Raw genomic sequence first — 51,780 nt, 5'->3', positions numbered from 1 at the left:
AAACTCAATCATCTTTCCGACAACCGAATCATCCTTACCAACATAAGCCACCCACCACTAACCCCTCTGTGTAATCAGTGCTACTAACCTGTGCCACCCATCACTCACCCATAAAAAAATCAGCGCAATCAGTGTTACCAGCCTTGCAATTCCCCTTGACCCATCGGACGTTCCACCTTCAAACATTCCTGAATCGCCGCCTGCTTAATATGACTCATCTGCACCGCCTCCCCAGCCCCCGCCGCTAAAAACGCTGCATTCATGGCAATCGTCTTAATATTCCCCCCTGCCATATTCAACTGTCCCAACTTCTTAAAATCCAACCCCTCCGTCGGTGTCTGTTGGGGAAACACCCGCCGCCAAATTTCCTCTCGTTCTTTGGCACTCGGATAGGGAAACTTAACAATAAACCGAATCCGACGAATAAACGCCTGATCCAACCCCGTCTGAATATTCGTCGTCAAAATCGCCAATCCCCGATACGTCTCCATCCGTTGCAACAAATAACTCACCTCAATATTGGCATGACGGTCATGGGAATCCTTCACCTCAGAACGTTTGCCAAACAGCGCATCCGCCTCATCAAACAGTAAAATCGCCCCACACCCTTCCGCGCCATCAAAGATGCGCCGCAAATTCTTCTCCGTCTCGCCAATATACTTACTCACCACCGCACTCAAATCGATGCGATAGACATCCAACCGTAAGGTATTCCCCAATACCTCCGCCGCCAGGGTTTTCCCGGTTCCCGACATCCCCGAAAACAGGGCATTTATTCCCAATCCCCGTTGATTCTTTTGGGCAAATCCCCAGGTTTCATAGACCCTTCCCCGTTGCTGTACCTGTACCACCATCTCCCGCAGCATCCCCTTCTCCTTCTCCGGTAAAATTAAATCCTCCCATTCGGCTGTTGTCTCTATCCGCACTGCCAAGTCCTGCAACTGGGGACGGGCTTGGGTGCGACAAATTTCCCATAAGGGACTCTTTGCCACTTCTAAGGTGACAGGTTTCGGCGGTGGGGTTTCGGTATCGGTTTTGCGAGTCGTTCGGCGTTTGCGCGTGGGTTTGGTTTCCTCTACGGGTTCAGGTGCAGGGGTAGCAATGGCTGCTTCCTTGTTGGCAATTTCGGCATCTAGACTCGTTTGCGCCTGAATACACACCGTATAAATATCCCTGACACTCAGTTGAAACTGGGACACCAACGCTTCAATCTCCGCCTCCAGATGCACGGCTTTCTCCCCTAAAGCCCCTTGCCAAATCGTCTTCTGTTCCTCGGCGGTGGGGGGCTGCACCTCCCAAGTAATTAGCGATCGCACGCTGTTTCGCCCACGTTCTCGACGACTCACCATCAGAGGCAGATTAATCGTATCGATAAATTCGGATAACCCAGAGTTCATCCCCTCATCCATCTCATCCCCATCCAGGAATAGCACCGAATGTGTCAATCGCCATTCCCGTTCACACAACTGCTTGACTAAACTCAGACTCCCCCCCTGAGACGTCAACGCCGCCACGGATAAGCGATGCAGATTCAAATTCAACTGACGACAAACCGCCGCCGCGATCGCACTTTTACTCATTCCATCCACCCCCGATAACCCAATCACAGGCAACAATGTCCGGGATGACTCGACCCAAGTTGCCGCAATTTGCGCCACCATCTGCTGATGGGATGGCGGTAAAACAGCATAATCCTCTGCCGCCACCGACAACGGCTGCACCATTCCCCGCAATCGCGGATCAACATAATCCTCCCCCAACAGATAATCAAAAATCCGCTCATCTATCCGCAAGGGACACTTAAGCCGACTCGTCCCCTCCCCCACTTCAATCAACCGCCACCAGCGCAAAGGCGCATCCGGACGCAAGGCGGCTAAATTCGGTTCTGCCGAAAGCGCCCAGGCTAAACCAAACGTGGGATAATTCCGGTGCGCCTCCCCCTGTGCCTCAGCAGATAATGCCCCCCACTGCTCATCCAATTCCATCCCGGCACAGAGGAGCAACACATCCCGCTCAAACACTGATAACCGGAAGATTTGACAGAGTTGTGTCAACGCCGAGGGTGGGGCATCCGCTTCCTCCTCTGGCAGTGCGATCGCGATCATCTCCGTCTCTTTCCCCTGACGCTGCTCAATCCGACGAATCAGCGCCAATCGTACCTGTGCGATCGCACTCTTCAGATCACGACGACTATTGGCTACATACCAATTTGTAGTTGTTGTATCCTTTGCTACTGACATTTCCTTGGCTTTCCTCAAAGTTGTTTGGGCTAAACCTGTCAAGTTCTGATAATTAAAACTATTCTTTCCAAAAAAAAAAGGTTAAATATTTAAATCTGTTTGATGTCTTAACAAAACATCATAATTTCTTGTTTTTGAAGCATTTTCCGGAATTCTCTACGAGTTTACTATAGTTTCAGTCATTGTGAGACGGATGTGCGATAAACTGGTATATTATCTATGGTGGTGATTTTGTGGGCAAAAATAATCCGGACACCACTCAACGCCAAGAATACAGGCAAAAATTGGCAGCAGGAAAGGATGGTGTCTCACGCCCAACTTACCCTCGGACGCATGTATTTTGTTAAACTTACGATAAAAATCATTACAGGGTCTTGACAAAAACACAGATTACACAGATAGATTGAATGGCAGAGACAGCAACTGTGAATAGTGAGGGACACAGATTGACACAGAGAACTAAATAATCTCCCCAAAATCTAATCATCGTTTCATCCTTTGCCTCCCCAGAACTAACGCTTCTGTGAAATCAGTGCTATTAACCCCCAAACACCCCACCCTTACCATCTCCAAAAATCCGTGAAATCAGTGTGTCAGATTCTTACAATAGAAAGCACAAACCTATTTGCCTCAAACACTGCTTGTGACTGCTTCTGCCTTTACCGCTGAACGCCTACTCTTTACACCGACTACCCCGGAAACCGATGCTATTCCCACTATCTTTGCTTTTCCCAATGACTACACCGTAGGCATCACCAGCCTAGGCTATCAAGTTGTTTGGGCAACCCTAGCCCAGCGATCTGACTTACAAGTAAGCCGCTTGTTTACCGATTGTCATGAACCATTGCCCCGACAGCCAGAATTAATCGGCTTCTCTATATCATGGGAACTCGATTATGTCAATATATTGTCCTTACTAGAATCCTTAGAAATTCCGGTACGCTCTGCACAACGGGACGATCGCCATCCCCTCGTGTTTGGCGGCGGACCCGTACTCACCGCAAACCCAGAACCCTTTGCTGATTTCTTTGATCTGATCTTGTTAGGGGATGGGGAAACCCTATTAGGGGATTTCATTGACGCTTATAAACAGGTTCGCCAAGCCGATAGAACCGAGAAATTGCGGCATTTAGCCCACGTTCCAGGGATATACGTTCCCAGTCTGTATAGGGTAACCTATCAGGATCAAACAGGCGCGATCGCATCCATTCAACCCGTCGATTCCCAGATTCGGGCCACAGTCACCAAGCAAACCTATCGCGGTAATACCTTATCCTCCTCCACCGTTGTTACCGAAAAAGCCGCTTGGGAAAATATTTACATGGTGGAAGTGGTACGCAGTTGCCCAGAAATGTGCCGCTTTTGTTTAGCCAGTTATTTAACCTTGCCTTTTCGCACGCCAAGTGCCACCGATTCGTTGATTCCAGCGATTGAACGCGGATTGACAGTAACCAAGCGCATTGGCTTACTCGGGGCGTCGGTGACTCAACATCCAGAGTTTGAGGTATTGCTGGATTATCTGGCACAACCAGACTATGATGATGTTCGATTGAGCATTGCCTCAGTGCGAACCAATACCGTCACGCCCAAGCTAGCGGAAACCTTGTCGAAACGGGACACGCGATCGATTACTATTGCCGTGGAAAGTGGTTCGGAACGATTACGGCAAATTATTAATAAGAAATTGAATAATCAGGAGATCATTCAAGCGGCAATTAATGCCAAGGCTGGGGGATTAAAGGCACTCAAGCTGTATGGGATGGTGGGTATTCCCGGTGAAGAAATGTCTGATGTGGAACAGACAGTAGCCATGATGCAGGCGATCAAAAAAGCCGCCCCAGGTTTACGCTTAACTCTGGGATGCAGTACCTTTGTTCCTAAAGCCCATACCCCCTTTCAATGGTTTGGCGTGAATTCTGCTGCCCAGAAGCGGTTAAAGTATTTGCAGAAAACCTTGAGATCGCAGGGTATTGACTTTCGCCCGGAAAGCTATAATTGGTCAGTAATTCAGGCGCTAATCTCCAGAGGCGATCGCCGATTGTCGGAGTTGTTAGAATTAACACGGCATTATGGCGACTCCGTGGGAAGTTTTCGACGGGCGTTTAAGCAATTAAAAGGCAAGTTGCCAGAATTGGATTTTTATGTGCATGACAATTGGTCAACAGAGCAAATATTGCCTTGGAGTCATTTACAAGGCTCTTTACCTCAAGGTACATTATTAAAACATTTGGATGCGGCGATGTCTATTAGTCATTAGTCATTAGTCATTAGTCATTAGTCATTAGTCATTAGTCATTAGTCATTAGTCATTAGTCATTAGTCATTAGTCATTAGTCCTTTGTTTTATGTCCTTCGATAACTCATGCAAGATTTAAAAGCTGAACTCGCCCAATCTGTCGATGAAGCCGCCTGGGATTGGCTGGTTCCTCACTCCTTACGAGATGTTGTGATCGTGGTGAAGCCAGAGTTAGATATACTTGATGTTGGAGTCGCGATCGCGAATGATGATACCTTGTCTGTCCAGTCTTGGATTAGTAACCAACAGCTTCACAAACCGTTTGCTAATCAATTAGCCGATTGGAATAGCGATCAAAGTAAACGGTTTCAAGCTTTGATTGTACAACCCTATGTTTTAGTACAAGAACTCGCCGCCTAAAACATTGCTGGGTTTAGCCACAATCGTAGGGGCGGGTTTAGCCACAATCGTAGGGGCGGGTTTAGCCACAATCGTAGGGGCGGGTTTAGGGAATCAATTCAGCTCCTCACCGATAACGGAACAACAAAACCCGCCCTCCTCACCGATAACGGAACAACAAAACCCGCCCTCCTCACCGATAAATGAACAACAAAACCCGCCCTCTTCACTGATAAATGAACAACAAAACCCGCCCTTATTTAAGTAGGTCAGTGGCAATAAACTTACCTATAGTAAGTTATGTAAATAATCCTTAAACCCTTACAAATGACGAATGACGAATGACGAATGACGAATGACGAATGACGAATGACGATCTTTACCGTTCACTTTAATTGTGTCCACCTACTTAAGTTCTATTTTTTCAGGAAATTCGATGTCTGACCCAGAGTAGCGCCAGTATGTCCAGTCGTCACCCACAATAACGCTCTTGCACCATCCCGCAGGGATTTCTCAATCGGTTCCGGATCACGTCCTAACGACACAGGGACAGGCTTAACAATGATCCCGCGACTGCCAAACACAATTTCACCAATTACCCGCGCCCGCAGCATGTGATCATCTGCTGTAATCAAATAGACACCATCGATTCCTTGGGCTTTAAACTCATCCACCAACGTCGTAAAGTTAGTTACCGTATCGGTAGCACGGCGATCAATATGCAGGTGATTGCGGGGAATTCCAGCTTTAGCGAATACCTTTTGGGTGTACCATGATGGACTACCGGACGATACCCAGATATGAAGATTGGGGTGCTGCTGAGCGAAATCAGCCGCAAACAGTTCTCGTTCTTCTTCTCCCCCTAAAACCAAAATAGCTTCCGGCTGGATCAAATAACTTTGAATTTGCTTATAGCCACAGAATAGCGAAACCGCCAAAATCGGCATCAACCAGGACAGTAATCTAACCTTAGAGCGCCGCGATCGCGAAAACAAGTATCGCCGTTGACGCACAGAAATCCTCAAAAGCATGAATAAACAGAAGAATCAGGTGGTATCAAGGAGGAGCGCTCTTTTGGGCGGAACCTGGAAATCCCCCCTACATCGCAAGATACCAGTCTAAAGGTACGCTTAACCGCAATGCAATCCATTACTATAAAAGTTCCACGATCCCCTCAAAACTTTCCACTCTCACCCTCTGTTAGTCCGTACAGATTTTGATACTCTCCAGACGCGCCATGGCGCGTCTCTACATGCTCCTGGAGCAATCTGAGCCGAAAACTTTTCGGTCTACTGATATTCTCTTACTGACGGGACTGGCCGGATTTGAACCGGCGACCTAGCGCTTCAGATTGGTGTGAGTTTCCTCACTCTCTGGACTATTCCTTCACCTTGGGCGTATCGCCTTTAGGTGGTAGCCGTTCTGTTTAAGGACGTTTGTACTTTATAGAGCATACTGTCGTGGATGTAAGGATGAATGAACGCTAAAAACCGTTTTCCTTCCTTCGTTCCCATTCGCAGACGATAAAGACCTTTGGCTTTACTCAGCCCCCACTTAAATCCCCAAACCTCAGCAAAATAAGCAACAATGATCTCATTTTGTTCTTTAGAGAGATAAGTATTCAGATTAAGCGTCAAAGCATGAACCTTTCCGTCTTTTTTCCGGAAGGACTTAGACCCATCATCCATAAACCAAATCGCTATTCCCTGGGGAGTTAAGAAATTTAGGAACGTTCGGGTGATTGTTTTGGTTCCCGCTTGATAAAGCCTCTTAACTAAAACCCGTGTCAGGGGAATCAACTTTGGTTCTAAGCGAATCTGCTCATAGCCCTTCCTTGTACTCCAGCGTCGGATGCTGACTGATTTACCAGTTATTTGTTCGAGAAGCTTTTTCTTAAATAAGAGATACTCCTCATACTTCGATGAATTCTGGATCAAGAAATTGTTTTGATTTCTTTTTCCATCACCTAATAACAGTCCAGCCAGAATACCGCGTTGCTCTACTTTCGATGAGACATTATAGTCCATCTTTTATCGGTGTCCTTAAACCAGTCTCTGCACCTTCCGATTCGTTTTTAGAGTGGAGTTTTGCCAGATTGACTTAAACTCAAACGCATCGGCTTGGCTCAAGATTACCGTATCTGTTATCAGACTTAGGCTTCCTTGAATTTGACTACATTCACTCGTCAGGTTTCCCTGGCGGTGCCCGATTTTTCAGGAGGCGCTTGCTCTATCCATCTGAGCCACAGCCCCATTTCAATTCAACCATTATACCCAATACTCTCTCTCTAGTCTTGCCTGATCCCCAACTTCAGCAAAAAATTTGTCATTAGTCATTTGTCATTAGTCATTTGTCATTCGTTGACTCCCTCATCTTCCCCAGCTCCCTCTGCTCCCTCTGCTCCCTCTGCTCCCTCTGCTCCCCCAGCTCCCCCAGCTCCCCCAGCTCCCCCAGCTCCCCCAGCTCCCCCAGCTCCCCCAGCTCCCCCAGCTACTAGGAAATCCAGGGCAATTTTGCCTCACCTATCCACGCCTGCTCCCAAGGTTCTCCCCCCACTTCTAAACCGCAAAGTGAGCTATGGGCGTTGAGAATCGTTTTCGTGGTTCCCCCTTGTCGCGATCGCAGTTCTAGGGTAAGCTCACCCTGCATGGTATCGCGGCAAATAAAGATTAACCCCTGTTCCGTTGGGGCGCGTAGGGGAGTACCGGGTAAATTTGTCGTACTCGTCAACTCGACCTCATAGTCAGCATTACGGGCTTGCATTTTCCAGCTTCCCCAGGGCTGAATCTGCCAGCGCACCTCGGAATTCCAGGGGACAAACTCGTAAAATGAGCCGTGATAGTGGATACCAATTAATGCGGCGGATTCCATCCACCACAGCACTCCTCGTCTACCGCCCCCCGCCGTGAGTGCTAAGTCGGGTTCATGATCAAAACTGTTGCAATTGAGCCAAAACCACTTTTGGGGAAACGAACGCCCCCAGTTCTTTTCGCCGTAAGCGGGAGCATTTGTAAACTCGTAGCGTTGACCCTTCCACTCAATCCAACCCGTCGCCCAGCCGTGAGCCATTAAAATCTGCCAACCGGGTTCAAATATCTGAAAGGACGATAACCAGCCGGCTGTTGATTGCTGAGGCAGATTGTTACTCGCCCAACCATAGATAGGTGCAATTTGATAGCGCCAATGGCAGTAATCCCCCGTGGCGGGATCGCTAATTTTACCTTGATTCCAGGTGGCGGTGGCTTGATACCCTTGCTGGATGTGATGGTCAAAGGTGTCGGGATCTAAATAGTGGGCGGGAATGGCTAAGTCTGTTTTGCCCCAATGTCCTAGGGCTAAGGATGTGGGAGATGCCCAAAATTGCTCAACATCTGGAAAAGTCCGGCAGAGGTAGCCATCATCAAGACCCAAAACTTGAGCCGAGCCGCCACTGTGGGGTTGACCCCTGATGGGATCTTCAATGGAATACATGAAGCCGAAGGTTTGACCCCAATCGGGTAAGGTGACTCGATAGTACCACCCTTCAAAGAAGCGAGAACTACTTCCATCCCAGTGATAGCCGCTATGGGGGGTTTGCAGGAGATTGGCATTCATTCGTTGAGGTAAGGTGAAAGGGGGCAGAGGGAGATCAGGGAGATAGGGGAGAATTTACAAATGACGAATGACGAATGACCGTAAAAACTTTACCAAAACTTTATAGAGAATTAGTATCATTCATAAATATTACGCCATAATGATCTAAAGCACTGGAAGAAGAATAATTATGTCACGTTTTGTTATCAATTTTTAAGATGAGTTAAATGTGCGTGCGGATCGGGGTAGCTGAGCTAAGGTGGCGAATCAAACACCGACTACGAATGAATGGAGCGATCGCGGCGACAAGGTCTTAGACTTAGCCCCAGCCAACTGCTTAGATAAGGTTATATAAAGATGGTTCAAAACCCTGCTAGTTCGACAATTTCCCTAGCTGAATTTTCTACACTTACAGAATTGCTGCGTTGGAGGGCGCGTCAGCAGCCAGACAAATTAGCCTATAAGTTTCTCGTTGATGGTAAGCCAGATGGACCCGAACTCACATACACGGAACTTGACCGTATAGCCCGGGCGATTGGCGCTTGGCTACAACAGCACAGTGCTAGAGGAGAGCGAGCGTTACTCCTGTATCCCCAAGGATTAGAGGTGATTGCCGCCTTTTGTGGCTGTTTGTATGGGGGAATTATCGCGATTCCGGTACCGCCTCCGGATGGGGGACGGATGAAGCGCACGTTACCCAGACTGCGATCGATTGTCCAGGATGCTCAAGCCTCGATTTGTTTAACCACAGGTCGAATTCTGTCTCTGTTGGAGAATGGACGAGAGGACTTTCCCGAATTTGACCATATCCAATGGCTGGATACGGAACAGGTGGATCTGAATCTAGCTGAATCCTGGCAAGATCCAAAAGCGAGTCGGGATGATCTAGCGTATCTTCAGTACACATCAGGGTCTACCTCCACACCCAAGGGAGTGATGCTATCTCACCATAACCTGATGTTCCATTCCGGCTATCTGAATGAAGCCTGCGGTTACGATTCAGAAAGCGCTACCGTGACGTGGATGCCCTACTTCCACGATTACGGGTTAGTCCAAGGCATGATCCAACCCCTCTATAACGGTACGCCCTGTTATGTGATGTCGCCCTTCTCGTTTATTAAGCAACCGATGCGCTGGTTAGGGGCAATTACCCATTATCGGGCAACCCATAGCCAAGCCCCTAACTTTGCCTACGATTTGTGCGTGCGGCGGGCAAAACCCAAACAACTGGCAAAACTGGATTTAAGCAGTTGGCAAGCAGCGGGCAATGCGGCGGAACCGATTAACCCGAAAGTGATGCAGGCATTCTTTGAAACCTTTGAACAATGCGGGTTTCGCTGGAATGCCTTTGCCCCTGCTTATGGACTCGCCGAAGATACGCTGCTGGTATCCAGTAAGCCATTACTCACCCCGCCGGTTCTCTGTATCCTAGATGCATCCGCGTTAGAAAAAAATCGGATTGTTCCCCTATCCAGTCCCCAAGAGGGAGTCAGGATGTTACCCAGTTGCGGGCGTCTGGTTTGTGATACCCAAGTGGTTATCGCTAATCCTGATACATTGACCCAATGTGAACCGGATCAAGTAGGAGAAATTTGGGTGAAAGATCCCAGTGTCGCCCAAGGGTATTGGCAACGAGAAGAAGCGACAAAAGAAACCTTTCAGGCAAATCTTGCAGATACGGGGGAGGGTCCGTTCTTGCGAACCGGGGATTTAGGATTTTTGCGGGAGGGTGAACTGTTTATTACGGGTCGGATTAAAGACCTGATTATTATCCGAGGCACTAACCATTATCCGCAAGATATTGAATGGACGGTGCAGCAGGTTCACTCCGCCTTGCGTCCGGATTATGGGGCGGCATTTTCGATCGTGGCTAGCGGTGAGGAACGATTGATTACGTTGCAGGAGGTTGAACGTCGAACTCAAGATGTCAACTTTGAGGAAGTGATTGGTGATATTCGCCAAGCTATTGCTGAGGAACATGAAATCCCGGCGTATGCGGTTGTCTTAGTTCAACCGGGAACCATTGAGAAAACCTCAAGTGGTAAGATTCAGCGCCGTGCGGCGAGAACCAAGTTCCTGAATGGAGAACTGGGTGTGATCGCGGATTGGAGTGAAAATCCGAAACTGACGAGCAAGTTCCGTACTCTCCAGGGAGAAGTCGATGCGTTGGCGAAGCAATTACAAGTTCCTAAATCTTAGGGTTTGTCATTCGTCATTTGTCATTCGTCATTCGTCATTTGTCATTCGTCATTCGGTACAGGTTTATGCATCAACTGAAACAGTATCAAATAGCAGAAGCGCTAGAACGGGATTTGGGCGATCCGGGTCATCCAGAAAGTACGATGTCCTTTAAGCGGGTGATGGACCTGGATGAGAGCGAAGAGTTTCCGGAAGCGGAAGTGGATTGGCTTTATAACTGGAAACTGCAAGATTACTATGTGCCAGAAAACTGTGGTGGCAAATTTACCTCCTTTGAGGAATTCGTCGCCTTTGTCCGGGTGATGTCACGGCGAGACCAAACGATCGCGATCGCATTCACCACCATGTTCTGGTCATTCCTGACTTGGATGGCGGGGACAGATGAGCAGAAAAAGAAACTGTCTCAGTTTATCCGCGAGGAAAAAGGGACAATGTGTCTTGCCTATTCCGAACGAGCCCATGGAAGTGACTTGATTGGCGGCGATGTAACGGCTAAAAAAGTTGAGGGCGGCTATCTCCTCAATGGCGAAAAGTGGCCCATTAACCGCGCTACCCGTTCCGGCGTAACCTTTGTGTTAGCCAAAACCAGTGAAGAGGGCGCTCGGTGTCTCTCCTTATTTATGGTTGACAAACGTCAACTTGACCCCTCTACCTACTACCATCTGCCCAAAATCCTTACCCATGGGATTCGTGCTTCAGATATGAGCGGGATTGGGTTTAAGGATTGCTTTATTCCCGAACAAATGCGGCTAAAGGACGAAGGTTCGGGGTTAGAACTAGCACTCAAGGGCTTCCAAATCACCCGGATGTTGTGCGCCGCTTTTTCTCATGGTGCGGCAGATACGGCGATGAGAACCACGCTGAATTTTGCCATTGACCGGGTTATTTATAACAAAACGGTTTTTGATATCCCCCAACCTCGACAAACCTTAGTCGATGCCTTTATTGATATGTTGGTTTGTGACTGCGAAACCATTAGTGCAGCCAGAGGTTTTCATATTATCCCCGAACAATTCTCAGTTTGGGCGGCGGTGGTGAAATACTTTGTCACCATCAAACTAGAGGAGGTGATTAATAGTGTTTACGTTGTCCTCGGTTCCCGCTTCTATATGCGTGATGAGCATGACTACGGCATATTCCAGAAACAGCTGCGGGATAATTCAATTATCAGTATGTTTGATGGCAGTAGTGTGGTGAACCTCCATGCCCTAATTCTCCAGTTTCGTCAAATTGCCAAATATCGCTCCAGACGCAAGCAGAAGACGATGGAGGGGATTCAATCTCGTCTGGATACCATTTTTTCCCTAGAAAAATCCGTGCCACCCTTTAAGCCAGAGAAGCTGGGATTATTTGGTCGGGGGGCTGACGATGTGCTGCAAGGGTTAGAAATTGCCCTGGAACAACTCCAGGCGCTGAAGACAGCATCGGATGTTGACGCCGACGTACTGGAAAAAATTATCACCTTAACGACCATTGTTATAGAAGAACTCGACGCCTTCGATGAACGCATTGCCAACTCCGGATTTGAACATGGTCATGATCAAGATCCCGAACTCTTTGAACTGGCGAAAAAATACTGCGACTTACACGCCGCCGCCGCGTCAGTTCACACCTGGATTTACAACCGAACCATCTTAGATGACTTCTTTGCTCAGGGGGAATGGTTAGTCTTAGGACTTTATCGCCGTTTACGCCCTTGGCGAACCCTACCCACTGTCCCGAAAGCGTACAGTGAAAATGTGGCACAACACCTGCTGAAGCTGCATCAGGAAAACAAAATGTTTTCCATTGTACCGATTCAACTCGCCCAAACTGAAACACAAGAGGAAAAACCCCATGCAAGTGCAGAACTCCAACTCCAAGCCTAATGACGTTATGGTTCAAAGTGACGTAGAAACCACCAATCAGTCTGTTGATTCCGTCCAAGCGATTCAAAACTGGATGGTAAATCAACTGGTTGAACAACTGTCCCTAGACGCCAAAAACATTGATGTCACCGAACCCCTAACCCGCTATGGACTTGACTCTATTGATGCGGTAACCATTGTCGGTGAACTCGAAGATTGGCTAGAGGTGGAATTACCTTCAACCTTGTTCTGGGATTACCCGACGATTGAGAAATCGGCTCAATATTTAGTTGAAGAATTCGATGTTTCAGCCGCATCAGACAACGCCGAACCCGCCGCCCCCTCTGAGACAAAAGAAGCGAAACCCGCAGAATCCGAAAAATCCGGCAAAGGCTGGGGTGGATTTTGGAAAGGATTGGGAGGGTAGAAACGTTCCGGTGGAACGTCTGGGAGCAGCGTTGTAGGGGCGGGTTTTACAGATCATTTATGGCTACACACTGATAACTTGACTAAACCCGCCCTGGTTATGGTAGATAGGAGATAAAATTTCTATAGCCTATTCCCTGTTCCCTGTTCCCTGTTCGCTAACAAATGACAAATGACAAATGACAAATGACAAATGACAAATGACAAATGACAAATGACAAATGACAAATGACAAATGACAAATGACAAATGACAAATGACAAATGACAAAAAAGGAGCAAGCCATTAATTGAATTTTTCTGACTTTTCCTTCTGGTGGATACTACTACTTTACGCCATTCCTTTCTTTGCCATTCGCTATGTGGGCAAATCTCTGAAGCTGTGGCGAGACAACTTTGACACCATCGGCTTGGCGGTGATGTCATTGATGTTGTTCTTAAACGCCAGTCGCTCCAGTTTCGCCATCTTTATCGTTGAAATCGTTTTCAACTACTTCATGGTACGGCTGATGCTTCGGCGTCGTGGAAATGGTGCCAAGTTAATTGCCGCGATTGTAATTATTACCGATATTGCGATCCTCGCCTACCTCAAATACTTGACATTTTTCGTCGAAGATGTATTTGGCATCATCGTACCGGGAATCAGAACCAACTGGGAACAAGGCTTTCCCTTACCTATTTTTCAACAAATTCCCCCTGGTGTTTCCTTCTACACCTTCCAGATGGTGGCATTTGTGGTTGATTCCCTCAGACCCAAATATAAAAAACCCATCCCCTTTCTGGATTACATTAACTTTATTGCCTTCTTTCCGCAAATTGTCGCTGGACCCATTGAACGACGGGCTGACTTGTTACCCCAAATTCAATCGTTTCGCTTTAAATTCACAGCAGAAAACTTTGAGTTGGGATTACGCTGGCTATCCTTGGGCTTCTTTATGAAGTTGGTGCTAGCCGATAATATCGCCCCCTACATTAACTTACAAGAAACCGCCAATCCCTGGATTGTTTGGTTCTTTGCTTACTTATTCACCCTGCGAATCTACTTTGATTTTGCCGGGTACAGTTTTATGGCGCTGGGTGTGGCGAGAATATTGGGAGTAAAATTAACCGTGAACTTCCTGGCGCCCTATACCTCCGTCAGTATCCAGGAATTTTGGCGGCGATGGCACATTACCCTAAATAACTGGTTTCGCGACTATGTGTTTCTTCCCCTAATGGGGTCTAAAAAACAATTAGCTGCCTTCTTTTTATTCATCACCTTTACCTTATCTGGATTCTGGCACGGTGCGGCGTGGAACTTCATTATTTGGGGCGCGTATCATGGCGGGTTACTCTTGCTTTTGCGATATACAGGTAGACCATTTCAACGCTTGATGGGGAAAGGAAAACAAGTCTCCCGGTTTCAGTTTTTCTCCTGGGCGCTAACCTTTGGTTCAGTGACGCTGGGGTGTCTGTTCTTTATGGACACGAATATTTTGCGATTGCTCTCAAAGTTACGCACGATTGTTACCCCATGGGCGTATTCGTTATCAAATTTAGGCGAATTATTGAGTTCCTACAGTCTCAACGAAGGTGCGGTGTTGATTGTCACGCTGTTACTGGCAAATGGGGTGTTATTTATGGAACATCTCGCCGTTTGGCAGAAACGGAAGTTTGAATATGAATTGTTACTATTGCCTTGGGTATCGCGAGTTTTATTAGGATTAACTATCCTATTCGCCGCGAATCAGCCGTCTGAGTTTATTTACTTTGAATTCTGATGTGGAAACCCTTAAAACTAACCAGTTGGATTGCGGTAGCTGTTGTCGCCTGGACAATCGGGTACATTTACAACGCTCGCTATGGTGGGGAGTTAAGCTGGCTCCGGATGATGTACGAAGACAAAATTGCCTTAGCTGAGAAGGTGGAAGCGCCGCGACGGTTGCTGATTACTGGCGGTTCAGGAGCGCATTATACGATTAATTCCGAGTTAATGTCAGAGAAATTGGGAATTCCGGTGTTGAATCTGGGAATCGATGGACCGGTGGGTTTAAATGTGATTCTTCCCAGTATTATTGATCAGGTTCGTGACGGAGATATTGTGCTACTGATTCCCGAATATCTCATTTTATGGTCAGAGGATGGATTCGGCGATCGCTCGGCTCAATTTGGTGTCGCGATTGGACGTCCGGGGTTAGGTGGTGTTCCCCCGAAACAATTGGCTCAAGATACCCTACTCTTGGGTACAGCCACACTCAGAGGTATCACTAAATCCACGATAGATGTGATCGAAAAAGGACAGATGACGGGGTACTATTCGGATGGGGTGAATGCTTATGGTGATCCCGCCCCAGAAGATGATAAACGTCGCACAGCAGACTGGTGGGAATTACCGATTAATCAACCCATCACCGAAGAGGCACTTGGGCGAATTGAGGAATTTCGTCAGGAAGTCGAAGCCAAGGGCGGAACATTAGTGATATCTTTACCCTGGGTCTATGCTCGCACCGATGAGAAATCCGTTGCTAATGTGGAAGAAACGGCAGAGAAGTTAGCCAAAATTGCCCCATTAATTTATGACCCAGAATCTTTAAATATGAAAACTGATTCTGATTTATTTGCCGATACTCACTACCACCTAACCCCTAAATCTCGGACAATTCGTTCCAAGGAGTTGGTGAAGCAACTGAGAGCAATTCCTGAACTAGACTTTAGCAATGAACGATGAACCATGAACCCTCGAATCACATCTGTATTTTAGGCGGGGGGTTTGGTGGACTTTACACCGCCTTGTACCTACAACGGTTTCGCCTGTTTAAATCACCTAAGTATAAAATTACCTTAATCGATCGCAAAGATCATCTAGTGTTTACACCCTTGCTTTATGAACGGGTAACCGAGGAACTACAAGCCTGGGAAATTGCCCCCCGTTATCGGAATTTAATTAAAAACACAACCATTGACTTTTGTCAAGGAAATATTCAAGGGGTCGATCTGGAAAAACGCCAAGTTAAGCTGCAATTAGACACCCTATCAGAATTAGGGCAAAACCTGAGAATCCTAAATTACGACTATTTAGTCTTAGCCGTTGGTGTCGAGATGCGCTTAGAGGGCGTACCCCTGACTTACGCTTATCCCTTCCGTACTGTTACGGATGCAGAACGCCTCAACCAAAAGCTTAAGCAGTTAGAACAGTCTAATTTGCCCCAAATTCGCGTCGCGGTGATCGGTGCAGGACCGAGTGGTGTAGAGTTAGCTTGTAAACTGAGCGATCGCTTGCAACAAAGGGGACAAGTACGGCTAATAGAACGGGGTCAACAATTGCTCAAAACCTTTACCCCTTACAGCCAGAAATCAGCCTATCGCGCCTTAACCGCCCGTCGGGTACAGATGGAGTTTGAAACCAGTGTAGAAGCGATTGAACCGGATCAAATTACCCTAATTAATCCCAACGGAAAAACCCATTTACCTGTAAATCTAGTGTTATGGACAGTGGGAACTCGTTCCAGTGAATGGGTACGCAATCTCCCCTGTCAACAGAATCCTCAAGGTCAGATACTCACCCATCCTACTTTACAAGTTGTGGATTATCCAGAAGTTCTGGCACTGGGGGATATGGCAGACATTCAAGATTATCGCGGTAATCTTCCCAAAACCGCACAAGTGGCTTACCAACAAGCGGATTGTGCCGCCAAAAATCTTTATCGGGCGGTTCAAGGTAAACGGTTAAAGCCGTTCCGCTATTTACATTTAGGTGAAATGTTGACATTGGGAAAAGGGGAGGCGGTAGTATCCAGTTTTGCCCTGAAAATAAGGGGTCGTTTGGCTGGTATGATTAGACAATTCGTTTATCTCCAGCGATTGCCTACCCTGCGCCATCGCTGGCGAGTGTTGCAGCATTGGGTCGGTCAATGGTTGGTTAATTTAAGGCGACGATTGGCACAGCTATTCTGGAAACGGCGACGAAAAACGGTTCGTTAATTGTTATTTGTCATTTGTCATTTGTCATTTGTCATTTGTCATTCGTCATTCGTCCATACTTCATAGCTTAAGGGAGTGAGAAGAAAGATAAATTTTAATATAAGGGTTTGAGGACTATTTACCTGTGGGGGGTTGGGTATATTTCCAGTCACCGACAAAGTATGGAAATTATCGTTTTTTGAGGCAATTACTAAAATCCCGTGAGGTCTACCGTTTATGGCGTCCAGTGTGCAGAAACCGAAAGGTAAGTGGGTGAGTAAACTTGAACCCTTGTTTGGGTTTGATTTGCGATCGCTAGCTGTTTTTCGTATCGGTGTGGCGATTATCCTGATTGCCGATTTGCTCATCCGTGCCCAGGATATTACCACACTTTACAGCGATGCGGGGGTATTACCGCGTACAGCATTGATTAATGAGATTCTAAATCCCTGGTATTGGTCTGTACATCTACTGGGGGGACAACCCTTTATTCAAGGCGTTGTCTTTTTGCTGGCGGGGTTAATTGCCGTCGCCCTACTTGTAGGATACAGGACTTGGTTGGCTGCGATCGCGTCTTGGGTGTTGTTGATTTCCCTACAAAATCGGAATCCTACCGTATTATTTGCCGCCGATGACATGCTGCGGGCGCTATTGTTCTGGATGATGTTTTTACCCCTAGGGGCGTGTTACTCGGTGGATAGTGCCTTAAATTCATCCAGTAAGCCGTTACCCAAGCGGATTCTCACCGGGGTTACATTCGCCCTAACCTTACAAATTTATTACGTCTATGCCTTTTCCGCTGCGTTTAAAACAACCAGCGATATCTGGTTTCCCAAGCTCACCGCCGTTTATTATGCCCTAAGTTTTGACCAGTACGCTGCACCACTGGGTCAATTCTTGCTGAACTTCCCGCCCCTGTTAGTTTTTTCCACCTTTGCCACATTAGTGTTGGAGTGGATTGGACCCCTATTTCTATTTATCCCCTGGCGGACTACATTTTTTCGCTGCGCCACGATTATCACGTTTATCTTGTTACATATCGGGTTTGGCTTGACGCTGCATATTGGCTTGTTTCCAGCATTAGGGATATTTGTCTGGTTGGTGTTTATCCCAACTGAGGTATGGGATGCCCTTTCTAAACGACTGTATACCCCCCAACGGGCAGGATTAAGGATTTATTATGATGCCGACTGTGGGTTTTGTAAGAAAGTTGTCTATCTGCTGCGAACCTTTTTAATCTTGCCCAAAACCCCCTTACAGACGGCGCAGGAAGACCCCTCAATTTATGCCGATATGCAGGAGAAAAACTCCTGGGTGGTTGTAGACTGGCAAGAGAATCGGCATTTCAAGTGGGAAGCAATCGCCTATGTGGTGAGTCTTTCTCCGGTCTTTAAACCCCTCGCTTATATTCTCCGTTGGCGTCCTTTGATGGCGGTGGGGACAAAGTTCTATGAGACAATTGCCTCAAACCGTAAAGTTGCGGGTCAATTCACCGCACCGTTAAAATTTCGTCCGGTGGAAGTCCAGTCTTCCAGAGTCTTAAACGTCGTTACCTTGTTGCTGTTTGCTTACGTTACTGTTTGGAATTTCCGCAGTTTAGCCGATGCGCGATCCCTAAAGCAAACACTCGATCCCAATGTTCGCGCCAAAATTGACCGGGTGATCAAATCAAGGACACTGAATTCCTTGGACTGGATTAGTCGCCTATTGCGGTTAGATCAGTCGTGGAGTATTTTCGCCCCAGCGCCGCCCCGGGATGACGGCTGGCACGTTATTGTCGGGAAGCTGAAGGATGGTAGCGAGGTTGACCTTTTGCGGAATGGGGGGTCTGTAAATTGGGATAAGCCAACGATTAAGCAGCGCAATGCCCTGTATGCCAATATGCAGTGGCGTACCTACTTCATCAATCTGAATCGCGCGATCGGTAATAAGCTGTATCCCTATTATGCTGAATATTTATGTCGCACTTGGAATGAACAGCATCAGGGAAACCAACAGCTAGAAAGTTTAGACATTTATTTTGTCGAGGAACGCACTGTTCCACCCGGAGAAACTCAGGATTTAGAGAAGAAAAATCAGTGGCAGCAATCTTGTTCGGGAGAAGAGTAGATAAAATCTGTAAAGAGAGAGGAATAGATCTCAAAGTTTTTATTACACCATCTCATGCTCTAAACTTAGAAGCCATTCGCGCTCTATTTTTATGAAAAATTACATTAATAATACAGTTAAATTGAAGAAAAAATGGTTTAACGTATTAATTATCACGATACTGGTTTTAGGACTGTTTTTTCGCTTTGTTCATCTTGACCAGAAAGTCTACTGGCTTGATGAAACCCACTCATCTTTACGAATTTTCGGCTATACGGAACCTGAATTTATTCAAGATATCTTTTCCGGTGAAGTCGTTAATTCTGATGATTTGCTCAAGTATCAGCGTCCGAGTCCGACCAAAAATTGGGGAGATACGATTCAGGTTTTAGCAGGAAACACGGAGCATACTCCACTTTACTATCTTGCACTCAGAGTTTGGTCACTTGGGTTTGGCAGTTCAGTAGCAGCACTAAGAAGCTTTTCAGTTCTGATTAGCTTATTTGCTTTACCTGGCATTTATTGGCTCTGTCGAGAACTGTTTGAATCACCCTTTGTTGCCTGGGTAGCGGTAGCGATGATGGCAGTTTCACCCTTCCATATTTTGTATGCTCAGGAAGTTCGTCCTTATAGTTTATTGACAGTGGCTATTTTAATATCCAGTGCTGCTTTATTAAGAGCCATGCGCCTGAATAAAAAGACAAGTTGGAGTATCTACGCCATTACTCTAACATTAGGATTTTATACTCATTGGTTTTTTACTGTTGTCGCAGCGTCTCATGGACTTTATGTCGCTGTCACTCAGAGATTTCGCTTTAATAAAACAGTTATTGCTTATAGTTTAGCCTCTTTAGCTGGGGTTATTGCCTTCTCTCCCTGGATAATCAATACGATAACGGCGCCACCTCCCTTAGAAGAGCAAATGGGTTGGGTTTTCCAAAAATTGCCTCTATTAACTTTAGTTAAATCCTGGGGATTAAGTGTTAGCCGTGTTTTTGTGGACTTAGATAGAGGATGGTGTTTACCTTTAAACAGTCCAGATTGCAGCTATTTATTGAGTGATAATGAATCCCTCATCTATTGGTTAATTTTGCCGCTGATTGTTTTAGGGGGATATTCGATTTATTTTATTTGCAAAAACACTCCAGCACGGGTATGGGTGTTTATTATCAGCTTGATTGCAGTTATGGCTGCAGCCTTAATCATCCCCGACCTTATTAAAGGCGGTCAACGGTCAACGGTGACTCGTTATGTTATCCCTTGTCTATTAGGCTTTCAGTTGTCTGTTGCTTACCTTTTTGCAAGCAAAATGTCCACCAATTTCCGGTCAGTTGGTCAACAGAAAATATGGCAGGCAATTTTTGTTGTTTTGATTTCCCTCGGCATTTTATCTAATCTAATTATTACTCAAGCCCATGGATGGTGGAGTAAAGGCGGTAATTATCATGTTCACCCTATTGCGACTATCGTTAACCAAGCTGAACAACCCCTCATATTGTATTCCGTTCCATCAAATGTGCTTTGGGGTAAAGGGGGGGCTGTGGGGAGAGTTTTACCCCTTACTCGTCAGTTTGAGCCAAATGTAGGAATTTTGTTTGTCGTTCAACCAAATGTTCTGCCGGAAATTCCAGCACAGTTTCAAGATGTGTTTGTTTACCGACCTCATGATGAATTAAAATCTTGGTTAGAGCAAAATCAAAATTATACACTTGAGCCTGTTTTTGTTGATCCCCGTCGTCGAGAAAACCCACGACTGTGGAAACTCGTCAAGTAGCATTTAAATCAAACGATTATAAAAATTGGTTTACCATGTCAAAACTAAGTCATACACATTCATATAAATTCACTGTCCACCTTCTATCTATCGTTATCCTATTTTTCATCGGACTACAGTTCTATACCGCCAAACATCTGAGAGGGTTTTGGCCCAAGTTTAGACGACTGCAATATCCTTATAAACTGCTCAAACCCCCTCCAGATCCTAGCCTCTGGCCCTTCGTCAGTTATCCGATGTACAACTATGCCAAATATGAAGGAGATACAATCAAGCAATATTCAATTTATGCCACTCTAGATGATTCAACTGAAGTGCTGATTCAGCCAGAAGATTTAGGCATAAATTACTGGGTTTTTATGTATGGACTCAAAGAATCACTACGGTTAGAAAAAAAAGAAATGATTATGAATTTTGTCCAGTTATACGAAAGTCGTTACCACACTAAAATAATCAATTTACGATTGTATAACTATCCCCTCGTCTTACTCAAAGACGAGGTAATTGAAGCGGAAGCCCAACTGGTTAAACAGTACCCAATTGCCGAATTGAGAAAAAAATGATACCGATGTTTAATAAACTAACTGTACCTTGGGAATGGTGGACAACCTATTGGTTCAAACTCACCCCCTTGTTCAATCTAGCCATTAGTCGAATTATTATTGTTGGCTCTCAACTCTTCTATTTATTAGTTCCAGGTCGAGATGGTACTATAGTGAGTCAGTTAGTTAATAATTCTCAATTACCGGATTTTCTTTACAATCCGCTACCCATTTTAAAGATTATACTCTTACCATTTGGGCTAAATCATCCTCCTCCCGTTGTATTGCTATTAGTAATTTTAGCGTTAACTATAATAACAGGAACATTCGGCTTACTTGGACTGTCAACAAATCTGAATCTAATTATATTTGCGATTGGGAATATATTGATTCAAGCTTATATATACTCCTTCGGTGCCTTGTATAGTCATTCTCAAGCCTTAGTCATGATATCGCTTGTCATCTTGGCTTTGAGTCCTGCTGGTCAAGTTTTATCCCTAGACGATCTGCGGCGTCGTATTCGACAAAATTGCCAGAGAAAAAGCGTAGATACTTTTGATATTCAGCAAGAAAAAAGTCACTTGGCTAGATGGTCCCTGTTGCTCATCCAGTGGATGTTTGCAATTATCTACCTCGACTCAGCTATGAGTAAGCTGCTTAAAGGAGGACTCGATTGGATGAATGGCTATACATTACAATATTATTTGTGGCAGGATGGACTGGTTTGGAATAGATCCTTGGGGATTTGGTTAGCCGGACAACATACATTAGCTATACTATCGTCTTGGGTAGCAATCCTGTTTGAGGCAACATTTTTCTTTGTTCTAATTTTTCCCCGTTTAATCTGGTTTTATATTCCTCTAGGGATTTGCTTCCATACAGGAATATATATTGCTCAAAATGCTCCATTTCTAAAGTATATTCCCTGCTATTCAGTCTTTATTCCTTGGGCAGAATTAGTCGGAAATGTGTCTGAACGTCGTCGCCTTGATGGTTTAACTCACAACCCTGAAATTATTTATAACAAATCAGATAATCATTGTCTCACTATCATTACTGTTTTATCCTACTTTAATTGGTTTAATCGGCTAACATTCAGGGATTGGCAGACCAAACAATCATCCCAGAGCGATAACATGGCGGAAATTGTCCCGGATGACTATAAAAAACCGCTTTATCTTGTCCTCCCTAGCGGCTCAAAACGCAAAGGCTTTTTAGCGTTCCGCGAAAGCCTGCGCTATTTGCCTCCCTTATGGCTGTTGTACCCGGTACTTTCTTTGCCCTTTATCTCTAAGATAAGTGCAAACTTGTATAAATCGATGGAGTCAAGACAATAAGGAATTAAAATATGACAGATTCATTATCCTTTAAGGACTATCAAGAACCGATCACCCCATCAAATTCACTAGCGTTATCGGTCGTTGTCCCTATTTACAATGAAGTCGCTAGTATACCCCACCTGGTTGACTCTGTAGCAACCAGTTTAAGTGCCAATCAGTTTGCCTACGAAATCGTCTGTGTCGATGATGGTTCTCAGGATGGTTCCACCGAACTCCTCCTCGAATTAGCACGCAGCCGCTCAGACTTAAGAGCGGTGATTCTCCGCCGAAATTACGGTCAAACCGCCGCCATGTCAGCCGGATTTAAACATGCTCAAGCTCGCGTTATTGTGATGATAGATGGTGATTTACAAAATGATCCGGCTGATATTCCCGCCTTACTCGCCAAAATAGAAGAAGGGTATGATTTAGTCAGTGGTTGGCGCAAAGAACGACAAGATGCGGCTTTAACTCGACTCCTCCCCTCTAAAATTGCCAATTGGTTAATTGGGAAAGTGACTGGCGTCAAATTACATGACTATGGGTGTTCCCTAAAAGCTTACCGTTCTGAACTGGTGGCGGATATGCATCTGTATGGCGAGTTACATCGATTCTTGCCAGCGTTAGCTTACATTGAGGGAGCTAGAATTAGTGAAATTCCCGTGCGACATCATGCCCGTCGTTATGGTACAAGTAAGTATGGATTGGGGCGAACGTTTCGCGTGGTCATGGATTTATTGACCGTATTTTTTATGAAAAAATTTCTCACTCGCCCCATGCATGTCTTTGGTCTATTCGGATTACTATCTTTCGGGATAGGATTTTTATTAGGACTGTATTTAACTATACTAAAGGTAGGTTTTGGTCAGAGTATTGGTGACCGACCTTTGCTAATTTTAGCCGTTGTTTTGTTATTAGCAGGCGTCCAGTTATTTAGCTTTGGTTTGTTGGCAGAAGTGTTAATGCGAACCTATCACGAGTCCCAAGGGCGACCAATCTATCGAGTGCGGGAGGTGGTTGGCAGGAATTATGAATGATGACTCCTTACCCGCCACTAACGGCTGTCGCTAAACCCAGACGCTAGGAGGGCGGGCATGGAAATATAGCAGTAGACACATCGATTAGGACTTTCGTCACCATTGTAGAGACTAAAATGCAACGTCTCTACTAGGAGGGCGGGTTTAGTCAAGTTATCGGTTGAAAGCCAAAGGTTATTGGTAAAACCCGCCCCTACAATTGATTGCTATTCTAGGAAGTCCACAAACGTTCGCTGATAATAGCTAGTCCAGCCGCGCTGATTTCTGCCAGAATACTAACAAGGCGAAATAAGGCAACCCCTGTAAGGATGAAAGCCGCAGGCAACTGCTGATCTAAAAGCGCGATCGCAGTCGCTTCAAATACCCCTAAACCTCCCGGTGCGCCAGGTACGACTAATCCCAGTAACCAGGCGAAACTAAAGGCACTCAGTAACGACGGAATCTGACTCGGAGTAATTGATCCTACCGCCAGTAAGGTAAATAAAAATCCGGTTCCCCGAAATCCCAAAAAGCCCATTTCACCCAACAATGGCAATAAGGGATAGCGTTCAATAGTGAACTCTTCCGTATCTGTAACCTTCTTGGAACGGCTTAAGCGTTGAACAATAGGATTGAGAACTCGGGGATGAACGCCCAACAACACCACAACTAAGCCCAAAATTTGTAACCCCCACATCCGGCTATCGGATGCCGTGTTGATCCAACCCAATCCACCACTAAATAACGCGATCGCTAACGCCGCAGCTGCCATTAACAGAGGTTCCAGTAATACACTGATACTAGCAGCACCCACAGAACCTCCAACCCCCCTCACCGCTGCAATTCGACCATAGAAATGCCACACATTACCGGGTAAATATTTAGCAACATTCGTTTTCAGATAAACCTGTAGCGCCCAAGGCGGTTCAATAGGTTGCTTAAACGCCTGTAAAATCCACGTCCAAACCCAACCCGACCAAATATGTGCCAGTAACGTCACCAATAGTGCGATCGCCAGCATTGTCCATCCCTGGGGATCAATGCGAATTCCCGCAACTTCTCGCCAATGATCTTTAAAAGCTTTAGCGATAAAAAACAGCGTTCCGCCCAGAATCACCCAGCGAATGTAGGGTTTTATCGATGACCAGATTTTTTTCATTGGCTAGCGGGGGAAGCTGGGGGAGATGAGGGAGATAAGGAAGAGTGTGTAGGGACGGGTTTTACCACTAACGTTTCGTTTTCACCTTGATATAACGAAACCCGCCCCGACTTAACCGTTCAATTATCACAAATGACAAATGACAAATGACGAATCTCCTTATTTATTGACGGAAGCAGCTAGCTTGGCTATAGATTGTTCAACGATTGTTGCGGCTGCATCCACTTCTTCAGCCGAGACAATCAAAGGAGGGACAAAGCGCACCACTTTGGCACCTGCGGGTACTAACAGCAATCCTTTTTCCATCGCCGCTTTCACCACATCCACAGCCGTCAGTTCCACATCCGCGTTCAACTCCATCCCATTAATCAGTCCCCAACCGCGCACCTCAGTAATTAGCTGAGGATAGTTCATCGCGATCGCTCTTAAACGAGTCCGCAACTGTTCGCCCCGTTTTTGAACATTGTGCAAAATATCGTCCCGTTCCAACGTCTGAGCCACAGTTAACGCCGTCGCACAAGCCAACGGATTTCCACCAAAGGTACTCGCATGATCCCCAGGTTGAAACACATTACAGAATTGCTTACACAGCATCGCCCCAATTGGAACACCGCCTGCTAATCCCTTAGCGCTGGTAAAAATATCTGGCTCAATCCCTAAATTCTCATATCCCCAATACTTACCTGTGCGACCCATCCCCACTTGCACTTCGTCTAAAATCAGCAAGATACCCGTCTCATCACAGATTTTCCGCAAGCGCAGGAAATACTCCAACTCTCCTGGACGCACACCCCCTTCTCCTTGCAGGGGTTCCAACATCACCGCTGCTACTCGTTGATCCCCTTCATCCAATTCTCCGATCGCATCTTCCATGGCACCGATATCGTTATACGGCACATAATAGAATCCCGGCACCAAGGGGTCAAAATTCTTTTGATACTTGGGCTGACCCGTTGCTGTAATCGTCGCTAGCGTGCGTCCATGGAAACTGTCATTCGCGGTCAAAATTACAGGTTTCTCAATTTCTAGAACCGTGTGGGCGTATTTCCGAGCCAATTTAATCGCCCCTTCATTCGCCTCCGCACCCGAGTTACAGAAAAAGACGCGATCGGCACAGGAATGCTCAACCATCCACTGTGCTAATTCTCCTTGGGGAGGAATATAGTACAGATTAGAAACATGGTGCAGGGTTTTGATTTGCTGCGTCACCGTTTCGATCAGAGCCGGATGAGCGTGACCCAATGTACAGGTAGCGATCCCAGCTACAAAATCGAGATAATCACGTCCGGCTGTATCCCAAACTCGACAACCCGTACCCCGTTCTAGGGCGATGGGGAAACGATTATATGTTCCCATCACGTTAGTATCGAAATCCTTGGGATTGTATGCAGTCGATACACCCTCTGTTGATTCAGCGGGAATTCCGGGATTCTCGACGAGAGTTGGTTTGGTCACGAACATCATCTCCTAATTTGATTGGTCATTTTTCAGGGAACAGGGAACAGGGAACAGGGAATACATAATTGAGACCGGGCGGGTTAGTGACATTAGGGCAAAGTATCAAAATATAACAATATGATCAATTCAATCTCCCTCTGCTCCCCCAGCTCCCTCTGCTTATTTTCACCCGATCGGTAGAGAGGAAAACAGCCACCTGTATGAGATTCTGTATATAGCCCATTGACTTTGCCGCTATAATCCATACATCTATGCTGTTCAATATTTTGTAATCAGGGCAACAACTAGCCAAATTGCTTCTGGTAGCCTTAGAATCAGTATTTTCTAATCCTAAACATAGAGAAGATATAGAGATGGGGGTGCGCCTTGAATGGCAACTCTCTTTCCAATCATCTCTGATGTTTGTTGAGCTGTACAGCCCGTAGCTACAGCCAGTGTTGAAAAATTTTCATTGACAGTACCCATTTATATTCAGTCCATCTGCTCAATCTGTCTAGTTCAATCTGTCTAACTGACGGATTGCCTAAAAACCCGATCACTTGCTTTCATAACACTCCTACTTCAAACCTAACTATGACTATCGCACAATTGAACCCAACTGCTACTCGTCAGTTTACAGAAGATACGGATTTTTCTCACCCTCAGAGTGAGCAAATCTCAGATAATGACCAAAATCAGGTCGAAGTCGAATTTTCCAAAACAGAGACTCGTGCCGGAAAAACCCGACAATCTGGCTACCATAAAACTAGCTCTGATGATACAGTAGGAGCCTTCTTCAAGGAGATGGCGCGTTACCCCTTGCTGAAGCCAGAAGAAGAGATTGAGTTAGCCACTCAGGTTCAATTCCTGGTAGAAATGGGCGAGATGACTGAACGCTTACACCAGGAGTTGGGACGCAAACCAACGAACGCTGAACTGGCTCAAGCTTTAGATCTGACCGAACGTCAATTTGAAAATCGCCTCTACCGAGGACAAATATCTAAGCGTAAAATGATTCGTTCCAACTTACGCTTAGTCGTTTCCATCGCCAAGCGTTATCTTAACCGGGGAGTTCCTTTCCTAGATTTAATTCAAGAAGGCGCATTAGGACTCAATCGGGCGGCAGAGAAGTTCGATCCCGCCAAAGGTTACAAATTCTCCACCTATGCGTATTGGTGGATTCGTCAGGCGATTACCCGTACCATAGCCAACGACGCCCGTACCATTCGCTTACCGATTCACATTGTCGAAAAGCTGAATAAGCTGAAAAAAGTGCAACGGGAACTCAAACAGAAACTGCAACGGACTCCCGATGAAACCGAACTCGCAGAAGCCTTAGACATTAGCTGCACTAGCTTGCGTCAGTTGTTACAATTACGTCGGCGATCGCTCTCTCTCAACCATCGGGTGGGTAAAGGCGAAGATACAGAACTCGTAGATTTACTGGAAGACAACGATTTGCACTTGCCCGAACAGCAAATGAGCGAATCCATGATGCGTCAAGAGATTTCCGATGTCTTGAGTGATGTTCTCACCGAAAGGGAAAAGGATGTCATTTCTCTACGCTATGGGTTGGCGACGCCTGAAGCCTACACCTTAGAAGAAGTGGGCCGCATGTTCAACCTTTCCCGCGAACGGGTACGTCAGATTCAGAGTAAAGCCATGCGGAAGCTGCGCCGTCCTCAAGTTGCTCGTCGCCTAAAAGGGTGGTTAAGTTAGGATTGGTGATGTTTGTAGTAAGCGCTTCAGCGCTGATGGCACGCTTCGTGCCAACTACGAACGGTCGAACAATGAATAAGCTAAAGATACGACCAGCTACCCCAACGGATGTGCCAGTGCTGTTTGAACTCATTCAAGCACTGGCTGAGTATGAAAAGCTGTCTCACCTAGTCACAGGGACGGTGGACGCTCTCCAAGGCCACCTGTTTGGCGCTAAACCTTATATTGAGGCAATTCTGGCAGAGTATGAGGGGAAAACGGTAGGCTTTGCCCTGTTTTTATCTAACTATTCCACCTTTTTAACCAAACCGGGCATTTACATCGAAGATTTATTCGTGCGCCCGGAATTTCGGCGTCAGGGTATCGGGAAGGCGTTGCTAACCTATGTTGCCCAACTAGCGGTAGAACGGGATTGTGGGCGGTTAGAGTGGTCAGTCTTGGACTGGAATGAACCTGCGATCGCGTTTTATCAGCGCCTCGGTGCTACAGTGCTACCCGACTGGCGCATTTGTCGGGTTACAGGTGATGCGCTTCCCCAACTAGCAACACAAACCTTTAAAAAGCTTTAATTTTGTTTACAAAGTATGTAGCCAAGGCTGATGAAATATCAAAAACTGTGTTTTTACTCTTGCTATCAGTGATCCCAGTCTTTTACAAAATAAGTAGATCGACTTAAGATAAATGGCACTAAAATAAACCAGTTTAGGATTGCCCAAACCCTGGATATACCGTAGGGTGGGCATTGCCCACCAGCCTGCCAGTCAGTGCCATGGTACTTAAGATTTTGATTAACTGTTTCAGGAATGAGGAGAATACAATGATTTGGGTAAATGAACAGGTTGATCCCGGAGGTCTGATTTATTCGTGCATCGCTTGTCATGACGAGGCGCAAGCCAAAGACTGCCACGAATCCTTCCAGCAAAACTTGACAGAAGAGCAAAAATCAGCAGGTTGGGTGGCGCGTCTGAGAACCGTCAGTTCCTGGGAAGAAGTGCCAGTCAATGCGTTGAAGCTGGACTGAGGATATCTCGATAGTCTGTCAATTCCATAATTTTAAGGGTGTTGCACGCAGCACCCTTAAAAACAAGGGCTATTCAGTAAATAGGCAGAAGTCCGAAAAGGTTTATAATGATTTTTTATCCAGACTAGATTTATCCCTATGGCTTTGACAGTATGACGGTATGAACGAATAATATGACGTAATGCGACGTGCATGAAAGTTTTGCGTATCAATCAATCTGATATTTCAGGGGGAGCAGCGATCGCCGTCTATCGATTACATCAAGGCTTGCTGGCTCAAGGGATTGACTCGCGATTTTTAGTTAACTGGGTTAAGACGAGTAGCGTTCGCGTAAATACTATCCCTCCCAAAGGTCGCCTGGATTATCAATTGTTGCGGATTACAAGACCTTTGGGATTCAACGATATTCATGTAACCAGCACTTTTGAGATTCTCAAACATCCATTTTATCAAGAGGCGGATATCCTCCACTTTCATAACTTGCATGGTGGCTACTTTAACTATCTAGCACTTCCCTCATTAACCCAAAACAAGCCCTCAATTCTCACCTTACACGATATGTGGGCAATTACAGGACATTGTGCTTATAGTTTTGAGTGCGAGCGCTGGAAAATTGGCTGTGGTCAATGTCCCTATCCTGATACCTATCCTGCCATCAAGAGGGATAGTACACGCTGGGAGTGGAAGCTGAAACGTTGGGTTTATAATCGCTCAAATTTACAGGCTGTTGTGACGACGAGTCGCTGGCACGCTAAACAAGCTCAGGAAAGTATACTCAACCATGTGCGAGTTCATCGTATCCCCCCTGGTCTGGACACACAAGCTTATCAACCCCTTGATCCAGAACAGTGTAGAGTAATATTGGGAATACCGACTGACAAAAAAGTACTCATGTTTGCTGCTGCCAAACTGAACGATCCCCGCAAAGGTGGTGATTTGCTGATAAAAGTGCTACAAAACTTGCCCAAATCTTTAAAAACTGAAACAATGATACTGACTCTGGGTACTGGGGGGGAAACTGTCGCTGAGACAGTGGGGATACCCACACTCAATCTTGGCTTTGTCGGTAGCGATCGCTTAAAATCAGTCGCTTATTCTGCGGCTGACTTGTTCCTCTTTCCCACCCGTGCGGAGAACTTGGGACTGGTAGCACAGGAAGCCATGGCTTGCGGCACACCAACGGTATCCTTTAAAGTTGGTGGGGTTCCTGATTTAGTCCGTCCAGGTATCACAGGTTACTTAGCTGAACCTGAAGATGTGGTGGATTACTGTAAAGGTATAGTGCTATTGCTCGAAGACCAGACTCTGCGGGAAAACTTAAGTCGGCAATGTCGCCAGGTGGCTCTTGAAGAATACGGAATAGAAGTGTACGCTCAGCGATACATTGAACTGTATCGTCATGCTTTGGCAAAGTAAATGTACTTATTATTAATATAAGTAAAAAAATATATACTTAAATATTTATCTATTTTCAATAATCATCAATTGAAGCATACTCTAAAAAGAAACGAGCAACTTAAATCAATATGGCACTTTTACTAGGTACTAAATTAGACGACATCTTAGACGCCGTTGCGCTAGGGTTTGGTGGCGAAAACAACTCCATTAAAGGTGGTACAGGTAGAGATACACTGCTTGGGGGTAACGGCAATGATCGACTTAACGGTGGTCCCGACCGTGACTTTATGGAGGGGGGTGACGGTGATGACGTATACTTGATTGACGGCGATGAAAGGAGAGAGGATGTTAGGGAAAATGTCAATCAGGGTTTTGATACCGTCATTTCTCCTGTGAGTTGGAGGCTAAATGAGAACTTTGAGACATTGGGACTAACAGGCAGTAACGATCTTGAAGGCACAGGAAACCAATCAGACAACAGAATTCTAGGCAATCTAGGCAACAATGTTCTGAGAGGGCTCAATGGTAATGATGTGCTTAGAGGTCAAGCAGGTAATGACAGGCTTGAAGGGGGGGCAGGTGATGATAACCTACATGGGGGACTAGGTGATGACACATTAGTAGGGGGTTCCGGTAATGAGCAATACTTTGTTGACAGTATAAATGATGTAATTATTGAGCAGACGAATCAAGGAAAAGATATTGTATTTGCGCGAGGAGTTGATGGCTATAGGCTGAGTCCTAATGTCGAGAATCTTTTCCTGGGTGTTGATGCTGTCACAGGTTTTGGTAACAACGAAGATAACTACATTCAAGGAAATGTATTTAATAATACTATCAATGGGGGGGGTGGCAATGACTTTCTCAATGGTCGTGATGGCGATGATATCCTTAATGGTGAAGACGGTAATGATAGACTTGATGGGGGTAGCGGCACAAACACTTTAAACGGTGGAGCAGGCGATGACCAGTATTTTGTCAGAAATATTGGTGATCAAATTAATGAGAGTAGTGGTGAGGGAACTGATACAGTCAATTCGCTGTTAGTAGAGTACAATTTGCTGAGTAATCCAGAAGTGGAGAACCTGGTATTAGTTGAAGTAGATCCTTTGAATCCCTCTGACCCCCCAGTAGCCGTTACAGGTACAGGCAATAACTTGGGTAACGAGATTATCGGCAATTCCCTCAACAATATCCTTAATGGAGGTGAAGGCAACGATAGTCTTGAAGGGGGTGACGGTGCGGACGAATTAAATGGTGGTGACGACAATGACACTCTTATGGGTGGCTCTGGAGATGACACCCTTAACGGTGATGCAGGAGATGATACCGTTGAAGGGGGTGACGGTGCGGACGAATTAAATGGTGGTGGCGGTAATGACATCCTCAGGGGTGGAGCAGAGGATGACACCATCAACGGTGGAGAGAATGATGACTTTCTGGCTGGCGATGGGGGAAATGATATCCTAAATGGTGAAGCTGGGGATGACCAGATATGGGGTGGTGATGACGACGATATCCTAAATGGAGGCGATGGTGCTGATAGGTTAATAGGTGATGCGGGCAACGATATCCTCAACGGTGATGCAGGTAATGATACGCTTGAGGGAGGTGATGGCAGGGATACATTAACTGGGGGGACAGGTAATGATCTATTGAAAGGTGATGCAGGTGACGACATTTTGATTGGCACTTCTGGGGTTGCGGATGTAGCTAAGCGCGATCGCATGTTTGGTGGCACAGGAGCAGATCTATTTGTGCTGGCGAATGACATGATGAATTTTTACGATGATGGAAATCCACTGACAACAGGTGGGACAAGCTTTGCTAAAATTCAAGACTTTACAGCAGGTATTGATCAGATTCAGCTCAAAAACAGCATCAATGACTATCTCATTCAACCTCAGGGAGTGGGCAACGTCAAAATCTTGACCAACGAAGCAACACCTGAAGTTATTGCAGTGGTTCAGAACACTATTGTTGCTGATGTTATAGCTGCACTGACATTTGTATAAACTATCTATCAACTATTGAGGTATCGCTGTGGAGCAATATTAATGAGTACAGAAAAACATCTAAACATATCACCCAGCACAAGGGAGAAATGCCTTGAAGATCTTACTCATCTCTTCAGTTCTTCCGAGAAATAACATTGGGGGAGAACTCCTTCTTTACAGACACTTATCGCTGTGGCAAACGTTACATTTAGTAATAGCCACAGAAAATTCCGAAGGTTTACATGCTCAAGAAATCATCAAGATTCAAGCCAACCCGCTACTAACTCGATTAAAAAAAACAAGGTTGTCCAAGTGGGCAAATGATGTATGTCAGTGTTTTGATGCTTTCTATGAGATTAAGGGAATTCGTCATCACATCAAATATAACAAGCCAGACCTAATTCTTACGGTAGCCCACGGAGAGCTATGCTGGCTAGCTCTCCGACTTTCTAAGGAGTTTAATCTTCCCTTAGTTACATTATTCCATGATTGGTGGCCTGACTTTGTTAATGTTCATTCCTGGGGGCGGGGTGTTTTAACAAATCGATTTCAGCAACTTTACCAGCACAGTAAGCTAGCTTTTTGTGTCAGTGAGGAAATGCGGCAGGCGTTAGGAAAACATCCAAACGCAAAGGTTTTATTTCCCATTTCCGAGCCGTTTGCAAGTGAAAGATACCCAGTAGGTTTAGCGAACAGTAAGATGTTTACAGTGGTCTATGCAGGAAATCTTTCCGATATTTACGCACCAATGATGCAAGCTTTATGTACAGCAATTCAAGAGGTTTCTGAATTTCAGTTGAACATATTTGGTCCTCAGCCGGACTGGTCAGATGAGCTTTTGCAGCAGGTTAAAGACCAGGGAATATACAGAGGTTTTTTATCAAAAACTGTATTATATAAAGTATTTCACCAACAAGCCCATGCATTTCTAGTGAGTATGTCTTTCAACAAACAAAAACAGAGGCGAACCCAAGTAAGCTTTCCAACTAAACTTGTAGAATACATCCAGTTTGGTAAGCCAATTATTATCTGGGGACCTGAATATTGTTCAGCGGTTCGCTGGGGGCGAAAATATAAAGCGGCATTAGTTGTAACTTCTCCTTCCGCAGAGGATTTAATTCAAGCAATCATAAAATTAGCTAACAATCTAGGTGAGCAGAAGCGTCTTAGGAATAAGGCTTTAGAAATGGCGAAGAATATGTTCAACCCACAAAGCATTCAACTGAAGTTTATCAAAAGTATTCATGAAATAATTGATTCTCCCAGTCAAAGAAAACAAAAATATGCATCGTAAGACACCTATACTTGTTACAGGTTCTCATCGTTCAGGAACAACTTGGGTGGCAAAAATGATTTCAGCTTCTCCCTCTGTTCGGTATGTTCCAGAGCAATTTAATTTGAACCGTTCTCAATGTTTGTGCGGTCATCAATTTAACCAGTGGTTTCAGTATATTTCATCAGAAAATGAAGAAAATGAAACCCAGTGCTATAACCACCTCAAGCATGCCCTTGGTTTATCCTATAACTTCATACCCGAATTTAGGTTGGTTAAAAATTATAGTGATGCTTTTAAATTATTGACAAAAGCAAGCAAATTTATTCTGAAGCGACTACTCAATATTCGTCCTTTACTTAAAGACCCTGTGGCTTTTTTCTCGGCTGAGTGGTTAGCCAATGAGTTTGATATGGATGTTATCGTTCTCATTCGACATCCAGCGGCGTTTGCTAGCAGCCTGAAACGCCTTAACTGGACGTTTAATTTTTCCCACTTTGTCGAACAGCCTCTGTTGATGCGAGACTTACTTGAACCTTTTGCAAACGAAATAAAGGAGTACAGCTTAAAAGACTATGATATAATAGATCAAGCAATTTTAGTTTGGAATATTTTTCATTATGTTATTTTGCAATATAAAAAAAGGCATGATCGATGGATATTCCTGCGACACGAAGATATTTCTCAAAATCCTTTAGAATGGTATAAATACTTATACAATAGACTGGAGTTGAACTTTACGTCAGAAATAAGTCAAACAATAAAAGAATACAGTTATTCAAACCTTAATTTGCCTGAGTTTAAAAATCAAGAAATTCATTGTCTTAAACGAAATAGTCCATCTAATATTTATAGATGGAAAAATAACTTAAATTCAAATGAAATTACAAGAATAAGAAAAGGAGTAGAAAAAATATCTACTTATTTTTACTCTGATACAGACTGGTGATAAATAAGTGTAAATTATATTTATAACCTTAAGATATAATAATGATTACCGTATCTATTGTCGTCCCGTTATATAACAAAGCTGCTTATATTATTCAAGCAATTCAATCAGTTATTCAACAGACTCTTCAAAATTGGGAGCTTTTAATTGTAGATAATGGTTCGACGGATAACAGTTATGAGCAAGCCAAACAAATTCAAGATGCTCGAATTCATCTCTTGCATTGCCCCAAGCAGGGACCAGGAGCCGCTCGCAATTACGGGTTAATTCATAGCCAGGGGGAATGGATTCAATTTTTGGATGCCGATGATTTACTCGAACCCAAACACTTAGAACAGCAAATAAAAGTTGCTAATCAAAACCCAGAAGCAGACATTATTGTCAGTTATTGGCAGGAATTTCCAGATCAAAATCCTGGACAACGCTTGTTGAAAAAGCCGTCAGGTTTCGAGCAATCACTCCAAGCTTTGCGAGATTCAGCGATTGCCTTTGCTCCTTGGGCTGTTCATGCCGCTTTGATTAGGCATTTTGTTTTAACTGAAGATTATTTTTGGGCTGAAGAACTGGATTCATTCCTGAGCGAAGATACGGCATTCTGGTTTTGTTTGTTAACCAAGTGTTCGGTTGCTTTCTCAAATAATTGTGGTGCTCTTTACCGCAAACAACTATCCGTATGTCGGAACGATTACGACAATCCAGCTAAATGGTTAAAGGGAATGAAAGCAGTTACTTCTTATAATGTAAACTTTATTAAATATCGCGGTGATAAGCTCTCGGCTAAACAGTGTGAGATGTTAATGCGTTGCTTCCTTTCTACTGCTAATATCGCTCATAGTCAGGGAGACTTCACAACCGAACGTGAAGCGTTGGCATTGGCAAACCAATGGTTTAAAGAGTGTGACCATCTTGGCGGTGTTAATACTCTGCCGCTGCGTCTACGAAAAATTTTTGGTCTTCGTCTGATTCAGTATTTTCTAGATATTCGCTCTAGTATGGGAAATAGCGTTAAATCTAGGCTCAATCAATTAATAGTCCATGAATAAAGACAGAGTTTACGGAATTGTGGTGACGACTATTCATGATGGAAAATTTATCGATGAGTATTATGAGCATTTTAAAAACAACGATAATTTAGAGTGTGTCCGTTTCTATGTTGTTGGTGATCTCTCTACTCCTCCGGCTTGCCGAGATCGAGTTGAGCGTTACCGTGCAATGGGATTGCCTTGGATTTATCTGGGCAAAGAAGAACAGGAAGATTTCCTTGCCCCCTTTCCTAAGCTTTCAGCCGAAATTCCCTGGAAGTCTGATAATCGGCGCAATGTCGGATTTCTCATGGCTTACCGCGATCGCTGTGATATTATTATCGCAATTGATGACGACAACTATCCACGCAATAGCTGGTCATTTCTGGAGGGTCACCAGCATGTAGGCACTAAAGTGACATTACCAACAGCACTTGGTCATGAGGGCTGGTTCAATCCCTGCTCTCTGATGGATGTGAATTGTAAGTCTCTTGGTGTTCGAGGTACTGTCTATGCACGGGGATTTCCCTACGCTCGTCGTGATCCGCGTTGTGGATTGATCGATCCAGAACCGAGTACTGGTTTAGTTGCTATCAATGCAGGCTTGTGGTCTGGCGATCCTGATGTTGATGCGGCTACTCGTCTCGTTACTCAGTGCGAAGCACGAGAAAACTTCGGCAGTAGTCTTCTTCTTACTTCAGGAACTTTGATGCCCATTAACACACAAAACACAGCGCTGATTCGTGATGCTATTCCCGCCTACTATTACGTCAAGATGGGACATCCAGTTGGTGGAATGAAACTTGATCGATTTGGAGATATCTTTAGCGGCTTCTTTGTGCAAAAATGTACTCAAGCAGTTGGTCAGTGTGTCCGCGTCGGTAGTCCAGTTGTTGACCATCGTCGCTCACCTCATAATCTTTATAAAGATCTCTGGCATGAGCTGGCTGGAATGGTCATGATTGATGACATGCTGCCACTGCTTGAAACTCCTTTATCATCAGCTAATAGTTATAGCGATGCCACCTTAGAATTAGCCGAAAAAATTAATCAATGGGTTAGCTACCAAAATGGTTTTTTTGGGGACAATTCACTTAGAGAATACTTTTGTAAAATATCAAATAATTTGAAGTCGTGGGTTTCTGCATGCACATTTTTGAAATAGATATTTTCTCAATAAGTTATGAATCATATAACTCATAAAATTTTGTCTAAGCTGGGGTTTAGATTGTATAAAAAGCCTTTTCTTCCTAAAGGTGTAGATTGGTTATGGGATATTTACCGCCTAACTCAACATCAACCTCCGTCAGTTTTCATGGATGTAGGTGCAAACCAAGGTCAAACAGCGTTGGCTATTCACGCTCAATTTCCTTCGGCTATCATACATAGTTTTGAACCAATAGAGTCAACATTCTCTCAGATCAAGCAGAATACGTCCCATGTTCCGCAAATTGTTCCTGTTAACAAAGCCGTTGGTGAAGTTTCAGGCAAAGTTCAGTTTCAACTATACCAATCCACTAGCTTATTGAATCGTGTAGCAACCCAGGAAGAAATTTCTCGTGGAAATTATTTGGAAGAAGTTGAAATGATTTCCCTTCGGGAATACTGTAAACAGATGGGAATTACCAGAGTTGACGTTCTCAAAACTGATGCTCAAGGTTATGATGTTTCTGTACTAAATTTTACCCGTTGCAGAGCAACTGTCTATTCAATTTATTTTTGTTGAAGTAACTTTCACAAAAAATCCTGATTGTACGTTGTTCTTTCCTGTAAACGAATTACTTTCATCAGTTGGCTTCACTTTTTATGGTTTATATAACTATTGGCATCGAAAAGATGGCTCTATCCTCTATTGCGATGCACTTTTTATTAAACCCAGATCGTCTTAATTTATATACTTTACAATAAATAACTAAATAATTTTATAACCTATAAATATTCAGTTTTTCAAAAACTCAAACAACAATGTAGCATGAAAATTTCTCAAACACCCACCCTAGGTTTTGCTATACTTTCACATAAGCAGCCCTCTAAGCACTTTGAGATGCTATTGGAGTACCTTGTTGCTATACCTGGAGTAAAATTAGCAATTCACCATGATTACAATCAAAGTTATCTTTCTCAAGGGTTTTTAGATCACTTCGGGGTTCGCAAAGTAGAAAATTACCGCCAAACCCAGTGGTGCGGAGTTAATAATGTTTATGCTATTTTGGATACTTTTATGTTACTTTATGAATCGCCGCCACAGCCTGATTGGTACATTACTCTCAGTACAGACACATATCCTATCAAAAGTATCAAATCAATTCTAGATTTTTTTATCAATGCGAAAGCGGATGTCTATATGCAAAGACATCTCCTTGGCTTAGAGTATGGAGGTCGTTTTGCGAATAAACACAGGGCACTTTTTACTAAATATTTAGGTCATGTTCCTTTGATTACTAGAACAGGTAAATTTCAAATGAAACCCGTCCGAATGCCGATTCTAAAAAGAATGACACCCTTTAGAAATACTCTTCAACCATATATGAGTTCAGATTGGTTTATGTTTAATGCAAAAGCTATGAATTGCCTAGTCAAAGAGAATCTCTATCACTCCGAATTCGTTGAATATCTTCAACAAGCTGCCAATCGTCCTGATTTAACGATTTGTCCTCCCGAAATTGCTTTTGCTACTTTCTTTTCTAACCAGAAAGAACTTACACATGCAGAGCATAACTACTTTTTCATTAAATGGACTGATTACGTGGGGAAAAAGAGATGGCATCCAGATATACTGACGGAACGTCATTTCGACGCTATCAAAAACAGCGACGATCTATTTGCCAGAAAATTTTCGGATGATGAAAGTTTAAAACTTACCCAAAAAATCAACAGTGAACTTATTAATAATTTTTAGTGGTTTTGCTTAATTGATTCAAGCTTTTGTTGATTCTGGTTATAAATTTGATATTACTTAATCTATTTGTTTTTATTAAAATTAATTGCTGGGCAAATGATTATATCTTCTATTACCAAAAAACTTAAAGTCATTAATTCATTTTACTTACCCTACTTTACGCGACACATCAGAGTATTGCCTTTATTTATACAGGACTGTTGGAGAATTAGAAAAAATTCTAGACAATGATTTTTACTTTAGCCAAAAACGAGAATTTTTTTCATATCTGGAAAAGGGGATATATTACCCTCATGTCAAAGAATATATTAATAAATTTGGTAGGGATAATTTTTTGATTATTGATAGCCATATTTTTTTGACTCAGACAAATAAAATAATGGCGATAATTGAAGATTTTATCGGAGTTAAACATTACATTTATGATAATTTTCCCATTTTGAATAAGAGTTATAAAAGTCAAATTAGTGACTCAATAAGAAAGCAGCTCGATATTTTTTACCAGCCTCACAATGAAAGGCTTCTAGAACTTCTGGATCGGAAACTATCATGGATACAATAGCGAGGAATACTTTTATGGTGGTCAAGCAAAAGCTTCAAATCATTCGTTCATTTTACCTCCCCTCATTGACACGATCTATAAGAACATTACCTTCATTTATAATCGTTGGTGCTCAAAAAGGCGGTACAACCTCACTAAATGGCTATCTCAAAAGCCATCCAGACATTTGCATGGCAAGAGGAAAAGAAACTTGGTTTTTTGACAAACATTATGAAAAAGGTATCTCTTATTATCGCCTCCACTTTCCTTTAAAAATTTCTAGTTTCTTGAATCCTAGATTAGTTGTTGGGGAAGCCTCTCCTTCCTACATTTATAACCCCAGAGTACCCGAAAGAATTTATACCCATTTTCCGAATTGCAAGATTATTATTCTTCTCCGCGATCCGATAGAGAGAGCTTATTCGCACTACAAACACATGCGTAGAATTGGTTTTGAGGATTTGGCTACCTTTGAGTCAGCTATTGAAAAAGAGGCTGAACGCACTTGTGGTGAGTTAGAAAAAATCATGGAGAATGGGTTTTACTTTAGCCAATCAAGAGAGTTCTTTTCCTATCTTGGGAAGGGAATATATTACCCGCAGGTAAAAGCTTATCTTGATAAATTTGGGAAAGATCGCGTTTTAGTTGTTGATAGTAACAGTTTTTTCTTATCCGAAAAAACAATCATGTCGGAAATCGAAAAATTTATTGGGGTTAAACCTCACAACTATCAGGATTTTCCCGTGTGGAATAAGGGAGACAAATCGAGGCTTCCTGAAGCGACCAGAAATCAACTCAAGGATTTTTATGAACCTCATAATGAAATGTTATTCGATTTATTAGGCAGGAAGCTATCATGGGCATAAATTCTAACTGATAGGAATTAATTTTGAATACTAGTAAATTTTTAGCCGGCTAAGGGAGTGAAAATAGACTAATGCATAGTCTAGTAACAACTGTTCTCAATGACAAACGGGGTTTAGAGATATTTTTTGAACAGATAGCAGTTCAGAGGCTACTCCCTGATGAAATTGTTATCGTCGATGGGGGTTCTACGGATGGTTCTTGGGAGTTCATGCAGGAACGGCAACCTCCAGAGGGAGTTTCTCTCATTGTCAAGCAGGAAAAGGGATGTAATGTAGCCCAAGGGAGGAATCTAGCGATCGCAATTGCCTCGGGTGACATTATTGTTTCTACAGATATCGGGTGTCGCTGGGATAAAAAATGGTTGGCGGAACTGGTTCAGCCCATGTTTGACGATCCCAACGTTGATGTTGTGATTGGGAGTTGGGGGGTTCGCCCGGAAGATTTAGAGTCTGACTGGGCACGTACTGAGTACGCCTATCGTGGCGGTCTAAAATTACAAGCAACACCAGAAAGCTTAGGCATTTCCCGCTCAATTGCTTATAAGAAAACAGTCTGGGAAAAGATCGACGGTTATCCGGAAGATTTAACGTTAGCTTGTGATGATGTAGTGTACAATAAACAACTCAAGCAAATGAAATGTAAGTCAGCCGCAGCGCCCAAGATCCGTTGTTACTGGCTGCGCCATAAAACACTAAAACAGTTTTGTAAAGAGGAATGGCGTAACTTTTTTGGCGCAGGAGAGGCCGCCATTTGGCAAAAACATTTTGTTTTAGTCACTGGGCGTATCCTACTCGAACTTTTCTCACTGATTATTGGTATAGTCATTTTACTGGTAACGTCTGATAGCAGGATTAGTGTATTCTTTGTAATTGTTGGTATGGTTTCAGTGATGCAGCGTCTCTTACGCTTACAAAACGCCGCAACACAACTTATAATAATGAATGTTCCTCACCCCTGGTTTAAGCTCATCGTGTTTGAGTACATGACTAAGATCTATGGGATGATCGGCTATGCACAAGGTTTCCGGCGGGGTCTGTCTCAGTGTCAGCAGTGTCGGCAGCGCCTGAAATCTGTATAATCTTTATAAAGCGGAGTTGATGTCCCCGTGGCACGCCAAGAACAGCATAATTTAAAAGATGATTCTCTGATGCCGTCCCCGTTACCACATCAAGCCGCCACGGAGCTGAAAGTATCTGTGATGATTACGACTCATAACCGAGTCAAGGAACTCAAGCAAACCTGTGAAGTGTTGGAGTCCTTATCTCCAGCAGTTGATGAGGTATTGATCTGTGCTGACGGATGTACTGATAACACTGTTGAATTGATTCAACAAAATTACCAGCATTATCGCCTTTTCATTAACCCAGTCGGAAGAGGTTCTGTAGCTTCCCGCGATTACCTCATTCGCAAAGCTGAAGGGGATCTAGTACTTGCTCTTGATGACGATAGCTATCCGCTTGCTCAAGATATCGTAACCCGGTTAAGACGTTTGTTTCAGGAACGTCCTCGTCTAGCAGTTGCCTCTTTCCCACAACGAACGGAAGAGTACTCAGAATCCTTAACAATTGAAGACTTTGGATCGTCTTACTACTGTGGCACATTTGCTTGTGCGGCTGCTTGTTTCCGGCGCAGCGTATATTTTGAGGTTGATGGCTTTGACACAAGCTTCTTCCATATGTACGAAGAACCTGATTATGCACTTCAATGTCTAGCTGCAGGATATGAAATCTATTTCTTTACAGACATCATCATTCGCCACCACTTCACACCAACAGGGCGCAACGAAATTCGCACCCACCATCGCCATGCCCAGAATGAGCAGTGGAGTATGTGGCGCAGATGCCCTTTTCCTTATGTTCTGGTACTATCGCTGTATCGGTTCTTCAGTCAGTTTAGATACGCAGTCAAACGCGGGATGAACTGGGTTATTCGAGAACCATTTTGGTGGTTCGCTGCCTTACAAGGTTTACCCAATGCCTTATTGAGAAGAAACCCAATTTCTTGGCAGGTTTACCGTTTGTGGCTCTCCCTACTCTCACAGCCAATCTATACGGATGAGGAATGGCAAAAGAGATTTTCCGCAGTTGAAGTTAAACCGTCACGTTGTCAACAACAGTCGGATATGAATATTACCACCAGGATTTAAACAAATTAACTATCGTAACATGCGTCAAAAAATAGAATAGCCCAACCCATGAAAAAAACGCAACTCATTTTCTCTGATTCAAATCTAGATTTTTGTCCTCGATTGAAAAATATTATAAAAAATGGACAAACTATAGATAGAGATGGAAACATTATTCCAATCCGGGGAATGTCAACAATAAATAATTTACAAATTATCCGAGGGTTAATTCTCGATTCATGTCCAAAAAAGACCTTAGAAATTGGATTAGCATTTGGAGGGTCTGCATTAGCGATTCTTTCAACTCTTCAAGAGGTTCACACAAGAAAAGATTTTTTACATACAGCAATTGATCCCTATCAAAGTACTGCCTGGAAAAATAGTGCTACTACTGTCATCACACAAGAACAGCTTGATAAAAATTTTCGCTTCTTTGAAGAGTATTCATCATTGGTGCTGCCCAGGTTGATTTCAAAACATGAAAAATTTGGACTAGTCTACATAGATGGCTCTCATTTATTTGAAGATGTGTTTGTGGACTTTTACTTTGTAGTCCAGCTTCTTGAAATGAATGGAATTGTTATTTTTGACGATTGTCGGAATAATCATGTACGCAAAGTTATTCAGTTTATTAAAAATAATTATTCCAAAATCTTGATGAGTCATGCAATCTGCTTTCAGGGTAAATCTTTGCCCAAAAAAATTGCTAACAAATTAGGTTATAAGCAAGTAGAAATATTTCAAAAAATAGGACAAACTCCCAGAACTTGGAAAGAGAAACTTAAAGATTTTTAATACAAATAAAATAAATATAAGAGAAACAAATGCGCCAATATAATCCTTGGATGATTCTGTTTTCAATTCATATCCCTAAATGTGGAGGCACTAGTTTTACTAAAGTACTGCGTTACTGGTTTTGGCCAGGATTTCAAGGTCATTATTTCGACCATGAGACCAATAGAATGCCTCCTAGACCGCAGTGGTTCAAAACCGCTTTACATAGGGGAGGAATATTTCCTCTATGTATCCACGGTCATTTTGAGGAAGAATGTTCAATTGAACGAACCTATCCCCAAGCAAAGCAGTTCATAACGGTCATCCGCGATCCCCTTGAGATGCAGCTATCGCTTTTCTTTGACCATCAGCGTCGCCTCAAAGAGAAAGGAGCGCTTTATTGGAAAGGTCAAAAAGTGGAAATTGAGTATGGCGGAGACATTGATGCTTGGGTAGAACAACGGCATTCTTATTTACTAAAATTTTTTCCTAGGGAAATAAATATGGCTAATTATCAGGAGGTAATTAACAAATATTTTGTTCATATTGGTGTTATAGAAAATTTACAACAATCAATTGATATTTTGTCCAAAAAGCTAAACAAAAAATCTTGTGTCGTACCGAAATTGAATGAATCTCCCCGTACTCAACTCCCATCTGAATCATCAATTAAACGCTTCAAAGAAAAACACACATTAGAATATGCCATCTATGAATATGCTTGCGAAATAAATCAAGGTGTTTGATTAGATTGCATTGTTCAAGTTCATTTAGCCAAACAGGTACGGAAGAACGATAATCTTCAATCATAACAGTGAATATTATTCCTTATCTAAGACAAGAACCGATTCCTTTGAGGATATTAGCAGGTCCCTTTAGAGGGACTCACCTTATCCTTAACCCCGCCTGTTCCAAGCGAAAGATTCTTGGAATTTACGAGCATATACTGAACCCTTGGCTTAACCAAATTATTCCTGATATTGAGGTTTTGTTCGATGTCGGCGCTAACGATGGCTATTTTACCTATGGGTGTGCCAAGGCGCTCAAACGATATCATAAATTGGGACACATTATTGCCTTTGAGCCAGGTTTATGTGAACAATCTGCCTTATTAATTCCCGCTACTTGGTCTGACTATACTAATATCACTTTTGAATTCATTCCTCTGTTTGTGGGTTCTATCTCCAATGAATCGACGATCACGTTAGACAAGGCTTATGAGGAACGTCCATCACTGCATGGAAAGCCATTATTAATCAAAGTAGATGTGGAAGGTTCTGAAGTTGATGTGCTAGAAGGGGCAACTGGCTTACTTCAAAAACCCCATCACTGGGTTGTGGAAGTTCATGGCGACCATCTACTTGATCCAGTGCTGGATTTCTTTACTAAAGCTAAAAGAGCAGTCGATATCCGTCTACTCCAACCCCATTGGCTGCTAGGTTCAGAATCACGCACCATCAAAACATCATGGGTTACCACTCGACCGGATAAAGCGAATGTCTGATAAAGTGCCACCATGGATTTGCTGTCAACTGGGTGCCCGTGAACATTATGCTATCCCACGAGCTTTACACCAACATGGAAAACTTATCCACTTTATTACTGATGCTTGGGTCTTACCAAAATCTCCACTCAACTTATTACCTAAACCTTTTTTAGCGAATTTACGCGATCGCTTCCACCCTGACTTAGCCCAAGCCTCTGTTAACGCCTTCACTCACTCTTTGATTCGCTTTGAGCTGGCGCAACGCTTGCAAAAAACCTCAGGATGGACACGTCTTATTGCCCGTAATCACTGGTTTCAACAACGAGCCGTTGAGTTACTCGAAACCATCACGCCAAAACTTAACACTCGTCCTATCCTATTTGCTTATAGTTATGCTGCTTTAGAACTGTTCCGCTATGCCAAAACTCAGGGTTGGTACACTATCCTAGGTCAAATCGATCCAGGACTTGTCGAGGAAACATTAGTTCGACAGGAACATCTTAGATATCCAGACTACCAGTCTACTTGGCAACCCGCACCACCTCAATACTGGATAAACTGGCAAGAAGAATGTTTGCTAGCTGACCGAATTATCGTTAATTCTCCCTGGTCAAGCCAAGCCTTGCAACAAGTCGATCTTCCTGCCAATAAGATAGACATTATTCCCCTTGCTTACAACCCCCCTGAGACAGCTAGCAAATTTGAGCGAACCTACCCCTCAACTTTGTCTACTGAACGCCCCCTGCGCGTGCTATTTCTGGGTCAAGTAATCTTGCGTAAGGGTATTGCTGCAATTTTAAAAGCGGGTGAACTCCTCCATCATCAACCGATAGAATTCTGGTTAGTTGGTTCTCTGAGCATTGCTAGGTCAGCTAAAATGTACGGGCAGGTGCAGTGGATTGGTTCTATCCCTCGCCGTCAAACAGCCCAGTACTATCAACGTGCCGATGTTTTCCTATTTCCTACTCTATCTGATGGTTTTGGCTTGGTTCAACTAGAAGCACAGGCATGGAAGCTACCGATAATAGCGTCCAGATTTTGTGGTGAAGTTGTGAAAGATCAAGTCAATGGGCTAATCTTACCAGAAGTCACAGGGGAAGCGATCGCCCAAGCCCTCGAATTCTGCTTAAATAACCCTGGGCAACTCCAAGCCTTTGCCGAAGCAGCTACTGATATGTCTGAGTTTAGCCTATCGCAGTTGCATCACCATCTTCAATCGTTACCCCATGCACATCTTTGAATATCCAGAACTAGTTTTCACTCAACTCGCACTGCTGGTTATCAGTGTAATATGGTTGCTGCGGCGCAATGATGAAATCCCATTACTAATTAGTACCTTTCTATTTTACGTAGCATCCTATCGATACTTGATTGTCACTAGTGGTATAGATCGCTGGGTTAATCTAGGCAGCTTTGGCTTTACTCCTATTACAAATGAAGCAGGCGTTGTTGCTCTAAGTTACATAGTATTGGGTCAAATCTGCCTATTGGCAACCTATATGATGCGACAGCGACAAGTTTTGCAAATTGCTATCCCCCAGGCAGACCCCTTCTTATTACGATGGCTACGTCCTAAAGTCCTGCTATTGGGTTTATTTTGCTTACCCTTGGTCGGTATTACTCGCTCTAACATTATTGCCCAAGTTGCTTCCGGACGTTCTCTCGCTTTTCAAGTTAGCGGTTACCTACGTCTATTTCCCTTTGTCTTGGTTGGGGTGGCTACTCTAATCATTTGTGTCTGGAAGTTTGGCGGATTTTCTAAACCACTCAGTAAAATTAGTGCCGTTGCAATTCTGCTGGGTTTGGCAAATTTCACCTTCAGTAGTAGTGGACGATTTCAGTTTTTAGGGTGGCTTAGCGCTAGTGGTATCATTCTTGCCTCTTCCTATAGACCAAAAACTCGCCTCCTGATTCTCTCCACTGTCGCGATCGTAGCTATAGGCATGTTTGCTGTAGCGGGTTCTCTACGTAACCCCAACTTAAATCCTGATCTTTTGAATCAAGCGGCTTGGGAACGTGCGTCTAGTGCCGAAGATGCTAATATGCTTGATGGTTTTGTGCTACTCCGAGACGTTTATCCCCAACGGTTAGATTTTCGCTGGGGTATGGAGCATATAGAGGTTCTGCTTCGTCCCATCCCCAGAGCATTGTGGCCCGAAAAACCTGTGGGAGGTTATATGAATCAATTGGGTCTGATTACTGCCAATACTGGTTTCACGTTAGGAATTTCACCTACTCTATTTGGCTCATTTTACGCTGAAGCAGGCATCATTGGTATTGTCTTAGGCTCCTCACTCTATGGAGTAATTTTGGCAACGATCATTCGTTATACGACTAAGCTACAAACCTTTGCTAGTACGCTGATTCGTGCCATCCTTTGTGCCTGTTTAATACCACTCTTGCGGGGCGGCGACTTGGCGGGAATTTATGCTTGGATTGGCATGGCTTTTTGGCCCTGCTTTCTATTGCTCTGGTTGAAACGGGCAGATTTTAGATTGAAACCTTCCTATTATATCCAGGATTACAATCCAAATTATGAATAAATATAGCAATTTCTGGTGTGATGCGGGACATCAATGAGCGGAGGGCGCAAGCCTTGCGCCCCTACGTTTGGGTGTACCTCACACGCTTGATTAATTTTATATTTGATGGAACGAATTCAGCCTTGACTACGACTTCAAATATGCATATTGTAGTGATTTTCTATAATATTGGCGGTTATCATGCGGCTCGCCTAAATGCGACATCTGTTGCCTGTGAGCCAAAAGATTGGCGCTTAACTGCTGTCCAAGTTACAGATAATACCCAAGAACGCCCCTGGGGGAATATAAAGAATGAAATTAAATTTCCCCTCAAAACATTATTGCCCACAGAAACGACTCCCTCTACTATTGATCGACGTCCTTGGTCAAAAGTGGCAGCTTCTTTAATTCCCTCTTGTCTAGACACTATAAAACCTAATATTTTGGCAATTCCTGGATGGGGTTTTCCTATATCTCAAGCTGCACTTACTTGGAGTAAGCGACACCGAATTCCAGCAATTTTAATGAGCGAAAGTAAATGGGATGATGAAAGACGACAATGGTGGAAAGAACAGATAAAATCCTGGCTGTATATTAGAAACTATAAAGCCGCCTTGGTCGGAGGTCAACTTCATCAAGATTACCTACTTAAGTTAGGTTTTGATAAAAATCGCATCTTTCTAGGCTATAATGCTGTCGATAACCAATATTTTTGTTTAGGTGCAGAGGAGGCTCGTACAAATCCGCTTGCGGCAAGAAAACGCCAGCTTAAAATACCCCACAACCCCTATTTTTTGGTCGTCACTCGGTTGATTAAACGCAAAAATGTTTTTCGTCTTGTAGAAGCTTTTTTGGCTTATCGGCAACAACTTGGAGAAGAGCAAGCTTGGGATATTGTTATCTGTGGTAGTGGCGAGGAAGAACCCTCGATTCGCCGGCTTATTAGCGAGAAAAGACTAAACGCCTGTGTTCATCTCCCCGGCTTTATCAGTTACCAAGCAATCCCCGATTGGTATGGTTTAGCCCAGGCTTTTGTACATCCTGCGATACAAGAACCTTGGGGATTAGTCGTGAATGAAGCTTGTGCGGCTGGGTTGCCGATATTATGTAGTCATACGGTGGGAGCTTGTCATGAACTTGTTCGTCATGGTTATAATGGCTTATTATTCGATCCAGAAAGTAGAGAAAATATGACTGATACCTTATTAGCCATACATCAGCAATCTTCAGAGGCACGTATTAAAATGGGGAAGTTCAGCCAAACTATTGTTGCTAATTATAGCCCCCATAATTTTGCTAAAGGTCTATTCAAGGCAATCGAAACTGCACTAATGCTCAAGTCACAGTAGTCTGTCATTCATCATTTTTCAGATAACTTTTAAGGGAATAGCCCGATTTGGGAAAGCAAATTGTTCTTGATAAGAGTTGAATGCCTCACACATTGCTGATGGCAAACTAATTCTATTGGCTTGGCTCCAGTTAGGCGGTTTTATCATCTGAATCGCTTGATTTAACCCTATTTTGAGACTATCTAAGTCTAAGAATTTACAGATATTTTGTAATGTAGTTTCTGGCTGTAAGATTAACTGATTGTATGTAATTTCATAGAAACGAGAACCTAGATATTCACGCCATTTATCTATCTCACCTAAGGTAACTAGCCATTCATACGCTGCTTTTGAACAGTGGTTTTGGAGATGATGGACTTCATCAGGGAAGTATCCGGCAACTATTCCATCTCGCAACAAAGCGTTCCACTTAGAGTTTTTAACTCCCCACCACTGATTAAGTTGAGGTTTACCAAAAATTTTATAACTGTTGATTGAGGCAATACGTTCGATGGAAAAGGAAACATCTACCCCATCCCGCACAAGATGAATAAACTTAGCTTTGGGAGCTAAAGCGTTAAGATAGCCAATTCTCATAGCGTTTAATGGTGTTTTTTCAAGCATTACACCCTTGTTTTTATTGCTTTTATATCCCCTAATTAAATGATTGAAACGAATTTGTGCGGTCTCATTCCATGAATTAACATTTATTAACAAATCCGGCTCGATTTGAGAATAAAGATTGAGGGCATCAGTTTTTGGCTCAATTGCTGCCCAGAGATGGTAAGGTTCAAATAAATAAGAAATATTGTCGTGATGAGATAAAATAGAACCAAGTATAGTAGTACCGGAACGACCACAACCGATCAAAAAGACCAGTTGCCGAGAATCTGAGGTAGAGTTGTTATCTTTATAATGTCTGGTTTTTAATTCAGCACTATAATGAAGCCAACTATATTTTAAGGAGCGTAACAAAGGCTTGAGTGTATCAATCATACTGAGACCAATTTATAATCAATTTAAACAACAATGAATGTTTTATGGATTACTCCCTATTTGGGTGCTCATTATGGGGGACCGGGACAAGTCATTATTGAACTTGTACAAGCAATTAGCAAGTTTAATATATTTGTCGATGTGATTACAACGAATGCCAATGGTAAAGATAGATTAGATTATACTCTGAAATCATGGATTGTATACGAAAATTATCAAATTCAGTATTTCCCGTGTTGGTATAGCAATGACTTCATTATTAGCCCATCTTTACTTGGGTGGCTCATTAGCCATAGAATCAACTACGACATAATTCACACAAATACTATTTTTTGTCCTCTGATTTCTATAGCCCAATGGATATGTAGGATTTCCAATATTCCTTACATTACCACGCCCCATGGTATGCTAGAACCTTGGGCATTATCTCACAAAGCCTGGAAAAAAAAATATTACTACGCTTTATTTGAAAAACCAGCTCTCCAACAAGCTAGTGCTATCCAAGTGCTTGCCCGGGCTGAAGGTGAGACTATGAAGGATTTGGCGATTAAAATTCCTAGAGTTGTTATTTCCAATGGTATCCACCCGGCCAAATTAGCCAAATTAGCCAACCCTGATATTTTCTTCCATCAATTTCCGATAACCCGAAATAAAACCCTAATTTTATTTTTGGGTCGCCTTGATCCCAAAAAAGGACTAGATTTACTCGCTCCGGCTTTTGCTAAAGTTCATCGTCAGTTTCCGCAGACGCATTTAGTTATAGCCGGACCCGATAATATCGGCTTTTTGCCCACAGCTAAGCGCTATTTTACACAAGCAGGCTGTCTAGATGCTGTCACCTTTACAGGGATGCTCACCGGATCATTGAAATATGCTGCTCTAGCCGCCGCGACTCTATACGTTGCTCCGTCTTACTCCGAAGGCTTCAGTATGTCTGTCTTAGAAGGTATGGCATCAGGATTACCCTGTATAATTACCACAGGCTGCAATTTCCCAGAAGCGGCTGAGGCTAAAGCCGCTCATGTTGTGGCAATTGATACCGATGCTATTGCTGATGCTTTAATTAACTGCTTAAATCATCCTCAACAAGCCAAAGCTATGGGAAATCGCGCCCGTGAATTCATCTTTCAAAATTATACTTGGGAACAAGCGGCGAAAAAGCTGATCCGAGTTTACACTGCTATTATTGAAGGAAAACCAATGCCCGACGATTTAACCTATAACCAGTGAAGGGTGTTTATTGCTGTGATAAACGATATCGTTTTTTGGGTTGGGTCAGTGCTACCCTCATCCTACTGTTGATCGGTATCATTCCCCTGCGGCTAGCGATCGCACAATACCAATCCCCCTACCCTCAAGCTATTCTAACCTTAGGCGGTGGGCGCGATCGCGAACGGTTCACCGCCCAATTTGCCCAAACTCACCCCTCCCTAGACATCTGGGTTTCCAGTGGTTCACCCCCTGATATTACCTATACTATTTTCCAAAACGCTAATATTCCGATTCAGCGCGTTCATCTCGACTATCGCGCCGTCGATACCGTCACCAATTTTACCTCCCTAGTAGCTGACTTCAAACGCCACCAAATCCAACATATCTACCTAATCACCTCCGACTATCATATACCCAGAGCCAAAGCGATCGCGACTCTTATCCTCGGAAGCCAAAGCATCACCTTCACCCCCGTCTCCGTACCCTCCAACCAACCCCCTGAATCCTGGCTACGGATTCTTCGTGATAGCATTCGCGCCCTACTCTGGATTATGACAGGTCATACTGGCGCTAGACTTAAGCCACAATTGATTAGTTCTTTGTCATTTGTCCTTGGTTATCTCATTTATAAGAACCTCTGCGAACCTCTGCGTTAACCTCTGCGAACCTCTGCGTTAACCTCTGCGTTCTCTGCGTTAAATAAGCTTTAATTCAGTGGCATTTCTTAAGCGTTTGTCGTCAGTTCTTAAGTGTTTATGGCGAAGACAGCGCAACTACGAACCTCTGGTAATCGCCATCACGATAAAACGTAACACAAAAATTCCTGCCAAAACCCACACCGCGATCGCGACTTCCTGGGCTTTCCCCTGAAACCCTTTAATTAACGGGTATGTAATCAATCCAATCGCCAACCCTTCCGCAATCGAATAAGTCAACGGCATCATTAAAATCGTTAAAAACGAAGGAATTGACTCCGCCGGATCATCCCAATGAATCCCCCGCAAATTTCCCGCCATTAATACCCCCACAATCACCAACGCTGGCGTCGTGGCAAAAGCCGGAATTCCCGACAGTAACGGAATAAAAAATATCGAACCACTAAACAAAATCGCCACAACAACAGCCGTAAATCCCGTGCGCCCCCCTTCCGCAATCCCCGCAGCCGACTCAATATACGTCGTCACCGTCGAAGTTCCCAAAACCGCCCCTACCGTTGTCCCCACCGCATCCGCCATCAACGCCTGATTCGCCCGGGGCAATTCCCCCTGTTCATTAATATACCCCGCCTGCATCCCTACCCCAGTTAGCGTACCCACGGTTTGACACTCCCCGCCCTATAAGTGCGGGGATTCTTAGTTCCGCGACACACCTTACAATTATCTATCCTTGCGGCAATACTTAAACCAAACACCCGTAGAAAACTACCAAGTATTGAGCCTAATTTAGATAACTCCAGAG

General features: G+C 43.9%; 44 protein-coding genes and 1 pseudogene. 36 read left to right on the top strand and 9 right to left on the bottom strand.

The annotated features are described in order from the left end of the window. Positions 1–134 precede the first annotated feature (134 nt). Positions 135–2,240: an AAA family ATPase gene (locus RIG27_RS30320; RefSeq protein WP_446350815.1), complete on the bottom strand. Its 2,106-nt coding sequence runs from the start codon at positions 2,238–2,240 to the stop codon at positions 135–137. Positions 2,241–2,883: 643 nt separating this feature from the next. Here RIG27_RS30320 and RIG27_RS30315 point away from each other — a divergent pair. The 3 genes from RIG27_RS30315 to RIG27_RS30305 all read left to right on the top strand — a co-directional run bounded on the left by RIG27_RS30315 (position 2,884) and on the right by RIG27_RS30305 (position 5,143). Beyond that, positions 2,884–4,497 (top strand): B12-binding domain-containing radical SAM protein, encoded by a 1,614-nt coding sequence (locus RIG27_RS30315; protein WP_446350814.1) that lies wholly within the window; start codon positions 2,884–2,886, stop codon positions 4,495–4,497. 105 nt (positions 4,498–4,602) lie between these two features. Then, a complete protein-coding gene (locus RIG27_RS30310) occupies positions 4,603–4,896 on the top strand; it encodes a DUF2288 domain-containing protein (RefSeq protein ID WP_446350813.1) in 294 nt (97 codons plus the stop codon). A 4-nt stretch (positions 4,897–4,900) separates the two neighbouring features. Then, entirely contained in the window at positions 4,901–5,143 is a 243-nt protein-coding gene (locus RIG27_RS30305; RefSeq protein ID WP_446350812.1) for a hypothetical protein, read from the top strand. Positions 5,144–5,291: 148 nt separating this feature from the next. Here RIG27_RS30305 and RIG27_RS30300 read toward each other — a convergent pair whose 3' ends face one another. From RIG27_RS30300 to RIG27_RS30290, 3 genes are all read right to left on the bottom strand, one after another. Then, complete coding sequence (locus tag RIG27_RS30300) at positions 5,292–5,906, bottom strand: YdcF family protein (protein WP_446350811.1); 615 nt, start codon at positions 5,904–5,906, stop codon at positions 5,292–5,294. A gap of 375 nt (positions 5,907–6,281) precedes the next feature. Continuing rightward, on the bottom strand, positions 6,282–6,902 hold the full coding sequence (locus RIG27_RS30295) for an LAGLIDADG endonuclease (protein ID WP_446350810.1): 621 nt from the start codon (positions 6,900–6,902) through the stop codon (positions 6,282–6,284). Between the two features lie 466 nt (positions 6,903–7,368). Further along, a complete protein-coding gene (locus RIG27_RS30290) occupies positions 7,369–8,469 on the bottom strand; it encodes a tocopherol cyclase family protein (RefSeq protein ID WP_446350809.1) in 1,101 nt (366 codons plus the stop codon). 336 nt (positions 8,470–8,805) lie between these two features. Here RIG27_RS30290 and RIG27_RS30285 point away from each other — a divergent pair, with 336 nt between their 5' ends. The 3 genes from RIG27_RS30285 to RIG27_RS30275 all read left to right on the top strand — a co-directional run bounded on the left by RIG27_RS30285 (position 8,806) and on the right by RIG27_RS30275 (position 12,921). Further along, on the top strand, positions 8,806–10,647 hold the full coding sequence (locus tag RIG27_RS30285) for a fatty acyl-AMP ligase (protein ID WP_446350808.1): 1,842 nt from the start codon (positions 8,806–8,808) through the stop codon (positions 10,645–10,647). A gap of 65 nt (positions 10,648–10,712) precedes the next feature. After that, a complete protein-coding gene (locus RIG27_RS30280; RefSeq protein WP_446350818.1) occupies positions 10,713–12,515 on the top strand; it encodes an acyl-CoA dehydrogenase in 1,803 nt (600 codons plus the stop codon). A 7-nt stretch (positions 12,516–12,522) separates the two neighbouring features. Further along, positions 12,523–12,921 (top strand): acyl carrier protein, encoded by a 399-nt coding sequence (locus RIG27_RS30275; protein ID WP_446350817.1) that lies wholly within the window; start codon positions 12,523–12,525, stop codon positions 12,919–12,921. Positions 12,922–13,050: 129 nt separating this feature from the next. On the opposite strand, the gene RIG27_RS30270 is transcribed toward RIG27_RS30275, so the two are convergent. Beyond that, complete coding sequence (locus RIG27_RS30270) at positions 13,051–13,206, bottom strand: hypothetical protein (protein ID WP_446350807.1); 156 nt, start codon at positions 13,204–13,206, stop codon at positions 13,051–13,053. A gap of 3 nt (positions 13,207–13,209) precedes the next feature. On the opposite strand from RIG27_RS30270, the gene RIG27_RS30265 reads away from it, so the two are divergent. The 8 genes from RIG27_RS30265 to RIG27_RS30230 all read left to right on the top strand — a co-directional run bounded on the left by RIG27_RS30265 (position 13,210) and on the right by RIG27_RS30230 (position 23,618). Next, entirely contained in the window at positions 13,210–14,679 is a 1,470-nt protein-coding gene (locus RIG27_RS30265; protein ID WP_446350806.1) for an MBOAT family O-acyltransferase, read from the top strand. Then, positions 14,679–15,626: a hypothetical protein gene (locus tag RIG27_RS30260; protein ID WP_446350805.1), complete on the top strand. Its 948-nt coding sequence runs from the start codon at positions 14,679–14,681 to the stop codon at positions 15,624–15,626. Before RIG27_RS30265 ends, RIG27_RS30260 begins: the two co-directional genes overlap by 1 nt. Further along, positions 15,623–16,879 carry an NAD(P)/FAD-dependent oxidoreductase gene (locus tag RIG27_RS30255; RefSeq protein WP_446350804.1) on the top strand — a complete coding sequence of 419 codons (1,257 nt, stop codon included), beginning with the start codon at positions 15,623–15,625 and terminating at the stop codon, positions 16,877–16,879. Before RIG27_RS30260 ends, RIG27_RS30255 begins: the two co-directional genes overlap by 4 nt. A gap of 216 nt (positions 16,880–17,095) precedes the next feature. Next, positions 17,096–18,967 carry a DCC1-like thiol-disulfide oxidoreductase family protein gene (locus tag RIG27_RS30250; protein WP_446350803.1) on the top strand — a complete coding sequence of 624 codons (1,872 nt, stop codon included), beginning with the start codon at positions 17,096–17,098 and terminating at the stop codon, positions 18,965–18,967. Between the two features lie 91 nt (positions 18,968–19,058). Then, positions 19,059–20,720, top strand: a complete 1,662-nt coding sequence (locus RIG27_RS30245) for a glycosyltransferase family 39 protein (RefSeq protein WP_446350802.1) — start codon at positions 19,059–19,061, stop codon at positions 20,718–20,720. Positions 20,721–20,755: 35 nt separating this feature from the next. Next, positions 20,756–21,283, top strand: coding sequence for a hypothetical protein (locus RIG27_RS30240; RefSeq protein WP_446341289.1), 528 nt, complete (start codon positions 20,756–20,758; stop codon positions 21,281–21,283). Positions 21,284–21,288: 5 nt separating this feature from the next. After that, positions 21,289–22,599 carry an HTTM domain-containing protein gene (locus RIG27_RS30235; protein ID WP_446350801.1) on the top strand — a complete coding sequence of 437 codons (1,311 nt, stop codon included), beginning with the start codon at positions 21,289–21,291 and terminating at the stop codon, positions 22,597–22,599. 11 nt (positions 22,600–22,610) lie between these two features. Beyond that, a complete protein-coding gene (locus RIG27_RS30230; RefSeq protein WP_446350800.1) occupies positions 22,611–23,618 on the top strand; it encodes a glycosyltransferase family 2 protein in 1,008 nt (335 codons plus the stop codon). A 211-nt stretch (positions 23,619–23,829) separates the two neighbouring features. Here RIG27_RS30230 and RIG27_RS30225 read toward each other — a convergent pair whose 3' ends face one another. Both RIG27_RS30225 and RIG27_RS30220 read right to left on the bottom strand, forming a co-directional pair. Then, positions 23,830–24,756, bottom strand: coding sequence for a lysylphosphatidylglycerol synthase domain-containing protein (locus tag RIG27_RS30225; protein WP_446350799.1), 927 nt, complete (start codon positions 24,754–24,756; stop codon positions 23,830–23,832). A 159-nt stretch (positions 24,757–24,915) separates the two neighbouring features. Then, positions 24,916–26,217 (bottom strand): acetylornithine/succinylornithine family transaminase, encoded by a 1,302-nt coding sequence (locus tag RIG27_RS30220; RefSeq protein WP_446350816.1) that lies wholly within the window; start codon positions 26,215–26,217, stop codon positions 24,916–24,918. A 570-nt stretch (positions 26,218–26,787) separates the two neighbouring features. Here RIG27_RS30220 and RIG27_RS30215 point away from each other — a divergent pair. From RIG27_RS30215 to RIG27_RS30120, 20 genes are all read left to right on the top strand, one after another. After that, positions 26,788–27,912, top strand: coding sequence for an RNA polymerase sigma factor, RpoD/SigA family (locus RIG27_RS30215; protein WP_446340217.1), 1,125 nt, complete (start codon positions 26,788–26,790; stop codon positions 27,910–27,912). A gap of 71 nt (positions 27,913–27,983) precedes the next feature. Continuing rightward, the gene (locus RIG27_RS30210; RefSeq protein WP_446350798.1) at positions 27,984–28,481 is read left to right on the top strand and encodes an N-acetyltransferase family protein; all 498 of its coding nucleotides are present in this window, start codon (positions 27,984–27,986) and stop codon (positions 28,479–28,481) included. A 248-nt stretch (positions 28,482–28,729) separates the two neighbouring features. Beyond that, positions 28,730–28,933 carry a glycogen debranching protein gene (locus tag RIG27_RS30205; protein WP_446340219.1) on the top strand — a complete coding sequence of 68 codons (204 nt, stop codon included), beginning with the start codon at positions 28,730–28,732 and terminating at the stop codon, positions 28,931–28,933. Between the two features lie 192 nt (positions 28,934–29,125). Beyond that, a complete protein-coding gene (locus RIG27_RS30200) occupies positions 29,126–30,349 on the top strand; it encodes a glycosyltransferase family 4 protein (protein ID WP_446350797.1) in 1,224 nt (407 codons plus the stop codon). A 110-nt stretch (positions 30,350–30,459) separates the two neighbouring features. Then, the gene (locus tag RIG27_RS30195) at positions 30,460–32,346 is read left to right on the top strand and encodes a calcium-binding protein (protein ID WP_446350796.1); all 1,887 of its coding nucleotides are present in this window, start codon (positions 30,460–30,462) and stop codon (positions 32,344–32,346) included. Between the two features lie 94 nt (positions 32,347–32,440). After that, the gene (locus tag RIG27_RS30190) at positions 32,441–33,622 is read left to right on the top strand and encodes a glycosyltransferase (protein ID WP_446350795.1); all 1,182 of its coding nucleotides are present in this window, start codon (positions 32,441–32,443) and stop codon (positions 33,620–33,622) included. Further along, a complete protein-coding gene (locus tag RIG27_RS30185; RefSeq protein ID WP_446350794.1) occupies positions 33,612–34,550 on the top strand; it encodes a sulfotransferase in 939 nt (312 codons plus the stop codon). Before RIG27_RS30190 ends, RIG27_RS30185 begins: the two co-directional genes overlap by 11 nt. Before the next feature lie 41 nt (positions 34,551–34,591). Next, positions 34,592–35,593 carry a glycosyltransferase family 2 protein gene (locus RIG27_RS30180; RefSeq protein ID WP_446350793.1) on the top strand — a complete coding sequence of 334 codons (1,002 nt, stop codon included), beginning with the start codon at positions 34,592–34,594 and terminating at the stop codon, positions 35,591–35,593. Beyond that, on the top strand, positions 35,586–36,737 hold the full coding sequence (locus tag RIG27_RS30175) for a hypothetical protein (protein WP_446350792.1): 1,152 nt from the start codon (positions 35,586–35,588) through the stop codon (positions 36,735–36,737). Before RIG27_RS30180 ends, RIG27_RS30175 begins: the two co-directional genes overlap by 8 nt. 18 nt (positions 36,738–36,755) lie before the next feature. Then, entirely contained in the window at positions 36,756–37,298 is a 543-nt protein-coding gene (locus tag RIG27_RS30170) for an FkbM family methyltransferase (RefSeq protein ID WP_446350791.1), read from the top strand. 246 nt (positions 37,299–37,544) lie between these two features. Next, complete coding sequence (locus RIG27_RS30165; protein WP_446350790.1) at positions 37,545–38,471, top strand: beta-1,6-N-acetylglucosaminyltransferase; 927 nt, start codon at positions 37,545–37,547, stop codon at positions 38,469–38,471. A 549-nt stretch (positions 38,472–39,020) separates the two neighbouring features. Next, entirely contained in the window at positions 39,021–39,878 is an 858-nt protein-coding gene (locus tag RIG27_RS30160; protein ID WP_446350789.1) for a sulfotransferase family protein, read from the top strand. Between the two features lie 71 nt (positions 39,879–39,949). Further along, positions 39,950–40,957: a glycosyltransferase gene (locus RIG27_RS30155; RefSeq protein WP_446350788.1), complete on the top strand. Its 1,008-nt coding sequence runs from the start codon at positions 39,950–39,952 to the stop codon at positions 40,955–40,957. A gap of 69 nt (positions 40,958–41,026) precedes the next feature. Next, positions 41,027–42,025 (top strand): glycosyltransferase family 2 protein, encoded by a 999-nt coding sequence (locus RIG27_RS30150; RefSeq protein WP_446350787.1) that lies wholly within the window; start codon positions 41,027–41,029, stop codon positions 42,023–42,025. A 48-nt stretch (positions 42,026–42,073) separates the two neighbouring features. Beyond that, the gene (locus RIG27_RS30145; protein ID WP_446350786.1) at positions 42,074–42,799 is read left to right on the top strand and encodes a class I SAM-dependent methyltransferase; all 726 of its coding nucleotides are present in this window, start codon (positions 42,074–42,076) and stop codon (positions 42,797–42,799) included. A gap of 29 nt (positions 42,800–42,828) precedes the next feature. Then, positions 42,829–43,524: a hypothetical protein gene (locus RIG27_RS30140; protein ID WP_446350785.1), complete on the top strand. Its 696-nt coding sequence runs from the start codon at positions 42,829–42,831 to the stop codon at positions 43,522–43,524. A gap of 68 nt (positions 43,525–43,592) precedes the next feature. Then, complete coding sequence (locus RIG27_RS30135; RefSeq protein ID WP_446350784.1) at positions 43,593–44,282, top strand: FkbM family methyltransferase; 690 nt, start codon at positions 43,593–43,595, stop codon at positions 44,280–44,282. Then, a complete protein-coding gene (locus RIG27_RS30130; protein ID WP_446350783.1) occupies positions 44,275–45,504 on the top strand; it encodes a glycosyltransferase family 4 protein in 1,230 nt (409 codons plus the stop codon). The genes RIG27_RS30135 and RIG27_RS30130 overlap by 8 nt, the downstream gene beginning before the upstream one ends. Further along, positions 45,491–46,807: a hypothetical protein gene (locus tag RIG27_RS30125; RefSeq protein ID WP_446350782.1), complete on the top strand. Its 1,317-nt coding sequence runs from the start codon at positions 45,491–45,493 to the stop codon at positions 46,805–46,807. The genes RIG27_RS30130 and RIG27_RS30125 overlap by 14 nt, the downstream gene beginning before the upstream one ends. A gap of 20 nt (positions 46,808–46,827) precedes the next feature. Continuing rightward, entirely contained in the window at positions 46,828–48,135 is a 1,308-nt protein-coding gene (locus RIG27_RS30120; protein ID WP_446350781.1) for a glycosyltransferase, read from the top strand. Between the two features lie 18 nt (positions 48,136–48,153). On the opposite strand, the gene RIG27_RS30115 is transcribed toward RIG27_RS30120, so the two are convergent. After that, the gene (locus tag RIG27_RS30115) at positions 48,154–49,110 is read right to left on the bottom strand and encodes a sulfotransferase family protein (protein ID WP_446350780.1); all 957 of its coding nucleotides are present in this window, start codon (positions 49,108–49,110) and stop codon (positions 48,154–48,156) included. Positions 49,111–49,143: 33 nt separating this feature from the next. Between RIG27_RS30115 and RIG27_RS30110 the strand changes: the two genes are divergently transcribed. After that, positions 49,144–50,340 (top strand): glycosyltransferase, encoded by a 1,197-nt coding sequence (locus tag RIG27_RS30110; RefSeq protein WP_446350779.1) that lies wholly within the window; start codon positions 49,144–49,146, stop codon positions 50,338–50,340. Beyond that, on the top strand, positions 50,337–50,978 hold the full coding sequence (locus RIG27_RS30105) for a YdcF family protein (protein ID WP_446350778.1): 642 nt from the start codon (positions 50,337–50,339) through the stop codon (positions 50,976–50,978). Before RIG27_RS30110 ends, RIG27_RS30105 begins: the two co-directional genes overlap by 4 nt. A gap of 117 nt (positions 50,979–51,095) precedes the next feature. Here the strand turns inward: RIG27_RS30105 and RIG27_RS30100 are convergent. Next, positions 51,096–51,641 (bottom strand): annotated as a pseudogene (locus RIG27_RS30100) (solute carrier family 23 protein); the annotation flags it as partial. Positions 51,642–51,780: the final 139 nt, after the last annotated feature.

The sequence above is a fragment of the Coleofasciculus sp. F4-SAH-05 genome (assembly GCF_040222985.1).
Lineage (GTDB): Bacteria > Cyanobacteriota > Cyanobacteriia > Cyanobacteriales > Coleofasciculaceae > Coleofasciculus > Coleofasciculus chthonoplastes.
This window is presented reverse-complemented; position numbering and strand designations above follow the sequence as displayed.

What these genes read in the sequence shown, in the direction of transcription:
- RIG27_RS30320 (WP_446350815.1), bottom strand. Translation starts at nt 2,240, where the DNA reads ATGTCAGTAGCAAAGGATACAACAACTACAAATTGGTATGTAGCCAAT.
- RIG27_RS30310 (WP_446350813.1), top strand. Translation starts at nt 4,603, where the DNA reads ATGCAAGATTTAAAAGCTGAACTCGCCCAATCTGTCGATGAAGCCGCC.
- RIG27_RS30300 (WP_446350811.1), bottom strand. Translation starts at nt 5,906, where the DNA reads ATGCTTTTGAGGATTTCTGTGCGTCAACGGCGATACTTGTTTTCGCGA.
- RIG27_RS30295 (WP_446350810.1), bottom strand. Translation starts at nt 6,902, where the DNA reads ATGGACTATAATGTCTCATCGAAAGTAGAGCAACGCGGTATTCTGGCT.
- RIG27_RS30290 (WP_446350809.1), bottom strand. Translation starts at nt 8,469, where the DNA reads ATGAATGCCAATCTCCTGCAAACCCCCCATAGCGGCTATCACTGGGAT.
- RIG27_RS30285 (WP_446350808.1), top strand. Translation starts at nt 8,806, where the DNA reads ATGGTTCAAAACCCTGCTAGTTCGACAATTTCCCTAGCTGAATTTTCT.
- RIG27_RS30280 (WP_446350818.1), top strand. Translation starts at nt 10,713, where the DNA reads ATGCATCAACTGAAACAGTATCAAATAGCAGAAGCGCTAGAACGGGAT.
- RIG27_RS30275 (WP_446350817.1), top strand. Translation starts at nt 12,523, where the DNA reads ATGGTTCAAAGTGACGTAGAAACCACCAATCAGTCTGTTGATTCCGTC.
- RIG27_RS30270 (WP_446350807.1), bottom strand. Translation starts at nt 13,206, where the DNA reads ATGGCTTGCTCCTTTTTTGTCATTTGTCATTTGTCATTTGTCATTTGT.
- RIG27_RS30260 (WP_446350805.1), top strand. Translation starts at nt 14,679, where the DNA reads ATGTGGAAACCCTTAAAACTAACCAGTTGGATTGCGGTAGCTGTTGTC.
- RIG27_RS30255 (WP_446350804.1), top strand. Translation starts at nt 15,623, where the DNA reads ATGAACCATGAACCCTCGAATCACATCTGTATTTTAGGCGGGGGGTTT.
- RIG27_RS30250 (WP_446350803.1), top strand. Translation starts at nt 17,096, where the DNA reads ATGGCGTCCAGTGTGCAGAAACCGAAAGGTAAGTGGGTGAGTAAACTT.
- RIG27_RS30245 (WP_446350802.1), top strand. Translation starts at nt 19,059, where the DNA reads ATGAAAAATTACATTAATAATACAGTTAAATTGAAGAAAAAATGGTTT.
- RIG27_RS30240 (WP_446341289.1), top strand. Translation starts at nt 20,756, where the DNA reads ATGTCAAAACTAAGTCATACACATTCATATAAATTCACTGTCCACCTT.
- RIG27_RS30235 (WP_446350801.1), top strand. Translation starts at nt 21,289, where the DNA reads ATGTTTAATAAACTAACTGTACCTTGGGAATGGTGGACAACCTATTGG.
- RIG27_RS30230 (WP_446350800.1), top strand. Translation starts at nt 22,611, where the DNA reads ATGACAGATTCATTATCCTTTAAGGACTATCAAGAACCGATCACCCCA.
- RIG27_RS30225 (WP_446350799.1), bottom strand. Translation starts at nt 24,756, where the DNA reads ATGAAAAAAATCTGGTCATCGATAAAACCCTACATTCGCTGGGTGATT.
- RIG27_RS30220 (WP_446350816.1), bottom strand. Translation starts at nt 26,217, where the DNA reads ATGTTCGTGACCAAACCAACTCTCGTCGAGAATCCCGGAATTCCCGCT.
- RIG27_RS30215 (WP_446340217.1), top strand. Translation starts at nt 26,788, where the DNA reads ATGACTATCGCACAATTGAACCCAACTGCTACTCGTCAGTTTACAGAA.
- RIG27_RS30210 (WP_446350798.1), top strand. Translation starts at nt 27,984, where the DNA reads ATGAATAAGCTAAAGATACGACCAGCTACCCCAACGGATGTGCCAGTG.
- RIG27_RS30205 (WP_446340219.1), top strand. Translation starts at nt 28,730, where the DNA reads ATGATTTGGGTAAATGAACAGGTTGATCCCGGAGGTCTGATTTATTCG.
- RIG27_RS30200 (WP_446350797.1), top strand. Translation starts at nt 29,126, where the DNA reads ATGAAAGTTTTGCGTATCAATCAATCTGATATTTCAGGGGGAGCAGCG.
- RIG27_RS30195 (WP_446350796.1), top strand. Translation starts at nt 30,460, where the DNA reads ATGGCACTTTTACTAGGTACTAAATTAGACGACATCTTAGACGCCGTT.
- RIG27_RS30185 (WP_446350794.1), top strand. Translation starts at nt 33,612, where the DNA reads ATGCATCGTAAGACACCTATACTTGTTACAGGTTCTCATCGTTCAGGA.
- RIG27_RS30180 (WP_446350793.1), top strand. Translation starts at nt 34,592, where the DNA reads ATGATTACCGTATCTATTGTCGTCCCGTTATATAACAAAGCTGCTTAT.
- RIG27_RS30175 (WP_446350792.1), top strand. Translation starts at nt 35,586, where the DNA reads ATGAATAAAGACAGAGTTTACGGAATTGTGGTGACGACTATTCATGAT.
- RIG27_RS30170 (WP_446350791.1), top strand. Translation starts at nt 36,756, where the DNA reads ATGAATCATATAACTCATAAAATTTTGTCTAAGCTGGGGTTTAGATTG.
- RIG27_RS30165 (WP_446350790.1), top strand. Translation starts at nt 37,545, where the DNA reads ATGAAAATTTCTCAAACACCCACCCTAGGTTTTGCTATACTTTCACAT.
- RIG27_RS30160 (WP_446350789.1), top strand. Translation starts at nt 39,021, where the DNA reads ATGGATACAATAGCGAGGAATACTTTTATGGTGGTCAAGCAAAAGCTT.
- RIG27_RS30155 (WP_446350788.1), top strand. Translation starts at nt 39,950, where the DNA reads ATGCATAGTCTAGTAACAACTGTTCTCAATGACAAACGGGGTTTAGAG.
- RIG27_RS30150 (WP_446350787.1), top strand. Translation starts at nt 41,027, where the DNA reads ATGCCGTCCCCGTTACCACATCAAGCCGCCACGGAGCTGAAAGTATCT.
- RIG27_RS30145 (WP_446350786.1), top strand. Translation starts at nt 42,074, where the DNA reads ATGAAAAAAACGCAACTCATTTTCTCTGATTCAAATCTAGATTTTTGT.
- RIG27_RS30140 (WP_446350785.1), top strand. Translation starts at nt 42,829, where the DNA reads ATGCGCCAATATAATCCTTGGATGATTCTGTTTTCAATTCATATCCCT.
- RIG27_RS30130 (WP_446350783.1), top strand. Translation starts at nt 44,275, where the DNA reads ATGTCTGATAAAGTGCCACCATGGATTTGCTGTCAACTGGGTGCCCGT.
- RIG27_RS30125 (WP_446350782.1), top strand. Translation starts at nt 45,491, where the DNA reads ATGCACATCTTTGAATATCCAGAACTAGTTTTCACTCAACTCGCACTG.
- RIG27_RS30120 (WP_446350781.1), top strand. Translation starts at nt 46,828, where the DNA reads ATGCGGGACATCAATGAGCGGAGGGCGCAAGCCTTGCGCCCCTACGTT.
- RIG27_RS30115 (WP_446350780.1), bottom strand. Translation starts at nt 49,110, where the DNA reads ATGATTGATACACTCAAGCCTTTGTTACGCTCCTTAAAATATAGTTGG.
- RIG27_RS30110 (WP_446350779.1), top strand. Translation starts at nt 49,144, where the DNA reads ATGAATGTTTTATGGATTACTCCCTATTTGGGTGCTCATTATGGGGGA.